Origin of the sequence: Streptomyces caeni (assembly GCF_042678285.1) — a bacterium.
Taxonomy (GTDB): Bacteria; Actinomycetota; Actinomycetes; order Streptomycetales; family Streptomycetaceae; genus Streptomyces; species Streptomyces caeni.
Map to the genome: position 1 here is coordinate 19,473 of NZ_JBHUDX010000001.1, position 40,634 is coordinate 60,106.

The 40,634-nt window shown below is 71.9% G+C and carries 34 protein-coding genes and 4 pseudogenes; 18 read left to right on the plus strand and 20 right to left on the minus strand.

The window, feature by feature from the left end; all coding sequences use genetic code 11:
- The first annotated feature begins 897 nt into the window (after positions 1 to 897).
- Positions 898 to 1,824: a UTP--glucose-1-phosphate uridylyltransferase gene (locus ACFSL4_RS00115; protein WP_381076651.1), complete on the plus strand. Its 927-nt coding sequence runs from the start codon at positions 898 to 900 to the stop codon at positions 1,822 to 1,824.
- A 61-nt stretch (positions 1,825 to 1,885) separates the two neighbouring features.
- Positions 1,886 to 2,764 carry a DMT family transporter gene (locus ACFSL4_RS00120; RefSeq protein WP_381076654.1) on the plus strand — a complete coding sequence of 293 codons (879 nt, stop codon included), beginning with the start codon at positions 1,886 to 1,888 and terminating at the stop codon, positions 2,762 to 2,764.
- A gap of 428 nt (positions 2,765 to 3,192) precedes the next feature.
- Here ACFSL4_RS00120 and ACFSL4_RS00125 read toward each other — a convergent pair.
- Positions 3,193 to 3,378, minus strand: a pseudogene (locus ACFSL4_RS00125) (glycosyltransferase family 2 protein); the annotation flags it as partial.
- 171 nt (positions 3,379 to 3,549) lie between these two features.
- Here ACFSL4_RS00125 and ACFSL4_RS00130 point away from each other — a divergent pair.
- Complete coding sequence (locus tag ACFSL4_RS00130) at positions 3,550 to 4,557, plus strand: Ppx/GppA family phosphatase (RefSeq protein ID WP_381076657.1); 1,008 nt, start codon at positions 3,550 to 3,552, stop codon at positions 4,555 to 4,557.
- 174 nt (positions 4,558 to 4,731) lie between these two features.
- Positions 4,732 to 5,589: a fructosamine kinase family protein gene (locus ACFSL4_RS00135; RefSeq protein ID WP_381076659.1), complete on the plus strand. Its 858-nt coding sequence runs from the start codon at positions 4,732 to 4,734 to the stop codon at positions 5,587 to 5,589.
- A gap of 312 nt (positions 5,590 to 5,901) precedes the next feature.
- On the opposite strand, the gene ACFSL4_RS00140 is transcribed toward ACFSL4_RS00135, so the two are convergent.
- Positions 5,902 to 6,111 carry a hypothetical protein gene (locus tag ACFSL4_RS00140; protein WP_381076661.1) on the minus strand — a complete coding sequence of 70 codons (210 nt, stop codon included), beginning with the start codon at positions 6,109 to 6,111 and terminating at the stop codon, positions 5,902 to 5,904.
- A 72-nt stretch (positions 6,112 to 6,183) separates the two neighbouring features.
- Between ACFSL4_RS00140 and ACFSL4_RS00145 the strand changes: the two genes are divergently transcribed.
- A complete protein-coding gene (locus ACFSL4_RS00145) occupies positions 6,184 to 6,978 on the plus strand; it encodes an N-formylglutamate amidohydrolase (RefSeq protein WP_381076664.1) in 795 nt (264 codons plus the stop codon).
- 62 nt (positions 6,979 to 7,040) lie between these two features.
- Here ACFSL4_RS00145 and ACFSL4_RS00150 read toward each other — a convergent pair whose 3' ends face one another.
- From ACFSL4_RS00150 to ACFSL4_RS00160, 3 genes are all read right to left on the minus strand, one after another.
- A complete protein-coding gene (locus ACFSL4_RS00150) occupies positions 7,041 to 9,428 on the minus strand; it encodes a M4 family metallopeptidase (RefSeq protein WP_381076666.1) in 2,388 nt (795 codons plus the stop codon).
- A 266-nt stretch (positions 9,429 to 9,694) separates the two neighbouring features.
- Positions 9,695 to 10,180, minus strand: coding sequence for a DUF2000 domain-containing protein (locus tag ACFSL4_RS00155; RefSeq protein ID WP_381076669.1), 486 nt, complete (start codon positions 10,178 to 10,180; stop codon positions 9,695 to 9,697).
- A 215-nt stretch (positions 10,181 to 10,395) separates the two neighbouring features.
- Positions 10,396 to 10,887: an Lrp/AsnC family transcriptional regulator gene (locus ACFSL4_RS00160; protein ID WP_381076672.1), complete on the minus strand. Its 492-nt coding sequence runs from the start codon at positions 10,885 to 10,887 to the stop codon at positions 10,396 to 10,398.
- A gap of 309 nt (positions 10,888 to 11,196) precedes the next feature.
- Here ACFSL4_RS00160 and ACFSL4_RS00165 point away from each other — a divergent pair, with 309 nt between their 5' ends.
- Positions 11,197 to 11,406 carry a hypothetical protein gene (locus ACFSL4_RS00165; protein WP_381076675.1) on the plus strand — a complete coding sequence of 70 codons (210 nt, stop codon included), beginning with the start codon at positions 11,197 to 11,199 and terminating at the stop codon, positions 11,404 to 11,406.
- Positions 11,407 to 11,937: 531 nt separating this feature from the next.
- Here ACFSL4_RS00165 and ACFSL4_RS00170 read toward each other — a convergent pair.
- Positions 11,938 to 12,378, minus strand: a complete 441-nt coding sequence (locus tag ACFSL4_RS00170) for an Lrp/AsnC family transcriptional regulator (protein ID WP_381076678.1) — start codon at positions 12,376 to 12,378, stop codon at positions 11,938 to 11,940.
- A gap of 43 nt (positions 12,379 to 12,421) precedes the next feature.
- The gene (locus ACFSL4_RS00175; RefSeq protein ID WP_381076681.1) at positions 12,422 to 13,771 is read right to left on the minus strand and encodes a transaminase; all 1,350 of its coding nucleotides are present in this window, start codon (positions 13,769 to 13,771) and stop codon (positions 12,422 to 12,424) included.
- A 222-nt stretch (positions 13,772 to 13,993) separates the two neighbouring features.
- On the opposite strand from ACFSL4_RS00175, the gene ACFSL4_RS00180 reads away from it, so the two are divergent.
- Complete coding sequence (locus tag ACFSL4_RS00180) at positions 13,994 to 15,253, plus strand: hypothetical protein (RefSeq protein WP_381076684.1); 1,260 nt, start codon at positions 13,994 to 13,996, stop codon at positions 15,251 to 15,253.
- Positions 15,254 to 15,405: 152 nt separating this feature from the next.
- On the opposite strand, the gene ACFSL4_RS00185 is transcribed toward ACFSL4_RS00180, so the two are convergent.
- Positions 15,406 to 15,879, minus strand: a complete 474-nt coding sequence (locus tag ACFSL4_RS00185; protein WP_381076686.1) for a hypothetical protein — start codon at positions 15,877 to 15,879, stop codon at positions 15,406 to 15,408.
- 419 nt (positions 15,880 to 16,298) lie between these two features.
- Here ACFSL4_RS00185 and ACFSL4_RS00190 point away from each other — a divergent pair, with 419 nt between their 5' ends.
- Positions 16,299 to 16,529 carry a DUF397 domain-containing protein gene (locus tag ACFSL4_RS00190; protein WP_381076689.1) on the plus strand — a complete coding sequence of 77 codons (231 nt, stop codon included), beginning with the start codon at positions 16,299 to 16,301 and terminating at the stop codon, positions 16,527 to 16,529.
- A 99-nt stretch (positions 16,530 to 16,628) separates the two neighbouring features.
- A complete protein-coding gene (locus tag ACFSL4_RS00195; RefSeq protein WP_381076691.1) occupies positions 16,629 to 17,549 on the plus strand; it encodes a helix-turn-helix domain-containing protein in 921 nt (306 codons plus the stop codon).
- A 37-nt stretch (positions 17,550 to 17,586) separates the two neighbouring features.
- On the opposite strand, the gene ACFSL4_RS00200 is transcribed toward ACFSL4_RS00195, so the two are convergent.
- Positions 17,587 to 18,405 carry an SAM-dependent methyltransferase gene (locus ACFSL4_RS00200; protein WP_381076694.1) on the minus strand — a complete coding sequence of 273 codons (819 nt, stop codon included), beginning with the start codon at positions 18,403 to 18,405 and terminating at the stop codon, positions 17,587 to 17,589.
- Between the two features lie 434 nt (positions 18,406 to 18,839).
- Positions 18,840 to 19,387, minus strand: a pseudogene (locus tag ACFSL4_RS00205) (DUF4360 domain-containing protein); the annotation flags it as partial.
- Positions 19,388 to 20,124: 737 nt separating this feature from the next.
- Between ACFSL4_RS00205 and ACFSL4_RS00210 the strand changes: the two are divergent.
- Both ACFSL4_RS00210 and ACFSL4_RS00215 read left to right on the plus strand, forming a co-directional pair.
- A complete protein-coding gene (locus ACFSL4_RS00210) occupies positions 20,125 to 20,358 on the plus strand; it encodes a hypothetical protein (RefSeq protein ID WP_381076696.1) in 234 nt (77 codons plus the stop codon).
- 1,917 nt (positions 20,359 to 22,275) lie between these two features.
- A pseudogene (locus tag ACFSL4_RS00215) lies at positions 22,276 to 23,979 on the plus strand (SpoIIE family protein phosphatase); the annotation flags it as partial.
- 108 nt (positions 23,980 to 24,087) lie between these two features.
- Here ACFSL4_RS00215 and ACFSL4_RS00220 read toward each other — a convergent pair.
- Positions 24,088 to 24,618 carry a hypothetical protein gene (locus ACFSL4_RS00220; RefSeq protein WP_381076699.1) on the minus strand — a complete coding sequence of 177 codons (531 nt, stop codon included), beginning with the start codon at positions 24,616 to 24,618 and terminating at the stop codon, positions 24,088 to 24,090.
- 262 nt (positions 24,619 to 24,880) lie between these two features.
- Between ACFSL4_RS00220 and ACFSL4_RS00225 the strand changes: the two genes are divergently transcribed.
- The 3 genes from ACFSL4_RS00225 (at position 24,881) to ACFSL4_RS00235 (ending at position 27,795) form a co-directional block, all read left to right on the plus strand.
- Complete coding sequence (locus tag ACFSL4_RS00225; RefSeq protein WP_381076702.1) at positions 24,881 to 25,381, plus strand: hypothetical protein; 501 nt, start codon at positions 24,881 to 24,883, stop codon at positions 25,379 to 25,381.
- Positions 25,382 to 25,861: 480 nt separating this feature from the next.
- Complete coding sequence (locus ACFSL4_RS00230; RefSeq protein WP_381076704.1) at positions 25,862 to 26,800, plus strand: Gfo/Idh/MocA family protein; 939 nt, start codon at positions 25,862 to 25,864, stop codon at positions 26,798 to 26,800.
- 29 nt (positions 26,801 to 26,829) lie between these two features.
- Positions 26,830 to 27,795: an ATP-dependent DNA ligase gene (locus ACFSL4_RS00235; RefSeq protein WP_381076707.1), complete on the plus strand. Its 966-nt coding sequence runs from the start codon at positions 26,830 to 26,832 to the stop codon at positions 27,793 to 27,795.
- A gap of 16 nt (positions 27,796 to 27,811) precedes the next feature.
- On the opposite strand, the gene ACFSL4_RS00240 is transcribed toward ACFSL4_RS00235, so the two are convergent.
- From ACFSL4_RS00240 to ACFSL4_RS00250, 3 genes are all read right to left on the minus strand, one after another.
- Positions 27,812 to 28,183, minus strand: a complete 372-nt coding sequence (locus ACFSL4_RS00240; RefSeq protein WP_381076710.1) for a DUF6479 family protein — start codon at positions 28,181 to 28,183, stop codon at positions 27,812 to 27,814.
- Between the two features lie 132 nt (positions 28,184 to 28,315).
- Entirely contained in the window at positions 28,316 to 29,626 is a 1,311-nt protein-coding gene (locus ACFSL4_RS00245) for an MFS transporter (protein ID WP_381076712.1), read from the minus strand.
- A gap of 261 nt (positions 29,627 to 29,887) precedes the next feature.
- Entirely contained in the window at positions 29,888 to 30,748 is an 861-nt protein-coding gene (locus ACFSL4_RS00250) for a cache domain-containing protein (RefSeq protein ID WP_381076714.1), read from the minus strand.
- A 388-nt stretch (positions 30,749 to 31,136) separates the two neighbouring features.
- On the opposite strand from ACFSL4_RS00250, the gene ACFSL4_RS00255 reads away from it, so the two are divergent.
- A complete protein-coding gene (locus ACFSL4_RS00255; protein ID WP_381076716.1) occupies positions 31,137 to 32,333 on the plus strand; it encodes an ABC transporter substrate-binding protein in 1,197 nt (398 codons plus the stop codon).
- A gap of 61 nt (positions 32,334 to 32,394) precedes the next feature.
- Here the strand turns inward: ACFSL4_RS00255 and ACFSL4_RS00260 are convergent.
- Positions 32,395 to 32,669: pseudogene (locus tag ACFSL4_RS00260) on the minus strand (ATP-binding protein); the annotation flags it as partial.
- Positions 32,670 to 32,853: 184 nt separating this feature from the next.
- On the opposite strand from ACFSL4_RS00260, the gene ACFSL4_RS00265 reads away from it, so the two are divergent.
- Together ACFSL4_RS00265 and ACFSL4_RS00270 are read left to right on the plus strand one after the other, a co-directional pair.
- A complete protein-coding gene (locus tag ACFSL4_RS00265) occupies positions 32,854 to 33,522 on the plus strand; it encodes an AIM24 family protein (RefSeq protein ID WP_381076719.1) in 669 nt (222 codons plus the stop codon).
- 346 nt (positions 33,523 to 33,868) lie between these two features.
- A complete protein-coding gene (locus ACFSL4_RS00270) occupies positions 33,869 to 34,495 on the plus strand; it encodes an alpha-ketoglutarate-dependent dioxygenase AlkB (protein WP_381076721.1) in 627 nt (208 codons plus the stop codon).
- A gap of 6 nt (positions 34,496 to 34,501) precedes the next feature.
- Here ACFSL4_RS00270 and ACFSL4_RS00275 read toward each other — a convergent pair whose 3' ends face one another.
- The 4 genes from ACFSL4_RS00275 to ACFSL4_RS00290 all read right to left on the minus strand — a co-directional run bounded on the left by ACFSL4_RS00275 (position 34,502) and on the right by ACFSL4_RS00290 (position 38,358).
- Positions 34,502 to 35,233, minus strand: a complete 732-nt coding sequence (locus ACFSL4_RS00275; RefSeq protein ID WP_381076723.1) for a TetR/AcrR family transcriptional regulator — start codon at positions 35,231 to 35,233, stop codon at positions 34,502 to 34,504.
- On the minus strand, positions 35,230 to 36,741 hold the full coding sequence (locus tag ACFSL4_RS00280; RefSeq protein WP_381076726.1) for an MFS transporter: 1,512 nt from the start codon (positions 36,739 to 36,741) through the stop codon (positions 35,230 to 35,232). Before ACFSL4_RS00280 ends, ACFSL4_RS00275 begins: the two co-directional genes overlap by 4 nt.
- Positions 36,742 to 37,093: 352 nt before the next feature.
- Complete coding sequence (locus ACFSL4_RS00285; RefSeq protein ID WP_381076728.1) at positions 37,094 to 37,783, minus strand: ribonuclease H family protein; 690 nt, start codon at positions 37,781 to 37,783, stop codon at positions 37,094 to 37,096.
- Positions 37,780 to 38,358, minus strand: a complete 579-nt coding sequence (locus tag ACFSL4_RS00290; protein ID WP_381076731.1) for a hypothetical protein — start codon at positions 38,356 to 38,358, stop codon at positions 37,780 to 37,782. Before ACFSL4_RS00290 ends, ACFSL4_RS00285 begins: the two co-directional genes overlap by 4 nt.
- A 177-nt stretch (positions 38,359 to 38,535) precedes the next feature.
- On the opposite strand from ACFSL4_RS00290, the gene ACFSL4_RS00295 reads away from it, so the two are divergent.
- Positions 38,536 to 39,540 carry a zinc-binding alcohol dehydrogenase family protein gene (locus ACFSL4_RS00295; protein ID WP_381076733.1) on the plus strand — a complete coding sequence of 335 codons (1,005 nt, stop codon included), beginning with the start codon at positions 38,536 to 38,538 and terminating at the stop codon, positions 39,538 to 39,540.
- 34 nt (positions 39,541 to 39,574) lie between these two features.
- On the opposite strand, the gene ACFSL4_RS00300 is transcribed toward ACFSL4_RS00295, so the two are convergent.
- The gene (locus tag ACFSL4_RS00300) at positions 39,575 to 40,438 is read right to left on the minus strand and encodes a Cof-type HAD-IIB family hydrolase (protein WP_381076736.1); all 864 of its coding nucleotides are present in this window, start codon (positions 40,436 to 40,438) and stop codon (positions 39,575 to 39,577) included.
- Positions 40,439 to 40,634: the final 196 nt, after the last annotated feature.

The following is a 40,634-nucleotide window of genomic DNA, read 5'->3' on the forward strand; positions in this document are numbered from 1 at the left end:
CGCCGCCCCCCAGGCCCCTGCCGCCGCCCCCGAGGGCGGTGGCGGCAAGGGCAACGAGGGCAAGGGCGGCTACGGCCACCGCCGTCGGGGCCACTACATCGGCCTCATCCACATCAACGAGCGGACCTACACCGCTTTCCCTGGCGGCTGCATCACCGTCGTCAGCGGACTCGGCTCCAAGAGCCTCAACGTCCGCAACGACAGCTGGAAGACCGTCGAGGTCTTCAACGGCGCCACCTGCGACAACGGTTCGCCCATCGCCACCGTCGGCCCGCACAGCTCGAGCAACGGGCTGTACCCCCGGCGCGTCCGGGGTGGGCTGCGCGTCCACCACGGAGTGGTGGGCAGCTTCCGAGTCGTCCAGGACTACCGCCACGGTTACGGCCGCGGCTTCGGCGGCTTCGGCGGCTACGGCGGCTACGGCGGCTACGACAAGTAACCGAGTCACTCATGTGACCTGTCGAAGGGAAACCCCGGCCCGCCGGAATCGGGCCGGGGTTCCGGTCTGAGGCGTGTCGTCCACGACTGCCCGGCACCAGCCGGTCCAGTCGTCAGGAGTGGTCGTCAGCACGTACGACCCACGGAGGGCGATCACACTCTCGATGCCGATCAGGAACCCGGCAGCGTGCCCGTGCGGCGCATGCTGCCGGGTTCCACGCTGCCGGGCACCCGGTCCCGGTTCACAGGCCCGGCCCCGGCGCGGGGAGCCGGCGCCCGCGGAAGGGGGTCATGCGTCCGGAGGGACCTCTCACCCGCCTCGGTGAGAACGCCGCGGAAGACCGGCCATGGGCGTTGCCGGGTGATGGGCGACCGTTCCCCCGGCAGCCCCGCGCGTTGGTAACGTCGGCGGATGCCGTGCCGGCCGGCGCGGTGTGCCGTTCGACCGGGAGAGACCCGATGTCCCCGACGATCCGCAGGGCCGTGATCCCCGCTGCCGGTCTGGGCTCCCGACTGCTGCCTCTGACCAAGGCCACGCCGAAGGAGATGCTGCCCGTCGGCGACAAGCCGGTGATCGAGCACACCGTGCGCGAACTGGTGGACTCCGGCATCACCGACATCACGATCGTCGTCTCCGGCGGAAAGTCCCTCGTCCAGGACCACTTCCGGCCCAACCCCGCGCTGGTCGCGCAGCTGCGCGCCGACGGCAAGACGGCGTACGCGGACGCGGTGGAGGAGGTCGCCGAGCTGGCCCACAAGGGACACATCACCTACCTCGACCAGCACGGCCCGTACGGCAACGGCACGCCCGTGCTGAACGCCGCCCGGAACACCGGGGACGAGCCGGTGCTGGTGCTGTGGCCTGACGACGTGTTCGTGGCCGAGGTGCCCCGCGCGCAGCAGCTGATCCGTGCCTACGAGCAGACCGGCTGCCCGGTGCTGGCCCTGATGCCCGTGGACCCGGCCGGCTCCCGGCGCTACGGCGTGCCCATCGTCAAGGAGGACCTCGGCGAGGGGCTGCTGCGCATCACCGGCCTGGTCGAAAAGCCCAAGCCCGCCGACGCGCCGTCCTCGTACGCGGCCATCGGCGGCTATGTCGTCACGCCCGGCATCATCGACGAACTGCGCGAACAGACCCGGCGGTGGTACGAGCACCGGCAGGGCGAGATCTACCTGACCGACGCCCTCAACGCCTACGCCGCCACCCGCGCCGTGTACGGGCAGGTCATCCAGGGCCGCTGGTACGACACCGGCAATCCCGCCGACTATCTGGTCGCCCAGATGGCCTCCGCCCTCGCCCACCCCGAGTACGGCCCCATCCTGCGCCGCCTCGTCCACGAACTCGACGTGCCCGTGGACTCCGGCGAGGACACCACCGCGGTCTGACACGCCGCCCGGCTGCCCCGGCCGGGGAGCCGCGGGCGACGTCCCGGGGCATGCTGGAGGGGTGATCGGGCTCGCCGCACTGTTCGCCGTCATGGGGGCCGCCAGCAACGCGGTGGGGACCGCCTTCCAGCGCAAGGCGGCGTCCACCGTGCCGCGTGGCGGGGGGCTGCGGCTGGTGCTCGACCTCGCGCACCGCCCCGCCTGGCTCATCGGTGTAGCCGGGGTCGTCGGCGCCGCGCTCTTCCAGGCGCTGGCCCTGGTGAACGGACCGATGTCGCTGGTGCAGCCACTCTTCGTCCTTGAGCTGCCCTTCGCCCTGCTGGTCGTGGCCCGGCTCATGGACCGGCGGCTGCCCCCCGCGGCCTGGTGGGCGATCACCGGGGTGGTCACGGGGCTGGCCGTGGTGCTGGGGGCGGCCGCTCCCTCCGGAACACGGCATGACGCCCCCATGGACCGATGGGTCCCGGCGCTGGCGGTGTGCCTCGGGGCGATGGCCGCAGCGGTCGCCCTGGCCCGCCCGGGCCGCCCGCCGCTGTTCCGCGCCGCCGTGCTGGGGACGGCCGCGGCCATCGGCAACGCCCTCACCGCGGCCCTGCTGAAGTCCGCCACGGGCACTTTCGCCGACCGGGGGCCGACGGCCTTCCTGGAGTCCTGGCAGACCTACGGGTTCGCGCTGACCGGCATCGGGGCGGTGCTGCTGCTGGAGAACGCGCTGCAGGCGGGCTGGCTGGCCGCATCGCAGCCGGCGCTGACCATCGGTGACGCCACCGTGAGCCTGCTGCTGGGCATCATGCTGTTCGGAGAGCGGATCCGCACCGGGTGGTGGCTCCTGCCCGAGGCGATCGGGGTCGGGCTCATCGTGTGGGGCGTGGTGAGGCTCAGCCGTGTGGTGTCCGCCCTCCCTCAGGCAGGCACCGCACCCGTCACCGGCGACGTCTGAGTTTGCGGGCGGTGTCCACGCCGCACACGCGCGACGAGGTGGCCTCGATGGCGCTGACGGGCGCGCTGATCCCACCCACCGCGGCACCGGCACTGGCTGCGCGGGCGCGTCGTCCACCGGCGGACGCGGCCGCTCGGCAGGGACGGCGCCGGTGTGCCGTCGCGCACGCGGCGGCAGCCGGTTCCGGAACGGGTGGGGCCATGACCGGACATTCCTCCCTCCCCCCGCCGCCCTGCGGCGCCCGGCAGGTCCACGAGCGGGCCCTGGCTGCCGGGCTGCACGGCAGGCCGCTCCACCGGGTGTGGGCGGGATGCCGTGCCGCCGGGGAGACTCTCCTGCGCCCCGGGGGGGCGGCGTCGCCCATCGTGGCAGGCGGGAGGGCCGAGTCGTCGCCGTGCGCCCTCGGCACACATGCCCAGCACCCGGCAGGTGACAATCCGGCCGCGGGCCGCGGAATCGTAGAAGAGCAGCGTCTCCTCGCCGCCGAAGAACAGCACTCCGTGGTAGCCGCCCGCGTCGAGAAAGGCCCGGCGCCGGACGACGGCCGCGCAGGCGAGGAAGCCCAGGACCGGGCGGCCCGGCAGATCGGGGGCGGGGGGCAGCGGCGGGCGGGCACCGTCTTCCTTCCGCCGCGGGGAGAGCCCTGTCGCGGGCGCCGGCGCGGGACCGCTCGCGTGGAGGGGGACGGCCGGAGGCGGGCGGGGATTCGGGTGCCCCGTCGGGTGGCTGTCGTACCGGATCGCCGGGTGAGGCATCCTCCGGTCCGGCCTGGGTACGTCCGGCCCATGCGGATGAGCGTGATTGACGTCGGTTCGAATACGATCCGCCTCATGGTGGCGGACGCGGAGCGCGGTGTGCCGTTACCCGTGCACACCGCGAAGTGGAAGCAGCGGCTGTCGGAACAGGCCGACGAGGACGGCCGTCTGGGCGAGGCCGCGGTGGCGCACCTGGTCCGGGCGAGGGCCGCCGCCGCGGCGACCGCCGAGCGATGGGGGGCCGACGCTCCCCTCGCGTTCGCGACGGCGGTGGTCCGCGACGCGCCCAACCGGCAGGAGATCCTCCAGGCCGTACGGAGCGAGACCGGGGTGCCCCTGTGCACGCTGCCGGGCGAGGTGGAGGCCGATCTGACGTTCCTGGCGGCCCGGCGCTGGATGGGCTGGCGTTCCGGGCCTGTGGCGTTGATGGACATCGGCGGCGGTTCCCTGGAGGTCGCCTTCGGCCGGGGGCGGCTGCCGGACTTCGCCGCGTCGCTGCCGCTGGGGGCGAACCTGCTGACCCGGGAGTACTTCGCTCAGACCGATCCGCCCTCCGCCGCGGACATCAGGGCCCTGCGCCGCCGGGTGCGCCACGAGCTGCGGGACGTCGCCGCGCGGATCCGCTGGGAGCGCCCCTGTACCACCGTGGCGACCTCGCGTACGTTCCAGCAGCTGGCACGGCTGTGCGGTGCCCCGGTGGGGCGCCGTGGCCCCTTCGTGCCCCGCCGGTTGCGCCGGGGCGATCTGCGCCGTGCCATCGACGAGCTCGCCGCCCTGCCCGCCGCCGAACGATCGCAGCTGCCGGGGATCTCGGCCCCCCGGGCCCGCCAGAGCCTGGCCGGCGCCATCGTGGGGCACACCGTCATGAGGCTGGGCAACGTGAAGACGGTGACCATCTGCCCCTGGGCCCTCAGGGAGGGGGTCCTCCTGCGTTCCATCGAGGACGGTGCGGGGTGGTGGTCCGAGGCCGTGCGGGACGGCTCCGCCGACGCACCTCGGTGTGCCCGTCCGCTGCACGTCGCCGGGCCACCGGCGTGACCCGGGGCGGCCTCCGCGTCCCGGCGTCCGTGCCTCGGGGAATCCTCGCCCCCGTGATGACCGGGAGTTTCGCCCGCACGGTGTGCCCGCACCCGGGCGAACGTCCTGCTGCCGGCGCCTGGGGCGTCGTACGGTGACGGCGTCGTTCCAGGGTGGCTCGAAGGGAGGAACGAGATGCCGGCTGCGGTCGAAGCCGCAGTGGCCCGCCTGACCGGACGCGCGGTGACCGGCCTGCGTCCGCTGTCCGGGGCGCTGACCGAGGCCACCCTCGACGACGGCCGGGTGGTGATGGTCAAGCGTGGCGACACGCCCGCCGCGCTACGGGCCGAGGCGGCGGGGCTGCGCTGGCTGGCCGAGGCGGGCGCGGTCCGGGTCCCGGCGGTCCACGGACACGACCGGTGCCGGCTGGTGACCGACCGCGTCGCCATCGGGCGGCCGGGCGCCCGGGCCGCGGTACGCCTCGGCCGCGGTCTGGCGGCGGTGCACGCGGCCGGCGCCCCCGCGTTCGGGGCCCCGCCGCCCGGCGGGCCCATGGACGCGTACATCGGCCGCGCGCCCATGCGCAACGTGCCCGGCACGGACTGGCCGAGCTGGTACGCCGGGCAGCGGGTGCTGCCCTATGTGCGGCGCGCGGTGGACAGCGGAACGCTGCGCCGCACCGAGACGGCCGTGTTCGACCGTGTCTGCGAACGGCTGCCCGAGCTGGCCGGGCCCGGTGAGCCACCCGCCCGGCTGCACGGCGACCTGTGGAACGGCAACGTGCTGTGGGGCGCCGACGGGCACGCCTGGCTCATCGATCCGGCCGCGCACGGCGGACACCGCGAGACCGACCTGGCCATGCTCCACCTGTTCGGCTGCCCGCACCTCGGCGATGTGCTGGACGGCTACCAGGAGGCGGCACCGCTCGCCGACGGCTGGGCGGAGCGCATCGGGCTGCACCAGCTCTTCCCCTTGCTGGTGCACGCGGTGCTGTTCGGCCGCGGCTACGCCGAGCAGGCCCTCGCGGCGGCCCGCGCGGCGCTGGCGAGGTGACTCGCCGCGGCCGTCGCCCATGGCCGGCGGCGTCGCCCGGCACGGCAGCAGCACCCGTGGCCGGCCCCCAACCGTGGTGCTCCGGTGCGCCGCCACGCCGGCCGGTCACCGTGGTCCAGCCCCGGGGAGTGCGGGTGCCGCCGAGTTCGACGGTTCCGTCGGCGATCTGCGACACCGTGATCCGCCTGCCGGGGCAGCGGGCGCCGAGCCAGGTGGCCAGTTCCGGCGTGGTCAGCGGTGCGGGGTCCGCCGCGACCGTCCATACCGCCGGCCCGCCGAAGACGGCCGCCTCGATCCGCCGGAGCCAGTGGATCAGTCGATCCGTGCGGCCGTGAGCACTTCGGCGAGGTCCGGCAGGCCGAGCCCCTGATGGGTGATGCGGCCGTAGGGCTGGTCGGGCCAGTGGATGTCGCCGCGCACCTCGTGCCCGTCGGGCTGCGGCCCGACGAGCAGGTCCGCCGTCCGCTCCAGCCACGCGGCCACCGGGCCGTCGCCCCGCCGCCACACCAGGGGATCCCCCACCGCAGTGCTCCCTCCCTGTCTTTGGCCGCCGGCGGGTACGGTCACCTGGTCATCGCAACGGAAGGAACCGCCATGTCCCGCGCCGCCGCACCCTTCGAACTGCTGCCCGGTGCCGGCGACTCACCCGTGATTCTCCATGTACCGCACTCCGCACGCCGGATTCCGGCGGCGGTACGCCCGGGCATCCTGCTCGACGACGCGGCCCTGGCCCGCGAACTGGACCACATCACGGACGCGCACACCGCCGAGCTGGCCCGTCTCGCCGCGGGGGCCGCCGCGCTCGCGCCCTGGCGGTTCGTCAACCGGCTGTCCCGGCTGGTGGTCGACCCGGAGCGGTTCCCCGACGACCGGGAGGAGATGCTGGGGGTGGGCATGGGTGCCGTGTACACCCGCACCACGCACGGTGTTCCACTGCGGCCGGCCGGCTTGGACCCGCAGCCGCTGCTGCACCGCTACTTCCATCCGTACGCGCGGGCGATGACGGCGGCGGCGGCGGACCGGCTGGCCGTCGCCGGGCGGGCCGTCGTCCTCGACGTCCACTCCTATCCCGCCGTCCGCCTGCCCTACGAGCTGCACGGCGACGGCCCCCGGCCGCCCCTCTGCCTGGGCACCGACGCCTTCCACACACCGCCCGAGCTGGTCGCCGTGGCACGTGAGGTGTTCGCGGAGTTCGGGGGGACGGGCCTCGACAGCCCGTTCGCCGGGGCCTATGTGCCCCTGGAGTTCTACGGTACGCAGCCGCGGGTGACCGCCTTGATGGTGGAGATCCGGCGCGATGTCTACATGACGGAACCGGGCGGGGCCCCGGGGCCCGGGCTCGCCCGTGTGGCGTCGGCGCTGGCCGCCCTGGTGGACTCCGTGTCCTGACGAGCGCGGACACGGCGTGGGGGCCGCCCGGGTGGACGGCCCCCACGGAGAGAGAGATCGGGTCAGCCGGTCGTCAGGGCCGTGTCGTCGACGACGAAGCTGGTCTGCAGCGAGACGTCCTCAACCCCGCTGAACTTCAGCGTCACCGTGGAGCCAGCGAACGAGGACAGGTCGAAGGACTTCTTGGCGTACCCGGAGGCGGCGTTCAGGTTCGAGTACGTCGCCAGCGTGGTCGACCCGGCGGTCACCGTCAGCTTGTCGTACGCGGTGCTGCTGGTGGTCTCCGACGTGTCGATGTGCAGGTAGAAGGTCAGCGTCGCCTTGCAGCCGGCCGGGATCGTCACCGACTGGGACAGCGTGTCGGTGTGGGAGGAGCCGTAGCCGTCGAGCCAGGCGTAGTACGAGCCGCCGTGCGCCGCCTCACCGGTGCTGTTGGTGATGACGCCGCTCGTGGCGCTCCAGGTGGTGTTGCCCGACTCGAAGCCCGGGTTGCCCAGCAGCTGCGTCGTGCCGCAGCCGCCGCCGGCCGAGACCACGGTCCAGGTGAAGCTCGCGGTGCCGGTGGCACCCGTGCTGTCGGTCACCGTCACCGTGGTGCTGTAGGTGCCCGCCGTCGTCGGGGTGCCGGAGACGACACCGGTCGAGCTGTTGATCGACAGACCGGAGGGCAGGCCGGTGGCCGCGTAGCTGAGCGTGCCGCCGTTGGTGCTGGAGGCCGAGATCTGCAGGCTCACCGCGGTGCCCACGGTGGAGGACTGGCTGCCCGGGTTGGTGACCGTCACGCCGGAGGAGGGCGGCGTGATGTGGCTGCCGACGTTGATCCCGGCGAAGGCGTTGCCCACACCGGCGTACTCGGCGGAGTTGGTGCCGTACAGCGCCGCGGCCGCGTTCAGGGCGGCGGTGCGGGCACCGGCGTAGTTGGTGCTGGACGTCATGTACGTCGTCAGCGCCTTGTACCAGATCTGCAGCGCCTTGTCCCGGCCGATGCCGGTGACGGCGACGCCGTCCGAGGTCGGGCTGTTGTACGTGACGCCGTTGATGGTCTTGGTGCCGCTGCCCTCGGAGAGCAGGTAGAACATGTGGTTCGCCGGGCCCGAGGAGTAGTGCACGTCCAGGTTGCCGATGCCCGAGTACCAGCTGTCCTTGGACCCGCCGTCCTTGCTGGGCTTGTCCATGTAGCGCAGCGGGCTGCCGTCGCCGTTGATGTCGATCTTCTCGCCGATGAGGTAGTCACCGGGGTCGGAGCTGTTGTTGGCGTAGAACTCGACGCCCGTGCCGAAGATGTCGGAGGTCGCCTCGTTCAACCCGCCGGACTCACCGCTGTAGGTGAGGTTCGCGGTGTTGGAGGTGACGCCGTGGCTCATCTCGTGGCCCGCGACGTCCAGCGAGGTCAGCGCGTGGGTGCCGCCGGAGCCGTCACCGTAGGTCATGCAGAAGCAGCTGTCGTCCCAGAACGCGTTGACGTACGCGCTGCTGTAGTGGACGCGGGAGTAGGCCGCGACACCGTCGTTCTTGATGCCGCTGCGGCCGAAGGTGTTCTTGTAGAAGTCCCAGGTCTCCTGGGCTCCGTAGGCGGCGTCCGCGCCGGCCGTCTGGGTGTTGGACCCGGACCCGGTGCCCCAGACGTCGTCGGAGTCGGTCATCAGGGTGCCGGTGCCCGACGTGCCGTTGTTGAGGTTGTACGTCTTGTGCCCGCCGCGCGTGGTGTCGTACAGCTGGTACGTCGAACCGGACAGCCTGGTGTTCAGGCTCACCGTGCCGCTGTACTGGGTGTTGCCGGTACCGGTCTTGATGTCCTGGAAGCGGTGGAGCTCCTTGCCGGTGGTGGCGTCCGTGATGACGTGCAGCCGGCTGGGCGTGCCATCGTCCTGGAGCCCGCTGATCACCGTCTCCCAGGCGAGCTTCGGGGTGCCGTCGCCGGCCCAGACGACCTTGCGGGCGCTGTCCGTGGAGGGCTGCCGGGCGTCGAGGGCCTTCGCGGCCTTCAGCGCCTTGCCCTCGGCGGCCGCCTTGGTGAAGGCGGGCGTGGTGGAGGGAACCTTGATGGCCCGCTTGGTGTTGAAGGTGGTGCTCACCGTGCCGGTGGCCTGGGAGGCCGGCGGCGTGTGCACGATCAGGTCGCCGCCGAGGACGGGCAGGCCCGCGTAGGTGCGCTCGTAACGGGTGTGGAGCGTACCGTCGTTGTCCTTGATGACGTCCTTGACGACCAGCTTCTCCTTCGCCCCGAGGCCGAGGGAACGGGCGGTCTGCGTCGTCTTCTGGCTCGCGCCCTTGATCAGCGCGGTGTGCTGGGCGGGGGTGAGCTTGGCCTCCAGGCCCCCGGTGCGCAGGGTTCCGGCGTGGGGGGCCGGTTTGGCGGCTGCGGGGACCGCCTGGATGCCGAGGGCGAGGAAGGCGGCGGTGGCCACCAGAGCGCCTGCCGCCGTCGTCTGACGGGGGATACGTCTCACTCGTACTCCTACTGCTGCGGCCGTGAGTCCTACGGCCGGTGACAGACCGGACAGACGGGACGTGCTGTCCGGAGTGAGCTGAGCAGTGCGGGACCGTGACCGTGACCAGGCCGGACGCGGCCTGCACACGGCTGCAGGCAGGTTGCCAGTGTTGATCGGTCCATGTCATTCGCAGAACGGGGATTCGAGGGTTATCCCTCGGCCGCCCCGCACCGAACCCCGCACGTTCCGTCACCAAAAGGCCGGGGGCAGAGCCCCGTCCCGGGTCAGGGCAGCAACGGCAGCTTCCCGGCGATCTTGCCGACACGGTTGCGCGGGCCGACGATGCTCACGGCGCAGTAGGCGAGGTCCTCGGCGGCGGTCTTGCCCACGACGGCCCGGTAGTCGGCGTAGACACGCGCCTCCTGGGCCGCGGCCGGCATGTCGGCGACGAACGTGTCGGCGTACGCCGCGGCCTTGTCACGGGCGATGCGGAGCGCGGCGGCGTCCGCGGCGAGAACCGAGCAGCCCGCCCAGGGCAGCCCGGGATGCACGGCACCCTCGGCGTCGGCGACGTCGTCGCCGAGGAGACCGCCGACCGCCGACTGTGTCGCCGCCGCGACGCAGATCGCGGCGTTGACTGCGCGGCCCGGCGGCAGGTCTCGGTCGACGATCACGACCCATTTCAGCCGCGCCGCGCGGGTGGAGACGGTGGGGGCGCGCTCCTCGGGCGCGAATCCGATCCCGGTGCGGGGTGTCGTGGCGTCGGCCATGTCCTCATCTCCTGCGTCTTTCTGCGACTCGGCAAGAAGATGGTAGGCATCTGTGTGGAAGAGGCGGGGAGCCGCCGAATCTTCTTCGCATACCGCCTCCGCCGGCCCACCGGTGGCGCACTTCGTGCGGTGGTTCGAGGTGATCGAGGCCGGACGTACGGCCGGTGGAGGACACCTGGGGCAAGACGACCGGGTGGCGGGCGTCCGCCCCGTCGTCATCGGGACGTGCGACGGGCCCGCGCCCTTTCGGCCGCGGGTTCGACGCGGCGGGACTGGACGTGTTCGTACGCCATGGTGGTCTGCACGTCGGCGACCTCGCGGCGTTCGGTGAGACGGTCGATGACGAACGCGTAGACGCCGTTGACGTCCGCAACGGCGATGTGGATGAGGAAGTCGTGCGCACCGGAGGTGACGAACAGACCGATGGTCTCCGGCAACCGGGCCGCCCACTCGCGAAACCCCTCGATGACGGGCCTGGCCGGCGGCCGGATGCGGACCGCGATGAGGGCCTGGACCGGGCGGCCCACCGCCTCCAGGTCGACCGCCGCGTGAAAGCCCGTGATGACTCCGCGCTCCCGCAGTGAGCGCACCCGCTCCAGCGAGGTGGACGGGGACACGCCCGTCTTGGCGGCCAGGTCCCGGTTGGTCTGCCGTGCGTCGTTCTGAAGTTCCCGCAGCAGGGCGCGGTCCAGTGCGTCCAAGTCCATGGGGCCAGCCTACGCCGCACGATGTTCGGCGATCACCGGCATACTCCGGACATGTGCCGGTGCCACTCGGTCCACCCCCCTGCGGCCACGGACACGCTCGGCGTGACGTTCCGTGGTCATGTGTGCGGCGGCCGTGTTTCATCCCCCACAGGAGAGCGGGGTTCGCCGGATCCGCGGCCAAAGGACCTGTCTCCCCCGGGATGCGCGCGGCATCATCTCATTGAAAGGTGATATGAGGGGTGGTGCTCCGCCCGCGCACTTCTGATCTGCGGGTGCCACCACCGCGGACCGACTCGCGGAGGAGACATCATGTCGACGTCACAGCCTGAAGCGTCCCGTCGTCCGTCCGATGACCGGGCCACGCCGGACCGCCTGCTGCACGCGGCTCCGGCCTCGGAGCCGTCACCGGAGGATCTGGTCCTCGCCTCGGGCAAGGACATCACCCCCGAGACCCTGGCCTGGGCGCAGCGCAAGCTCGCGTCCGAAGGGCAGGCCGCGCTCGACAAGCTGCTGCCGTAGCCGCCGCCCCGATCCGGGATCACCGCGCCGGAGACGGCGCGCGCTCCGGTGCGGTGATCCCGGATCGGCGGGGGCAGACCGGCCGCGGTGACGCACGTCAAACGGGTACCGGCAGACCGTTCCCGCCGTCCGCCTCCTGCGCCCCGGCCGCGCCGGCCGCGCACCGCCCCCGACCTCCGCGCTTCAGGTTTCCCGCGCGCTCTCCGTTTCCCGGCCCTCACATCCGGGACCAGCAGCGGGGCCCTTACTCTCGTGTTTCGACGCGTGTGCCCCTTCACGGGCGCGCCATGCACATCTCCCCTTCCGTGCACGTCCCTTCGCCACGATCGCGAGGGCGGCCGCGCCCGTCCCGGCGCCAGTGCCCCGGCAGGCGACGTTCGCCCGTCAAGGAGCGGCGTCGTGGGGACACCGCCCGCGTGAACGGAGCCGAGCGTGGAGGCACCGCCCGCCCGAACGGCGCCGAGCGCGAGGGGAGCGTGCTCTCGGCGTGCCGGACACCGCGGGCACCGCACAGGACTTTCGAAACACCCCCTAGCCCACGTTCCAGAGGAACCGGTGGGTGTGGATGCCGAAGTAGGGGAACGACTGCACACGCTCCACACCGTCCGCGGTCCGGACCACGTCGTTGACGAAGTCGAGCAGTTCACGCGGTCCGGCGCAGACGACCTCGACGAACAGGTCGAAGCCGCCCGAGGTCAGGACCGAGTAGACGACTTCGGGGTGCGAGGCCAACGCGTCGGCGACCGCCCGCGGATCGCCGTCGACGCTGACGCCGAGCAGGGCCATGGCCTGGCCGCCCATCCGCATCGGATCGGTGACCCCGACCACCTGAACCACCTTGGCGTCGAGGAGCCGTTGCAGTCGCTGACGGGCCGCGGAGGCGGAGAGGCCGACCTTCGGGCCTAGGTCGGCATAGGCGACACGGCCGTCGGCCTGCAGCTCACGCAGGATGGCCCGGTCGATCTCGTCCACGTTGTTCCTCCCCGGCGGTGGGTGCCCAGCCTACCGACGCGGGTCAGCCCGCCAGCTCCGCCAGGGCGGCGTCGAACACCTCGGTGTGGGTGTCGACGTCCCGCTCGGTGGTCGCCGGGCACATCAGTGCCATGTTGTGGAACGGGGTGAGCAGCACGCCCCGGTTGGCCAGGTAGAGGTGGAGGTAGTCCTCCAGCTCGGCGTCCGCGGCGGCCGCGGACCGGGTGCCGGTGCGCGGGGCGGGGTCCGCGAACCGGTATTCGGTACGGGCGCCGAGCCTGCTGACCGACCACGGCAGTTTCCGTCGTTCGACGCAGGCCCGCACACCGGCCTCGAAGCGCTCGGACAGCTTCGCCATTCCGGCGAACGCCTCGTCCGTGAGGACGTGTTCCAGGGTCGCCCGGGTCGCGGCGACCGACAACGCGTTGCCCGCGAGGGTGCCTCCGACGCCGCCCATGTCGACGAGGTCGAGGTCGTCGCGGCCCAGCAGCAGTTCCGCCAGTTCGGCCGACAGCCCGTACGCACCCGCCGGGATGCCGCCGCCGATCGCCTTGCCGATGGTGAGCATGTCCGGTTCCAGGTCCCAGGCGGCGGTGCAGCCTCCGGGGCCGGCCGAGAAGGTGTGCGTCTCGTCGTTGATGAGCAGGGCGCCGGACCGCCGGGTCAGCTCGCGCACCCCCGCGAGATAGCCGGGCTCGGGAAGCACGATGCCGATGTTGGTGAGCGCGGGCTCCATCAGGACCGCGGCCACATCACCGTGGGACAGCTCGCGTTCGAGCTGGTCGAGGTCGTTGAACTCGGCCACCCGGCTGGTCAGGGTGACGTCGCAGGGCGCGCCGACGTTGCCGGGCCTGGCGGTCCCGTGCCCGTCCGGCCCCACCACGATCAGCGACTCGTCGACACTGCCGTGATAGCAGTAGCTGTTCACCAGGATCTTCGGACGATCGGTGACCGCCCGCGCGAGCCGGATCGCCCACCGGTTGGCGTCGGTCGCGGTGAGCGAGAAGCTCCAGCGCGCCAGGCCGAAACGACGGGTCAGTTCCGCGCCCACCCACTCGGCGTCCTCCGTCGGCAGCATCGCGGTCGCGCCGCCCAGCTCGGCGAAGCGCGTGTGGACGGCCGCGGCGACCGCGTCCGGGGAGTGACCGGCCATCGCACCGGTGTCACCCAGGCAGAAGTCGATGTATTCGTGTCCGTCGACGTCCGTGACACGGGCACCGCGGGCCGCTGCGAGATAACGGGGGAACGCTCCGGCGGTCTTGTTCATCCACGTCATCGGCACCCGGCCGAAGAGGTGGTCGGCGCGTGCGTAGGCGGCCCTCGAACGCGGGTTCCGCCGCTCGGCGTCGGCGCTCTCGCGGGCGAGGAGCTCTCGCAGACGGCTGCGGTCCATGGTGTACCCCACTTTCAGCGACGCATGATGACGAAGACTGTACGGCTGAAATGAGTTCTCCACCAATGTTTGGCGATTGAATCAGTTGCACTAACGCTCGAATCGAGCGCATCCACATGCTGACGCAGACCAAGGGATCAAGCCCGGACCTCGCCTCCGGGCGAATGACATGCGCGGACCATACTGGGAGGCACACCTCGCCCCGATCTTCCAGAGTGATCCATGCCAAAGTCCTCCACCGCCCGCGCGACCGCTCCCGACACCGTGTGGCTGGCACGCGGGCGGCACCTCGGCCCGGGTGCCGAACAGGCCGTCCGGCAGCGGCTGCGGGACCTGAAGAGCGACGCGGTCATCCAGGACCACCTCGAATTCGACGGTTCCTGCGACGGCCCGTCCGGCGCGCCCGCAACGTCCGACGCGCCCGGCACCGCCGACCACGTCTTCGAGGCCCGTTGGCTCGTCGACGACCAGGTCGTCGTGCGCGCCCGTCTGACCCTCGGGGCACCCGGGGGCATCGACGACGCGCGGGACTGGGTGCTGGTGGCGGAGGCGGAGCGGCCCTGGGACCTCGGCTGGCCCTCACCCGCCACCGTGTTCTGGCCCGAGGACTCCGGGGTGCCCTGGGACCATGACGTGGTCCACGGCCTGCGCTTCCGCGAGACGAACCGACTGCCGGCGGACGACCGGGCGCTCCGTCGACTGCTCAAGGACTGCGTGCGCCGCTCGTGGAGCATCCATGTGATCGTCCACGAGGCGATGACCCCCGACGAACGCGGTCGACTCCCCCTGGTGCCGCTGCTGCCGCCGGGGGTACGGCACCGCGTCGTGGAGCACCGGGCCGCGCCCGGGCAGTTCCAGGTGGTGAACTGGGCGCTGGACGGCCTGGGCGCGCGGGTGCCCCGCGGAGGTGCCGTGGTGCTCCCCGCAACGCCGGGCGGGTCCGGGGACCGGCCCGGGGACGACGGGCACGCCTTCGCCGTACGCACGGTGTTCCTCGACGGGTCGCGGCCCACGGAACTCATCGACGCCGTGCGGCGCTGCGCCGAGTCGCCCCGCCCCCTGCCCGAGGGCGCCGAGGCGGCGCTGACCGGACTGCGCGAGCGGTGGCATCTGATGACACCGGAGGAGGAACTGGCCCAGGCGCGCCGTCAGATCGCCGCCTACGCCGAGGCCCTCGACGCCATGACGAAGTCGCGCGACCTGTACCGGGAGGCGGCCGAACTCGCCCACGAGGCGCTGGCGGCCTACCGCGAGTCCTCCGGTCCACTGCCGGCATCGCGGCGCGAACCTGGCGAGCGGGAAGGCTTGTCCTTCCGGGACCGCCTGGCCATGTCCCTGGACCGTGTGCGCGAGGGCGCCCGGCTCCTGCGCGCGCCGGCCTCGGACGGTCAGGCGCCGGGTGGCGCCGGCACCGACGAGGCCGCGGAGTCCGGGGAGGCGCCCTCCCCGGCCGGGTCGCCGGAGACACGGGACCGAGCATAGATCGTGGTCTGCGCCTTTGCGCGTGATCGCTGGTACACCACTGTGGGGCACCATCCCGGGCGCGCGGATACCCGTGTCCGCGAGGGACGTTCGAGGTCGTGGCCGGCCGCCGGCGCGGACCGTGCGGGCCTCGGGGCCGACGGCCGCGGCTCTCAGCGGGCCAGCGTGGAGGCGAGTTCGGTCGCGGCCTCGACGAGGGCGGCATCCGGTTCGGTGAGCAACTCGCGCAGGACGCTCCGCTCGGCGTGCACGGCGCGGCGCGCCTCCCGCTCCCAGCCCACGTAGTCGTGGTGGTGGTTGAGCAGCTTCGGATAGACGGAGGCGGTGCTCTCCCACTGGCGGGCGTCGGCGATGTTCTTGAGCAGGTGGACGATCTGCACCCGGCAGGTCACCTGGGGAAGCCGGGCCAGTTCCCACAGGAAGGGGACGGTGGCGGCAGTCGCCTGCTCGACGACGAAGCCGTACTGGCAGATGCGCTCTCTGAGGTCGCCGAGCGCAGCCCGGGCCGTGGCCTCGTCACCCCAGGCGACGCTGTGGAGCAGGAAGGGGATGGCTCCCGCCGATCCGCTGGAATCCTTGATGGCGTCCCACGGCACCTTCCCCAAGTTCTTCAGTGGCGTTGCCATTTCCGCTCCCCGTGAACAGTGTGGGCCCCGGGCCCCCGGTCCGTCCCTTCCCTCCCGGCGGCGCAGTGTCATCGCTCTTCGCGGCCCTTCTGGCGGGCGCGCGGAGCGCTCGACACCACGCTCGTCGACACCGCGCCCGGGGACCGGCGCGGGCGGTCGTTTCTGCCCGGGCCGGGGTCTCCGCGTGGCGGTCTGACACTCGGTGCGCATGTGCTGATGACACGGCATCTCCCTGATGCGAGGTCAGCATGCGGTGTCAATACTGCGATTGACGCCCCCGCTATTATCCATGCTGTCAGTATCGTCGTGCAATTGCATGGGAAATTGCACGACGGGTAGAGGTACAGGGGACCGATGTGGTGCACTCCGCCCGCGCGTGCCCGCTGCCACCGTGGCGGAATGTCAGCAAGGAGACTGTGGTGCCATCAGTGCCGAACGGGATACGGGCCAGCGCCCTGGACGCCCGCTGGATCAAGAGCCGGCACAGCAATGCCGAGGGCAACTGCGTCGAGGTGGCCGCCCTCGCCGACGGGGCGGTCGCCCTGCGCAACTCGCGCGATCCGGACGGACCCGCCCTCGTCTACACGCCTGCGGAGGTGGCTGCCTTCCTGGCCGGCGCCAGGGACGGGGAGTTCGACCACCTGGTGTGATGCGGGCCCCTACGGCGCCGTGCTGTCGGCGCATGCGGCAGGGCCCGGCGGGATGCGACAATGCAGACCCGTTTGCCGTCGGCCAGCTGGGAGCCAGGGATGTCCGCAGAGTCGCACCGCATCTCCCGCCTCGAACCGTATCTGAAGCGGACGGAGCCCGCACCGACTCTGCTGAAGATGCTGGTCGGCGTGCAGTTGGCGGGTATCCGTGAAGACGCGGGGCTCTCCCAGGAGCAGGCGGCACGGGCCCTCGGTTTCAGCCCCGCGAAGCTGTCCCGCATCGAGGCGGGGAAGAGCCGGCGTCCGCCCAGGGAGGGCGATGTCCTCGCGCTGCTACGGCTGTACGAGGCCGACGCCTACGAGAGTTCGGTTCTGGTCGAGTTGCTGCGGCGCGCCGGTGAGCCCGGATGGTGGCAGCGCTACGACAAGCGGCTGATGCCCGAGTGGTTCGACCGGCTGGTCGGGCTTCAGGAGGCGGCGGCCGCCATCCGTACCTTCGAGATCCAGTACGTCCCGGGGCTGTTGCAGACCGCCGCCTACACCCGGGCGGTGGTGGAGCGCGGCCTGCCGACGGCGTCGGCAGCCGAGGTGCGGCGCCGGGTCGAGCTGCGGATGCGCCGACGGGAGCTGTTGCTGCGTCCGGACGCGCCCCAGCTGTGGGCCATTGTCGATGAGTCGGTCCTCATGCGCGTGCTGGGCAGTCGCGAGGTGATGCGCGAACAGATGGAACACCTCGTCGAGATGGCCCAGCGCCCGCAGGTGACCGTGCAGATCGTGCCGTTGGACGTGACGAACGCGTCGGCACCCGCCATCCCCGTCACCTACCTGCGCTTCGGCGGACTCGATCTGCCCGACATCGTCTATCTGGAGCACATCCGCAGCGCCAACTTCCTGGAGGACCGGGACGAGACCGAGGAGTACCGGGTGGCGCTGGACCGGCTCGCCGACGAGGCACTCGATCCCCGTGAGTCGCTCGCGCTGCTGCACAAGACGCTCGAAGAGCGCTACTCCGCCCGATGACGGGGCGGAGCACCTTCACCAGCGGGCGGCACCCGGGTCAGCGCAGGCGCCCCACTCCGCCGAACTCAATCCACTCCTGGGTGAGTTGACGGGGCACCACATCAGAGTCGGGTCGCCAGGTGGACACCTCGACCAGACCCGGTTCGAGGATGTCCATACCCTCGAACCAGGCCGCCACGTCCTTCTCCTGGCGCACGCGTCCCCAGTGTCCCTGCGTGGCCTGGTCCATGAAGTCGGTGACGAAGGCCCGGACCTCGGGATCGTCGCTGACCAGCTGGCACATCACCATGAAGCTGCCGGGCACGAGCCGTTCGGCGACCCGACGGACGAGGGCCGGCGGCCCGTCGGTCTCGCTGTCCGGAATGCAGTGCATCACCGAATTGAAGAGCACGGCCACCGGCTTCGAGAAGTCGATCAGGCGCCGCGTCTCAGGCCGGGAGAAGATCGTCTCCGTGTCCCGCATGTCGGCCTGGATCACGGCCGTGCGCTCGTCCTCCTCCAGCAGGGCGCGACCGTGCACCAGAACCATCGGGTCGTTGTCCACGTACACCACGTGGGAGGCGGGGTCGACACGCTGGGCGACCTGGTGGACGTTGTCCTGGGTGGGCAGCCCGGAACCGTGGTCGAGGAACTGCCGGATGCCGTACTCCGCGGCCAGCGTCCCGACCACCCGCTGCAGGAAGCGCCGGTTGTTCAGGGCCAGCGCCCGTGTGCTGGGCACGACCTTGTCCAGTTCCCCGCATGCCGCCCGGTCGGCCGCGTAGTTGTCCTTGCCGCCCAGGTAGTGGTCGTACATGCGGGCGGCCGTCGGCACCGAGGCGTCGATCGACGTGGACAACTGCCTGCCAGGCTGCATCGTTCCCCCAGATCCCAGTCGTTCCGCCGAGACCGCTCGACGGGCAACCCATCCTAGAGATACGGCATTTGCAGATGCCAGTCCTCGAACGAAGGACGTGGTCGCGGCGCACGACGGTCAACTGCCCGAAGAGGAAAGCGCGGTGCGCAAGAGCCGGAGCGGCACGGCGGCGGCCGGGCCCGGTGGCCGGCCGGGTCGAGGTGCGGCCGACCGCCCACCCGGAGGTCCGGGGCCGGACGCCGGGGTGTTCGGGGTCGCGAACCGCGCGGCCGAAGCCGTCCCGTGTCCACCCGGCCGCCCTCGGTCTCAGCCGCGCCACGGCGGTACGGGGGTGTCCCCGTACCGCCGTCGCCGAGCCCGGCGGACGCGTGCTGTCGGCCCGGGCTGCAGGCGGCGCACCGCGGCGGCCGCCGCCAGCAGCGGGAAGGCGGCCGTCAGGACGCGGGGCACTCCTTCCAGGCCAGGTGGTAGACGGTGCTGATGTCACCGTCGGTGGAGTCCATCGTCATGAAGCTGGTGCTGCCCGGCGCCGAGGTGCCGGCACTGACGCGGAGTTCGGTGTTGATGTTGAAGTTCCGCTGCACACCGCAGGGTGCCCAGACCAGCTGGGCCCAGTCGGTGCTGTCCGTCGCCTGCCAGTTGTCGTCGTACGGCCCGTTGAACGGGTGGGTGATCGCCGCGGTGTTCGGCGAGCCCTGGAAGTAGCACGACGCCTTCTCCGTGCTGCCGGCGCCCGGCTGGAGCGAGGCGAAGCCTCGGTAGTCCGCGCTGGCGATGGCGTAGGTGAAACCCTGCGGCACATGCACGATCAGGTTGAGCCGGCAGTTCTTCCGGAACGCGGTGGGGTCGGAGTTCCCGCCGACCTGGGCGAGGTAGTCGCTGTAGGTCACGGTGAAGGCGGTGTTGTCTGGGGAGACGGCGACCGCGGCGGTGCCCTGGGGCAGCCGGAGCCGTTCACCGTGGCGACCTTGATGACGAGCCGTCTCCGGCCAATCGCCGCGAGCACACCAGGACCCGCGCGCCGCACACCCCGCACCCCGGGGGGCCCACGCGTACGCACGTCCGAACGCGGGCGCCTTGGCCCCGGGCTCCCGGTCAGGGCACCATCACCGGCATGGCAACGACCACACGCCCGCACCCCCGCTCCGCCCTCCGGACGACCCCGTGAACCCGGCCCGCGTCCCCGGCCTGATCGTGCCTCTCGTCCTCCTGTTCGCGCTCGTGGCCGGCGCGGTGTGGTACTGGCACCACCGCAACGACTAGGGGGTGTTTCGAAAGTCCCCGCACAGCATCCACGGCGCCCGGCACGCTCCCCCAGGCTCTTCGAGCAGGGGGCACCCCCACTCGCCGCACCGGCCGAAACCCCGAGTACGTCCAGTACGAGGGCTTTCGTCCGGCACGCCGAGAGCACGCACCGGACACCGCGGGCACCGCACAGGACCTTCGAAACACCCCCTAGCCGGAACTCCGCACAGCGGATCTTCACTCGCAGGAGTGAAGATCGCAGGGTGGGAGCAGACCCGCTCGACCATGACCGGCGCATCTGCCCGGGGCGCACCCCATCCATGATCCGCTGGTGCGCCGCGGCACCGTGGCGGTTCGACGAGGTAGCGGGCGTCTCGGTGCCGTGTTGGACTGGGTGAGCAGAGTGCTCGTCACTTCGGCGCCGATCCACGCCGTAGTACGACATCGGCCAGATTCAGGGGTACGCCACAGAGCGTGACATTGAGGATGCGGAGGCGGCTCATGGCGGAGTCGCGGGACGACGAGCAGCTCAGTCTGCGCCTGACGGCCGTAGCGGCGTTGGGGTTCGTGCTGATCGTTCCGCCGTTCTTGGCGCGGTTCGATCGCATGGGCCAGATCTTCGGCGTCCCGATCCTCGCGGTCTACCTGTTTCTCGTCTGGGCGATCGTGATCGTTCTGGTCGCCGTGATCGGCGGCAGATCGAGGTAGGCCGTGCTCCAGACCTGGTTCATCGTCGCCGTCTCGGCCGGGTACCTCGGTCTGCTCTTCGCTGTGGCCTCCTACGGTGACCGGCGGGCGGACTCCGGTCGGAGCGTCATCAACAATGCCACGGTCTACGCGCTGTCCTTCGCCGTGTACGCCACCTCGTGGACGTACTACGGCAGCGTGGGCTGGGCCGCCAGGGCCGGAGTCGGCTTTCTGCCGATCTACCTGGGGCCGACACTCATGCTCGCGCTGGGCTGGCTGGTGCTGCGCAGAATCATCCGGATCAGCCACCGGCACCGGGTCACCTCGCTGGCCGACTTCGTCTCCGCCCGCTACGGCAAGAGCACCGCGCTGGGGTGTCTGGTGACGATCATCGCCGTGGTGGGGGTCGTGCCCTACATCTCGCTGCAGCTCAAGGCGGTCTCCATCACCTTTGCGGTCATTCGGCGGCACCCCGAGGTCACCTCCACCCCGGAGCTAAGACACATCCCGCTGTTTCAGGACACCGGGTTGTACGCGGCGCTGGTGCTCGCCGCGTTCACCATCGTCTTCGGCACCCGTCATCTGGACGCCACCGAACGCCATGAGGGCATGGTCGCCGCCATCGCGTTCGAGTCCGTGGTCAAGCTCGTGGCGTTCCTCTCGGCCGGGATCTTTGTGGCCTTCTGGATGTTCGGGGGGCTCCACAACCTGTTCTCCCGGGCCGCGGACGCCGGTCTGACCACGCTGTTCACGCTACGAGAACAGACCGGCTACGGCATGTGGGTCTGGCTCACGGTGCTGTCCATGCTGGCGATCGTGCTGCTGCCCCGGCAGTGGCAGATCAGCGTTGTCGAGAACGTCGACGAGAGGCACCTCAAGAGGGCGATGTGGTTGTTCCCGCTGTACCTGCTCACGATCAGCATCTTCGTGCTGCCGATCGCAGCCGGCGGGCTTCTGCGGTTCGGAAAGGCCGTCGACGCCGACACCTATGTGCTGACCCTGCCGATGGCCGGAGGGCAGCAGGCACTCGCACTGCTCGTCTTCATCGGCGGCCTCAGCGCGGCCACCAGCATGGTCATCGTCGAGACGATCGCGCTCAGCACCATGGTGTCGAACTCACTCGTGATGCCGCTGCTGCTGCGCAGCAAGTCCCGGCTGGCGCACCGGGACAACCTCGCCGGGCTGGTGCTGGGCATCCGCCGGGCGACCATCGTGCTGGTCCTGCTGCTCGGGTACGCCTACTTCCGGCTTGCGGGCGAGGAGACGGCACTGGTGTCGATCGGCCTGGTGTCGTTCGCGGCTGTGGCACAGTTCGCACCCGCCATCCTGGGCGGCCTGTTCTGGAAGGGTGGTACCCGCCGGGGCGTGCTGGTCGGCCTGGTGGCGGGTTTCGCCGTGTGGGCGTACACCCTGGTGCTGCCGACCTTCGCCGACGCCGGGTTGCTGTCCGCTTCCTTCTTGCGGGAGGGCCCGCTCGGCATCGGGCTGCTCCGGCCACAGCACCTGTTCGGCGTGACGGGAATGGACCCGATCAGCCATGCGATGTTCTGGAGTGCACTGCTGAACTTCGGCGGGTATGTCGCAGTCTCCCTCGCGGACCGGCCGGACGCTGCCGAGCGGGCGCAGGCGGTGCAGTTCGTCGAAATCCTCGAAGGGCCTGTCAGGGGGCGGCGCTGGCAGGTCCGCGCCACGGTCGGCGAACTGCAGACCCTGCTGGAGCGCTTCCTCGGGCGGGAGGGCGCCCAGCGGGCGTTGCGCTCCTACCCCGGAAGAAGACCCGACTCACTGGCGGCCGAAGCGCCCCCCGATCTGGTCCACCACGCGGAAGCCCAGCTCGCCGGTTCGGTGGGCGCCGCGTCCGCCCGGCTTGCGGTCGCCGCGGTGGCCGGAGAGGAAGAGGTCGGCACCGATGAAGTGATGGAGATGATCGGCGAGGCGTCGCAGCGCGTCGAGTTGGTACGGCGGCGGCTGAAGTTGCTCTATGACGCGACCGGCGGCATCGGCACCACCCTCGATGTGACCCGTACGGCCGAAGAGCTGACGCAGGTCGCCGTTCCCAGCTTCGCCGACTACGTCACCGTCGACCTGGCCGAGTCCGTGCTGCGCGAAGAGGAACTGGGGATGAACGGCATCAGCACCGACAGTAAGCGGATGCAGCGCGCGGCCGTCAGCGGCATCCGCGACGACGCTCCCTTCTTCGCCGTCGGCGACGTGATCACTTTCGGGCCGTCATCACCACAGGCCCGCAGCATCGAGAGCGGGCAGGCGGTCCTGGTGCCTCGGCTGCGTGATTCCACGCGATGGCAGGCGATGGACCCCGCACGGGGCTCCCGCATCATCGACTTCGGAGTCCATTCGCTCATCTCGGCGCCGCTGTCCGCCCGCGGCGTGCTGCTGGGCGTCGTCCACTTCTGGCGCTCCGAGAAGCCCGAGCCCTTCGACCAGGACGATCTCTCCCTCGCGGCCGAACTGGCCACCCGGGCCGCCGTGTCCCTCGACAACGCACGCCGCTACACCCGCGAGCACGGCTTGGCCGTGGCGCTGCAGCGGAGACTGCTGCCCCGCGCGCTGCCCGAACAGAACGCCGTCGAGGTCGCTTCCCGTTACCTCCCCGCGCAGGAGGGGGTCGGCGGCGACTGGTTCGACGTCATCCCGCTGCCGGGCGCCAGGGTCGCGCTGGTCATGGGCGACATCGTCGGGCACGGACTGCATGCCGCGGCCACCATGGGGCAGCTGCGCACCGCCGTGCACAACTTCTCCACCCCCCTGGACCTGCCGCCCGACGAACTCCTCAGCCATCTCGACGAGTTGGTCGCCCTCATCGACCAGGACGCGATCGCGGCCGGCGACAAGACCACCGTCACCGGCGCCACCTGCCTGTACGCGGTCTACGACTCCGTGTCCGGCAACTGTGCCATCGCCAGCGCCGGCCACCTGGCGCCCGCGCTCGCACACCCCGACGGGAGGGTGGAGTTCCTTGACGTGCCGTCCTGCCTTCCCCTCGGCATCGGCGGACTGCCCTTCGAGGCCGCCGAGTTGCGGCTGCCCGAGGGCAGCAGGCTGGTCCTGTTCACCGACGGGCTCATCGAGCGCCGCGACCTGGACATCGACAACGGGCTCCGGCTGCTCCGCGAGACGCTGGCGCGCGCGGACCAGTCACCCGAGGAGACCTGCGACGCCGTGCTCGAAGCCCTGCTCCCGGAGACCCAGAGCGACGACATCGCGCTGCTCGTCGCCCGTACGCGGGTGCTGGGGGCCGGGCAGGTCGCCGAGTGGGACGTGGAGTCCGACCCCGCGGCCGTTCGCCGGGTACGCGCTGCCGTCTCCGCCCGGCTCGTGGAGTGGGAGCTGGAGGACCTCGTGGACACCACGGAGCTGATCTGCAGCGAACTGATCACCAACGCCATGCGCCACGCCACAGGGCCCATCAAGGCGCGGTTGATCCGCGACCGTGCGCTCATCTGCGAGGTCTCCGACCACAGCAGCACCTCCCCGCATCTGCGCTATGCGACCGGCACGGACGAGGGCGGACGGGGCCTCTTCCTCGTGGCCCAGTTCGCCGAGCACTGGGGCACGCGCTACACCAAGGACGGCAAAGTCATCTGGGCCGAGCAGGCGGCGCCGGGGACCCTCGGCGGCTGACCACCCGGCGATCGCCTGCGCGCCGGCCGAGCGGGACCTGCTCCGGCCGCGGGCGATCGCGTCCGGCACCGGGCGATCCGGTCGTCATGGCCGGCGGGGGCCGGGCAGTCAGCCCCGCCCTCGCTCCGCCTCCTCGCGCAGGAAGGTACTGATCTGTCCGGCCAGGCTCTCGCAGGCGCCGTCGGAGCGGGCGCCCGTGCCGGGCAGGCCGTCCCGCACCGTCATGTCGCCGGACCACAGATAACGGTCGGCCCATTCGTCGTCCACCTTCAGCTGCACCTGGATGTCCACCTGGCCCGGGCAGGATTCCGGGGCGGCCGCATAAAGGACGGCGGTCGCGCGGCGCAGCGGATAGAGATCGAATCCCTCGATGAATTGCGAGTTGCGCCAGTCGAGGAATGCACTCTCGCCGTCGGAGCCGGTACGGATGTCGAGGTGGCCGTCTTCGAGGTGGATACCCACGGGTTCCCCCATTCGGTTTTCGACCGTCACCCGGAAACGGAAATAGACCAGCCCCTGAGCGGCCTCGTCGCGACCGCGCGGCGGCTCCGCTTTTTCCAGGCCATGGACCCGGACGCGCAGCCCGGCATGCTCGTCTGCGCATTCCTGCCAGTCGCCGATCACATTGGGCTCACGCACAAGTACACCTCTCCCGCTTCGCGTCATGTTTCCTATCCGCGCGCGCAACAAAGTGTCAAATGCGGAGAACACCTCATGGCCGGGAGGTTTGCCGTGCTTGATCACCGATCAAGCCGTGCCCAGCCACAATCCTCCCGTGGGCACACCCACGGCGGCCGGGCACGTGTCGCACATCACGTCCACCCCGTCCTCGGTGAGACCTTTCCGGGTGGCCTCCCGAAGGCCGCCCCGCGGCACAGCGGCTGCTGGCACACTGCCCCGCATGGCCCCGATCACGCCCACCCGCGCCCTGCTGCTGCTCGTCAGCGGGCTGGTCTGCCTGATCACCGCGAGCGGCGCCCTCATCGGCTCGCTCTTCGGGGGCGCGCGAGTCGCGCTCGTGGCGGCGGCGTGCGCGGGCGCGGCGGCGGCCCTAGGCGCCTCCCTCGTGTACCGGCGTGCCCTGGCGCACTTCGCCGCGGCCCGGCGGCAGGCCGGGATCCGCGGCTACGCCGAAGGCATCGCGCACGGAGTCCTGCTCCACGTCGCCGTGTACGAGGCCGCCGTCTTCCCGCGCACCGGCGTCACCGGAGTCACCCCCGAGGAGTGTGCCGCGCGGCGGACCGTCGCCTACCGGATGGCCGCTCTGGAGGAGGTGTCCCGGCCGGTCCGGGAGGCCGCGGCCGACGCGCTCGCTCTGCTCGACGCGGCCGACCGCACCGGCGCCGAGGAGGCCGTGGCCCAACTCGCCTCTGTGGTACGGCAGGAGTACGCCCGCCCCTGAACGGCCGGGAAGCATGCCCACCTGGAGCGCGCCGAGGACGCTGCCGGGCATCTCCGGCACGGCGCGCCACTTCACCGTGATCAAGGCGACGGCCCCGGGCGGCTGACCGAGGGACAGATCGTAGTGGCGCACGTCGTAGCCGCCGTTGCCGACGAGCGGGAAGCAGGGATCGCCCGCCGCGGAGGAGCCCGCGGTGCCGGCCGCGACCGGGCCCGCGGCCGCGAACAGAGCGGCGAGGGCGACGGGAACCGTCGAGGTGACGGCCTGTCGGGGAAGGACGGTACTGCGTCCGGCGGTCTGCCCGCGGGGTGGCGTCACGGTGGCTCCTGTGGAGGGGGTGATCGCTGAGCGGCCGGCCCAGGGGGCCGCGCCGTCCCGCAATCGCCTCCGTTCGGCCAAGTTCCCGCGTGTCGGACGGGGTTCCGCCTGCGCGGAGGGCGCGTCTGGTCAAGCCGGTGGAGTCGTGATGGAGTTCCGTCCATGACGGACATCACGCTGCCGTGGGCCGGGGAACCCGTGAGGGTCGGGCTGGTGGGAGCGGGCCCCTGGGCGCGGGCCGTGCACGCGCGGGTGCTCGCCGCGGGGCCCGAGACCCGGCTGACGGCGGTGTGGGCGCGCCGCGAGGAGGCGGCCCGCGAGGTCGCGGCCCCGTACGGCGCACGGGCCGCCGCACGGTTCGAGGACCTCCTCGACGGGTGCGAAGCCGTCGCGTTCTCGGTTCCCCCGGCGGTGCAGACCGACCTGGCGGGCCGTGCGGCGAGGGCGGGCCGGGCCCTGCTGCTGGAGAAGCCGCTCGCGGCGGATCTGCCCTCGGCGCGGCGGCTCGCCGACGCGGCCGAAGAGGCCGGGGTCGTCTCGCAGCTCGTGCTGACCAACCGCTACCACCCGGCGGCCCGGCGGTTCCTGGCGGCCGCGCGGGGCCTGGAGGTGACCGGTGCGCGCTCCAACGGGCTGAGCGGCGCCTTCCTGGGAGGCGCCTTCGCGACCCCCTGGCGCCTGGAGCACGGCGCGCTGCTCGACATCGGGCCACATCTGCTGGATCTGCTGGACGCGGCGATCGGTCCCGTCGCCCGGGTGCGGGGCACCGGGGACCCCCGCCGCTGGATCGAGCTGACCTGCGAGCACACCAACGGCGTGGTCAGTCAGTGCTCGCTGTCCGGCGCGGTCCACATCGCGCGGGGCGGCACCCGCGTCGAGTTGTTCGGGCCGCAGCCGCCGTTGGTGTACGAGACGGACGGGCTCGACCACGAGGAGGCGTGGCCGGTGCTGCGCCGGGAGTTCGCCACCGCGGTACGCACCGGGGTGGCGGGCGCGCTGGACGCCCGGCGCGGGCTGCGGCTCCAGGAGCTGATCGCGCAGGCCGCTCCAAGCCGGGCAGGCGGCGCCGTTCAGGGGAAAACGCCCGGACGGGACGCGTGAGAGCGGGCGCCACCGGCGACAACTGACGCGTGAGACTGCCGCTGATCGCACCGATGCTCGCCACCCCCGGCACCCTGCCGCCCGCCCGCCAGGACGCGCAGTGGGCGTACGAGACGAAGCAGGACGGCCAGCGGGTGGTGGTCTATCTGCCCGGCGACGGTGGGCTGGAGCTGCGCGCCCGCTCAGGGGAGGTCATCACCGGCGCGTACCCCGAACTGCGTCCGCTGGGCGGCGTTTTGGGCGCGACGCCCGCGGTGCTGGACGGGGAGGTGGTCGCGCTGGACGAGCAGGGCCGCAGTGACTTCGAGCGGCTGCAGTCCCGTATGGGGCTGGCCCGCTCCCCCGCGCTGGCGACGCGCCGGGCGGCACGCACGCCCGTGCATCTGGTGCTGTTCGACGTGATGTTCCTGTGGCAGGACATCACGTCACTCCCCTATGCCCGCCGGCGGCGGGAACTGGAGGAGCTCGCCCTGGCCGGGCCGCACTGGTCGATGCCGGGCGCGATCGTCGGACACGGCGCACAGGCCCTGGAGGCGACCCGGCGCAGCGGGCTGGAGGGGTTGATGTGCAAGAGGCTCGGCTCGGTCTACGAGCCGGGGGTGCGCTCCCGGTCCTGGATCAAGATCCGCAACGTGCGGGCCGTCGATGTGATCGTGGGCGGCTGGCTGCCCGGTCGGGGACGGCTGACGGGTCTGCCGGGCGCTGTGCTGGTGGGGCAGCGGGGGACCGGGCGGCTGCGTTACGTCGGCCGGGTCGGCACGGGGTGGAGCGAGCGGGAGCGGGCGGAACTGGCCCGTACGCTCCGGGCGCTGCACACGCAGGCATGCCCCTTCGAGCCGGCCCCCCGGGTGCCGGGCGCCCACTGGGTCCTGCCGAGGCTCGTCGGCGAGGTCGGCTACAGCACCCGCACCCGGGCCGGTCTGCTGAGGCAACCCTCATGGCTGCGCCTTCGTCCGGACCTGGCACCGGAGGACTCGGCGGCGGATCTGCCGTGAGCGGCGCCGGCACGTGTCACACGTGGCCTGGGCCGCCGCTGCCGAACGCGCCGCTGGAGCCCGGGAGCCAGCGCTTGCGCTTCTGGTCCTCGCTCCGTCTGCTCGCCTGGTGGTGGATCTCGTACGGCATGAGCCGCTCGCTCTCCTGCATCGCGTGCGGCATCTCGTCGGGCTCCCGGACCTCGGTCTCTTCCATGACCGCACCACCGTCGGGCAGGTGGGGCTGCTCGTCCGGGCCGGGTGGTGCTGGCTCCCGGTCCCGTACGGCCATACCGAGCCGCACGGCCCAGATCAACGCCCCCGCGACGACCATGCCGCCGATGAAGGCCAAGAACACATTGAGTTGCTGCTGCGATACCGCCAGTACCACATAGCTCGCCGTATTCATGTATGGACAATACCCCGATATGTCACGAATTACCCCTTGAAGGAATTCCCTCGGAAACGGGGATTCGGTTTCCGCCCGGCCACGGCGCGCATTCCGGTGGCGCCCCGGCCGCCGTACCGCGGGGGCGCGCCGTCACATCCGGTACTCCCGCAGGGCCGGTGTCGCCAGGGCCAGGCCCAGGGTGGCCACGACGACGAGGAGGCCGCCCCCGGCGATCGCCGCCCGCACACCGAGGACCGAGCCGACCGTGCCGTGCAGCGCGTCCGCGAGCCGCGGGCCGCCCGCGACGACGACCGTGAACACCCCCTGCAGCCGCCCGCGCATCTCGTCGGTGGCCGCCGACAGCAAAATCGCGCCGCGGAAGACCATGGAGACCATGTCGGCGACCCCGGCGGCGGCCAGGAAGGCGACGGCCACCCAGAGGTTCGTGGTCAGTCCGAGGCCGGTGATGGCCGCTCCCCAGGCGATCACCGAGACGATGACCATGAGGCCGTGGCGGCGGGCGCGGGAGAACGTGCCGGACATCAGGCCGCCGAGCACCGCGCCGACCGGGATCGCCGCGAACAGCAGGCCGAGTGCCAGACCCTCCCCGTAGGGCGCGTACGTCCGGGCGGCGAGCTGCGGGAACAGCGCGCGGGGCATGCCCAGCACCATGGCGATGATGTCGGCCAGGAAGGACAGCAGCAGCACCTTGTGCAGCGCGAGGTAGCGGAAGCCCTCGGCTATCGCCTGCCGGCCCGCTCCCCTGCCCGCCCCGGCCACGAGGGGCGGCAGGGCGGGAAGCCGGACGACGGCCCACACCGTCGCGCACAGGGCCAGGGCATCGATCAGATAGAGCTCGGGCAGGCCGAGGACGGGGATGAGGGCGCCGGCCAGGAGCGGTCCCGCCACCAGGCCGGTCTGCATGACGGTGGAGCCGAGCGCGTTCGCCGCCGGCAGTTCGTCCGCCGGGACCAGGCGGGCGATGGAGGCGTTGCGGGCAGGCGAGTTGAGGCCGAAGAAGGCCTGCTGAAGGGCGAGCAGCACCATCAGGACGAGCACCGAGCCGAGACCGGTGGCGGCCTGGAGCCAGAAGAGGAGGGAGGTGACGGCCATGCCGGAGTTGGTGATCAGCAGCAGCCTGCGGCGGTCCATGCTGTCGGCGATCGCGCCGCCCCACAGCGCGAAGAGCGCGAGCGGCAGGAGTCCGGCGAGACTCGCGTAGCCCACCCACGCCGAGGAGCCGGTGATGTCGTAGATCTGCTTGGGCACCGCGACCGCGGTGAGCTGGCTGCCGACGGAGGTGACGATGGTCGAGGACCACAGTCGGCGGTAGGCGGGGCGGCGCAGCGGCCGTGTGTCCATCGCCCAGCGGCGCCATCCCCTCCCCTTCGCCTCCACCGCGTCCGGCCCCCCGCCCTCCGGTGCCGCCTCGTTGCCGGTCGTGCTCTCACTCGTGTCCACGGACTTCCTGACTGCCTCGTACACCGTTCGGTCCGGGTTCACTATCACCGATCGGCGAGCGGCCCCGCCGGCGGGGCCCCACCCGCCTCGGGCGCCCGCGATCAGCATGCCGCCGGTCGCGGGCATCGTCCCCCGCGGCCACGTCCGACGCGGCGGCGCCGGCCCCGCAGGTGACGCCTTCGCCGCACCTGGCCGGGGCGGTCGTGGCCGCGGGTGCTCTTGGCACCGGGGGGCGCGACCGGCCCGGCGGCACGGGCGCGTTCAGCCCGCCGCCACCACGAGTGCCAGCGGGATGTCGTCGCACGGGACCAGCCGCAGCCCGTCGTGGTGGCCGGGCCGTCCCCGGGCGAGCAGCCCGCCGAAGTCGGGTCCCTTGGTGAGCGAGCCCACCAGGTGGGCCGGGTCGGTCGAGGCCGCCACCCGGCCGCGGGCGTTGACCAGATGGGCGGGTCCGGACAGCCCCTGCAGCAGCGGCATCACCGCTGCCTCGAAGTGCCGCAGGTACACGTCCGCCGCGGCGACCCCCGCGAACCGCCCCTCGACATGGACCGGCGCGGACAGGGTGAGGCTGTACTCGTCGGAGCAGAGGTAGTCGACGTACGGTCCGGCCACCGCGCGGCGGCCCGTGTCACGGGGCAGCGCGAACCAGTCCCAGTGCGTGTAGTCGGAGTACGCGGAGTGCCGCGGATCGAGGTCCAGCAGCAGCGGCCGTACGGCCCCGTCGGAGCCGGTCTGCCACCACTCCAGCCAGGCCGGTACGTCGCCGAGCAGACCCGGCGCGGCCACGAAGCCGACGCCGGAGACCAGTTCCTGCCGCGCGAGGTGGAGATGGAGGCCAGGGCGCAGCGCGGCGAGGTCGGCGGTCGCCGGGCGGCGGCCCTCGGCGGCGACGCGGGTCAGCAGCGCCGTGGTGTCCTCCCGAACGCGGGCGACGGTGTCGAAGACGGCCTCCAGGGTGGAGCGCACCCGGGCCGCCACGCCCGCTTCCGTGACCGGGCCGATCGCCGCCGCCACCGCGCCCGGGCGACCGCTTCCGTCTCTCGGGACCGCACCCTGCGCCGGCGGGGCGGGGCGGGGGACGAGGCAGGGCGAAAGCCCGGGCTGCTGTGGGGAGTCGGCCATGACCGCGACGGTATACGCCCTCTTGACTCCACCGCATCTTGACCAACCTTCAACGTGCTACTCACCGGTTGAAGTTGATCGAAATGGCGACGCTCCGTAAGGTGTTGGCCACGAAGTCCGTCCGACGACGCCACCCTGTTCTGTGGGCGGACGCCTGGGCGACGCCCGTCCGGCCCGCCCGCCGACCCGGAGTCCCGTCCGAGTGCGCCGCCGCAATCCGTGGTGCTCTCAGTGGCTTCGGTCACCACGCCGCCCCTGACACGGGTGTCGTGCGCGGCCTCGTTCCGCGCCCCTCACCCGCGTTGGATCCGGTACGTCACACCCGCCGCCACCCGCCGTCACACCTTGCCCCTGATTCCCCCCACTCCCATACACGGTGGAGATTCCCTTGCACCTCAACAGAGCCCTCCAAGTCACGGCTGCCGCCAGTTCCCTCCTGCTCGTCAGCGGCTGCGGGCTGTTCTCCGACTCGACCGCGTCCACGGCCGGCTTCAACCCGCCGAACATCAAGATGCAGTCGGAGCTCGGTCCTGCCGAGGGACAGGTGAACCTGATCGCGTGGGCGGGCTACGTCGAGGACGGGTCCAACGACCCGAAGGTCGACTGGGTCACCCCCTTCGAGAAGGAGACGGGGTGCCAGGTCAAGGCCAAGGTGGCGGCCAGCTCGGACGAGATGGTCAAGCTGATGAAGACCGGCGCCTACGACGCCGTCTCCGCATCGGGTGACGCCTCCCTCCGCCTCATCGCCGGCGGCGAGGTGGCACCGGTGAACACCGACCTCATACCCAACTACGAGGACGTCTTCTTCGGCCTGAAGAAGCAGAGCTGGAACTCCGTCAACGGCAAGATGTACGGCGTTCCGCACGGCCGCGGCGCCAACCTCCTCATGTACAACACGAAGGAGGTCTCGCCCGCCCCCCTCTCCTGGTCCGCGGTCTTCGACGACGCCTCGAAGTACAAGGGCCACGTCACCGCGTACGACTCCCCGATCTATATCGCGGACGCGGCGCTCTACCTGCGCGAGACCCGGCCCGGCCTGCACATCCAGAACCCGTACGCGCTCGACCAGCAGCAGTTCGACGCGGCCGTCGACCTGCTCAAGGCCCAGCGCGCGAACGTCGGCGAGTACTGGAGCGACTACCTCAAGGAGATCTCCGCCTTCAAGAGCGGCGACACGGTGATCGGCACCACCTGGCAGGTCATCGCCAACCTGGCCGAGAGCGAGGGCGCCAAGGTGAAGGCCGTACTGCCGCAGGAGGGCGCCACCGGCTGGTCCGACACCTGGATGCTCTCCGCCAAGGCCAAGCACCCCAACTGCGCCTACAAGTGGATGAACTGGATCATCTCGCCGAAGGTCAATGCCGAGGTCGCCGAGTACTTCGGGGAGGCGCCCTCCAACATCAAGTCCTGCGACGAGACCAGTGACCCGGCGTTCTGCGACACCTTCCACGCCACCGACGAGAACTACTGGAAGGACGTCGCGTTCTGGACCACGCCGATCGAGCAGTGCCTCGACGGCCGTACGGACGTCAAGTGCGTGCCCTATGCCAAGTGGGTGCAGGCCTGGACCGAGATCAAGGGCTGAACAGGCCCGCGCAGGGGAGCCCTCCGTGCCGGGCGGCACGGAGGGCTCCCCTGCGCGCGGCTCACATCTCTGCGGGTGCCCGCTTCGCCGGCAACCGCAGGGTGAGGACGGAGCCGGCAGCCGCCTCGGCGGACGCCGTGACCGTGCCGCCGTGACCGTGCCGCCGTGGGCGGCGACGAGCTGACGGACGATGGGCAGACCCAGACCGCTGCCGCCGGTGCGTCTGCTGCAGGACTTCTCGGCCCGCCGGCTCCGGTCGAAGGCTTGCGGCAGATCCTCCACGGCGATGCCGCTGCCCGTGTGGGTCACCTCGAAGACGGCCTGCCCGCCGTCGGCCCGCTGGGTACTCGTATGGCTGTGATCATGCCTCCGCCCCTGACCGGCACGTGTGAGGATCTCGTCAGCCCGGCGCGCGGAGCGGTGAGCAAGGCTTGTCCACTGCACCGCCGTGAGGAGTTGTTGCCGATTCAGGACATCGGCGATCTTGGCGGAGCCCGATCCTCCGGGACAGGATGCGCCCATGAAGGGTGACCTCTTTTCCAGTGACCACGTGGTGCAGCCGACCGCCGGGCCGGGCATGTCCGTGCAGAACGCCAAGTCGATCCGGTACGTCGTGAACGGCGAGATGTTCGCGCGGCAGGGGGCGATGGTCGCCTACCGGGGGAACCTGCAGTTCGAGCGCAAGGGCCAGGGTGTGGGCGGGATGCTCAAGCGGGCGGTCACCGGCGAGGGACTGCCGCTGATGGCCGTGCGCGGACAGGGCGAGGCGTGGTTCGCGCACGAGGCGCAGAACTGCTTCATCGTGGAGGTGTCGGGCGACGAGTTCACCGTCAACGGGCGCAACGTGCTGTGCTTCGATGCGACCCTGGCGTACACGATCAGGACGGTGAAGGGTGCGGGCATCACGGGCGGCGGCATCTTCAACAGCGTGTTCACCGGGACCGGCAAACTGGGGCTGACCTGCGAGGGCAATCCGCTCGTCATACCCGTCTCGCCGCAGCAGCCGGTGTACGTCGACACCGACGCCGTGGTGGGCTGGACAGCCCGGCTGCACACCTCGCTGCACCGGTCGCAGTCCATCGGGTCGATGCTGCGGGGCGGTTCGGGTGAGGCCGTCCAGCTGAAGCTGGAGGGCGAGGGACATGTGGTCGTACGGCCCAGTGAGCTGACGCCGCAGAAGGAGCACTGACCCCGGGACCCGCCGCCTGAGGCTGTGGTCGGGCGGCCCTGGTCCCTGACGCAGGCACGGCTCACGCCCGGCTACGCACTCCGCGTATATGCGCACACGTGAGACGCGAACACCTGTGCGCACACGTGTGCGCGATATGCACACACGGAGCGTGTAGCACCCCGCGCACATACCCCGGAGCCCATCCGACGGTCGGCCGTACCACTCGCCGGCTGTCGATCACGACGCCACCTTCAGCCTCAAGGTTGCTTCGCAGCAAAGGAGTTGACGAACGCCGCCGGACAGGGGGCACGCATCCATCCGACAAACAGAACACATTTTCGAACAACGGGGTACGATCCCTGGCATGGGCGTGCATCTCCAGGGCTCCCTTTTCGACCAGACCGACGACCTCCGGCTCGGTCCGCTCGACGGGCCCCGGCGCACCCGGCTGGGCGCCGGGGCCTGGATCGATCTGCTGCCGGGCTGGCTGAGCGGGGCCGATGCGCTGTTCGAGAAGCTGGCCGCCGAGGTGCCCTGGCGCGCCGAGCGGCGGCACATGTACGAGCAGGTGGTCGACGTGCCTCGGCTGCTCGCCTCCTACCGCGCGGGCGAACCGCTGCCGCACCCTGTCCTCGGGGAGGCGCGCGAGGCCCTGTCGGCCCACTACGCGAAGGAACTGGGCGAACCCTTCGTCACGGCCGGGCTCTGCTACTACCGGGACGGACGGGACAGCGTCGCCTGGCACGGGGACCGGATCGGCCGGGGCGCGCGCGAGGACACGATGGTCGCCATCCTCTCGGTGGGCGCTCCCCGCGATCTGGCGCTGCGGCCGCGCGGCGGCGGGGAGACGATCCGCCGCCCGCTCGGGCACGGCGACCTGATCGTGATGGGCGGTTCATGCCAGCGGACGTGGGAGCACGCGGTCCCCAAGAGCACACGGGCGACCGGGCCCCGGATCAGCATCCAGTTCCGGCCGCGGGACGTGGGCTGACCCGCATCAGGGCGTCAGGTACGCCTGGACCGACGGTGCGTACCGTTCGACGATGTCGCCGAGGTCCGCGGCACGCAGATGTGTCCCGCGTGCGATGCCGAACATCACCCCCAGGCCCAGCAGGGTGCCCACCGCGAGTTCCGCGCGCAGTCCGGCGTCGGGGCCGTTCAGGCGCACGGCGAGACGGTCACTGACCTGGGTCCGGAAGTTGGCGCGCAGGATGTCGCCCTGCTCGCCGTGCAGCGGCGCGAACACGATGCGCAGCAGGGGGTCCGCGCCCTGTTCGGTCTGACTCACCAGCACATGGCGGACCATGTGGCGGCCCAGGTCCGCTAGCGGAGCGTCCAGAAGTGCGGTGGCGTCCGCCTCGAAGGACATGACCTGGGAGAAGAGCGTGTCCTTGGTGCCGAAGTACTTGAGGATCAGCGGGGGGCTGACCCCGGCCAGGTCGGCGACCGCCTTGAGGGTGATGTCCGCGTGGGCGTGCCGGGCGAGGAGATGGCGCGCGGCACGCAGGATGCCTGCCTTGGTCGTCTCGGCGTCCCGGCGCGCCGAGGCCCTGGTCGTCTCGGTGTCGGCGGCCGGAGACCGCTCGGCGGGCGACGGCTCCGGGGCCGGAGCCGGTCCAGGCGCCCGCCCGGGTTCGGGAGCCGGTCCAGGCGCCCGCCCGGGTTCGGGAGCCGGTCCGGGCTGGCGGCCCGTGGGGACGCCGGCGCGCGGCGGGATCACGGCGCTCACGCTCCTTCCAGTGCCTCGTCGTGGGACGCTTTCGTACGCCCGCCGGCCCGGTCGGCGGCGCCGGGGACCCGGTCGCCGGGGATGGCGAGGGCGGTGGCACAGGCCACCAGGGCGACCGTACCCGCCATCGCGAACGTCAGCAGATAGCCGTGCAGTGTGGGTACGGGGGCGCCCGCGACGAGGCTGGTGTGGTGGACCAGGACCGCGGCGACGGCGGCGCTGCAGGTGGCCTGGCCGATGGTGCGCATGAGGACGTTCACGCCGTTCGCGGAGGCGGTCTGCCCGGCCGGTACGGCGCGCAGGATCAGCGTGGGCAGCGCCGAATAACCGAGGGTCGTCCCGGTCGCCACGATCGACGCACCGAGAATGATCATCCACAGATGGCGGCTGTCCGCGATGCGCACGGCGTAGCCGAGGGTGAGGACGGCCGCGCCGAGGGCGAGCGTGACGCGCGGACCGCGGGCCGCCGAGATCCGGGCGGAGAGCGGCGAGAACAGCAGCATGATCACCCCGCCGGGCAGCAGACACAGACCGCTGGCCACGATGGACAGGCCGAGTCCGTAGCCGGTGGCCACCGGGGCCTGGACCAGTTGTGCCGTCACGAGGGAGTTGGCGTAGAAGGCGAAGCCGAGCAGGAGGGCGGTGAGGTGGGGCAGCGCGACACGTGGACGGGCCGCCAGCCGCAGGTCGACGAGGGGCCGCCCGGCACGCAGTTGCTGCCGCCACCACAGCACCAGGACCACTGCGCAGGCCGTGAACAGGCCCAGGATCGGCGGGCTTGTCCATCCCCACTGGCCGCCCTGGGAGACACCCAGCAACAGGCAGACCAGCCCGGCGGCGAGCCCCAGCGCGCCCAGCACGTCGAAGCGGCCCGGGTGGCGGACGGGTGACTCGCGCACCGCCCACCAGGCCAGCAGCAGACCGACGGCGCCGATGGCGCTGGTCGCCCAGAACATGACGTGCCAGTTCGCGTACTGCACGACGAGCGCGGCCAGCGGCAGGCCGAGCGCCGCACCGATGCCGACCGTGGAACTCATGAGCGCGACCGCCGAGCCGGTGCGCTCGGGGGGCAGTTCGTCACGCAGGATGCTGATCGACAGCGGGACGACCGCGGCGGCCGCGCCCTGCAGGGCCCGTGCTGTGATGAGCACCCCGATGTCGGACGAGAGCGCGCACAACGCCGAGCCCAGCGTCATCAGCGCGAGGGCGGCCAGCAGCACGCGCCGCTTGCCGTACATGTCGCCCGCCCGTCCCAGCACCGGGGTCAGCACCGCTCCGGACAGCAGCGTGGCGGTGACCATCCAGGAGACGGCGCCCGCGGAGGCACCGGTGAGGCGGGGCAGGTCGGGCAGCAGCGGGACGACGACCGTCTGCATCACGGCCATGAGGATCCCGCCGAAGGCCAGTACCGGGACCGCCAGCCGGTCCCGCACTCCGGTTCGTCCGGCCGGTCCGCCCGTCCCTGCGGGTGCGGCGGACCGGTCGGACGAACCGGATATCGGGGCCATGGTCGCTCCAGCGGGTAGGACGGTGGGGGACGGCGGACCCGCGGAACGGCGGACCGGCGGGACGCAAAGGAGGTGAACGGCCATTCACCATAGCGGGTGAATGGCCGTTCACCAAGAGGGACGGACGGGGGCGGCGGCCCACGCCGCGGGGGCGGTCCTGGGGGGTGTTTCGAAAGTCCCGCACAGCACCCACGGCGCCCGGCACGCTCCCCCAAACTCTTCGAGCAGGGGGCACCCCCACTCGCCGCACCGGCCGAAACCCCGAGTACGTCCAGTACGAGGGCTTTCGTCCGGCACACCGAGAGCACGCACCGGACACCGCGGACACCGCACAGGACTTCCGAAACACCCCCTAGTCGTCTGCCGCCGTGCGGCACTCGGGGTGGCCCCAGCCCTGGGCGTTCTTGGCGATGGGGTCGCCTGCCGCGTAGGGACGCCCGCAGACGCAGCGGCCCGGGAACTTCGCCTTGATCGTGCGGGCGGAGGCGCTCTTCCGGGCGGGGGCGCCGCGGCGGGACGAGGCGGAGGCGCGCGGCTGCGGGGACGACGGCGGCTCCGGGGAGCCGTACGCGCTGCCCGCCGGTTCCTGGACGGTGGCCGCCTGGCTGGCGGCGCGGTCCGCGAAGTCGTTGAGGCGGTCGCCGTCGGCCTGGTGCGCCGGGACGTAGCGGAACTCGACCTCTCGGCCGTCCAGCAGCGCGTCGATGCGCACGACCAGGTCCTGGTTGGCGACGGGCTTGCCCGCGGCGTTCTTCCAGCCGTTGCGCTTCCAGTTGGGCAGCCAGGTGGTGACGGCCTTCATCGCGTACTGGGAGTCCATCCGGATCTCCAGCGCGACCCCCGGGTCGACGGCGCTCAGCAGGCGCTCCAGCGCGGTCAGTTCGGCGACGTTGTTGGTCGCCCGGCCCAGCGGGCCGGCCTCCCAGCGGCTCGGGACCTCGTCGTCGCCGGCGACCACCCAGGCCCATCCGGCAGGTCCGGGGTTCCCCTTCGAAGCCCCGTCGCAGGCGGCCACAACACGTTCAGGCATGGCTCCGATCATGCCACGCCCCGGCCACCGCTCCGGTCGCGGACCGGGCGCCCGTGCTGTCGGGAGGCACAGGCCGAGGGGGCACGGTGGGAGCGCAGCGCGACGTCGTTGCCGACGGCGGCGCGGACATGGGCCCAGTGCGGTTCCAGCAGGGGCCGGAAGGAGCGGCCGAGTGCGTTCGTCAGGGATGCGAGACCCTCCCCGCCGGGTCCGCCGAGCGCGGCGGCCCGGCCGGGGACGGGCCGGGAGGACGCCAGCAGGGTCAGCTCGTGTGCCAACCGGGCGCGGGGCGTGCGGCGTACCGGGTCGAGTCCGGCGTCCAGGCCCTCTCCCGTGACCGGCCCGGTGAGGAAGTCCGGGATGCGGCCGGCCTGGGGATCAGGTCGCGCAGGGGGCGCAGCACGTGGCCCGCGCGCGGGTCCCGGGCGAGTTGCCGTGCGCACGGAGCGCCGCCGGCGCCCGAATTCCAGCGGCCCCTGTCCGGTCTCCAGGCGGCAGGTGGCGCAGACGGGTTCCCACAGCGGATCAGGCCGCCGGGCCAGGCGGGTGTTCTGCAGATCCTGCGGTGTGAAGTGGATGCGGAGCATGCGTCCTCTCTCGGGCGCCCGAACCGTGGGGGCGGCCGCCCGGGAGCGAGGCGGCCACGACAGGAGGAAGACCGCCGGACCCGGCGTGGTTGCCGTCGTGCGGACCCTGGCACGCGGGGCGGCCGGTGATGTCCGACACTGGGAGGCGGACGGTCGTCGACGGGACGGGGCGCGGGCATGCACGCATGGGTGGTGGACCGGCCGGGTCCCGTCGAGCGCGAACCACTGCGGTTCGTGGAGAGGCCCGTCCCCGTACCGGGGCCGGACGAGTTGCTGGTGCGGGTGCGGGCGTGCGGTGTGTGCCGTACGGATCTGCATGTCGCCGAGGGCGATCTGCCGGTGCACCGGCCCGGGGTGACGCCCGGGCACGAGGTGGTGGGCGCGGTGGCCGGCATGGGGGCTGATGTGCGCGGGTGGACGGCCGGCGACAGGGTGGGGGTCGCGTGGCTGCGCCGCACCGACGGTGTCTGCCGGTACTGCGCGCGGGGGGCCGAGAACCTGTGCCCTGCCTCCGAGTACACCGGCTGGGACGCCGACGGCGGATACGCCGAGTACACGACCGTGCCGGCCGCCTTCGCCTACCGGCTGCCCGTGGATGTGGACGACGTCGCGCTGGCACCGTTGCTGTGCGCCGGGATCATCGGTTACCGGGCGCTGCGGCGGACGTCGCTGCCGCCGGGTGGGCGCCTGGGGCTGTACGGGTTCGGCGGCAGCGCCCATCTGTGCGCGCAGGTCGCGTTGGCGCAGGGCGCCACCGTGCACGTCCTGACCCGGGACGAGGCGTCGCGGCGGCTCGCGCTGGAGTTGGGGTGCGCGTCGGCGGGCGGCGCCTACGACCTGCCGCCGGAGCCGCTGGACGCGGCGATCCTGTTCGCGCCCGTCGGTGACCTCGTGCCGGTGGCGCTGCGGGCGCTCGACCGGGGCGGCGTGCTGTCCGTCGCGGGCATCCACCTCAGCGACGTCCCGGCCCTGCACTACGAGAGCGAGCTGTTCTACGAGAAGGAGCTGCGCAGCGTCACCTCGAACACCCGCGAGGACGGCCGGGAGTTCCTGGACCTCGTGGCCCGCTACGGCGTACGGGCGACGACGCACACGTATCCCCTGTCGCAGGCCGGGCGGGCCCTCGGCGATCTGAAGGCCGGGCGCTTCGAGGGTGCGGCCGTGCTGGTCAACGATCTGTGAGCGCGCCGCTCGGCGGCCCCGGGCACGCCATGGATCAGGGGGTGGGCAGGTCCATCATGCGGGCCAGCGTGCGCAGGACGCCGTGCTCGGTGTTGGGCGGCGCCAGGTAGCGGGCGCGCCGGATCACCTCCGGGTGGGCGTTGGTCATGGCGAAGGACCACTCGGCCACGTCGAGCATCTCCAGGTCGTTGAGGTAGTCGCCGAACACCACGGTCTGCGCGGGCGTGATCCCGAGGTCCTGCTGGAGCCTGCGGACCGCGGCGCCCTTGTTGGCGGTGGCGTTCATGATGTCGGCCCAGTGCTCGCCCGAGACGACGACCTGGTGGGTCGAGGCGAGCGGCTCCAGGGCGGGCGCGGTGGTCCGTTCGACGGGCCCGAAGTCGAAGAGGGCCACCTTGAGGAACTCGTCGTCGACCGCGGTGAGGTCCTCGACGGTGCGCAGCAGGGTGTAGTACTTCCCCGCCTCGGCGAGGAAGGCCGCGTCGGCCCGCTCCACATAGGCCGACTTCTTTCCGCACAGGACCGCTCCGACGTCCACACCGCCGGCCGCGAGCCGCCGGGTGGTGCCGACGACGCGGGCGGCGGTCGCGCGGTCCAGCGGGTCGGAGCTGAGTTCCACGCCGTCGCGTACGACATAGGTGCCGTTCTCGGCGACGAAGACCATGCCGTCGGCCGCGTCGGCGAACTGCCCGGCGAGCGTGGCGTACTGGCGGCCGCTGGCCGGGCTGAAGAGCACTCCGCGCTCCCGCAGGCGCGCCAGGAGGGGCCACAGGTTCTCGGGGATGCGCCCGGCGCCGTCCAGGAGCGTGCCGTCCATGTCGGTCACGACCAGCCGGACGTCTACGGGTCCGCTCGGCGGCTCGGGGGTGGTCAGGAGGCACGAGGGCGTGGCGGTCATGTGCTGCTTTCCGTGCGGGGAGGCGGGACGGATCCACGCGGGCCGGGAGCGGGACGGCTGCCATGGTAAAGGGCCGTGGCCCCTCGCCGGCCGGCGGCCTCTGAAGGGCGAGCAGCCGCCGATGAGGTCCGTACCGCGGTATACGACTTTGAGCACCGCTCAGCGAGGCGTCGGCGCGTCACGGGCGGATGGTGAT

What these genes read in the sequence shown, in the direction of transcription:
- ACFSL4_RS00230 (WP_381076704.1), top strand. Translation starts at nt 25,862, where the DNA reads ATGACGGACATCACGCTGCCGTGGGCCGGGGAACCCGTGAGGGTCGGG.
- ACFSL4_RS00240 (WP_381076710.1), bottom strand. Translation starts at nt 28,183, where the DNA reads ATGAATACGGCGAGCTATGTGGTACTGGCGGTATCGCAGCAGCAACTC.
- ACFSL4_RS00175 (WP_381076681.1), bottom strand. Translation starts at nt 13,771, where the DNA reads ATGGACCGCAGCCGTCTGCGAGAGCTCCTCGCCCGCGAGAGCGCCGAC.
- ACFSL4_RS00115 (WP_381076651.1), top strand. Translation starts at nt 898, where the DNA reads ATGTCCCCGACGATCCGCAGGGCCGTGATCCCCGCTGCCGGTCTGGGC.
- ACFSL4_RS00130 (WP_381076657.1), top strand. Translation starts at nt 3,550, where the DNA reads ATGCGGATGAGCGTGATTGACGTCGGTTCGAATACGATCCGCCTCATG.
- ACFSL4_RS00180 (WP_381076684.1), top strand. Translation starts at nt 13,994, where the DNA reads ATGCCAAAGTCCTCCACCGCCCGCGCGACCGCTCCCGACACCGTGTGG.
- ACFSL4_RS00295 (WP_381076733.1), top strand. Translation starts at nt 38,536, where the DNA reads ATGCACGCATGGGTGGTGGACCGGCCGGGTCCCGTCGAGCGCGAACCA.
- ACFSL4_RS00290 (WP_381076731.1), bottom strand. Translation starts at nt 38,358, where the DNA reads ATGCTCCGCATCCACTTCACACCGCAGGATCTGCAGAACACCCGCCTG.
- ACFSL4_RS00200 (WP_381076694.1), bottom strand. Translation starts at nt 18,405, where the DNA reads ATGCAGCCTGGCAGGCAGTTGTCCACGTCGATCGACGCCTCGGTGCCG.
- ACFSL4_RS00270 (WP_381076721.1), top strand. Translation starts at nt 33,869, where the DNA reads ATGGGCGTGCATCTCCAGGGCTCCCTTTTCGACCAGACCGACGACCTC.
- ACFSL4_RS00135 (WP_381076659.1), top strand. Translation starts at nt 4,732, where the DNA reads ATGCCGGCTGCGGTCGAAGCCGCAGTGGCCCGCCTGACCGGACGCGCG.
- ACFSL4_RS00250 (WP_381076714.1), bottom strand. Translation starts at nt 30,748, where the DNA reads ATGGCCGACTCCCCACAGCAGCCCGGGCTTTCGCCCTGCCTCGTCCCC.
- ACFSL4_RS00285 (WP_381076728.1), bottom strand. Translation starts at nt 37,783, where the DNA reads ATGATCGGAGCCATGCCTGAACGTGTTGTGGCCGCCTGCGACGGGGCT.
- ACFSL4_RS00300 (WP_381076736.1), bottom strand. Translation starts at nt 40,438, where the DNA reads ATGACCGCCACGCCCTCGTGCCTCCTGACCACCCCCGAGCCGCCGAGC.
- ACFSL4_RS00155 (WP_381076669.1), bottom strand. Translation starts at nt 10,180, where the DNA reads ATGGCCGACGCCACGACACCCCGCACCGGGATCGGATTCGCGCCCGAG.
- ACFSL4_RS00165 (WP_381076675.1), top strand. Translation starts at nt 11,197, where the DNA reads ATGTCGACGTCACAGCCTGAAGCGTCCCGTCGTCCGTCCGATGACCGG.
- ACFSL4_RS00145 (WP_381076664.1), top strand. Translation starts at nt 6,184, where the DNA reads ATGTCCCGCGCCGCCGCACCCTTCGAACTGCTGCCCGGTGCCGGCGAC.
- ACFSL4_RS00160 (WP_381076672.1), bottom strand. Translation starts at nt 10,887, where the DNA reads ATGGACTTGGACGCACTGGACCGCGCCCTGCTGCGGGAACTTCAGAAC.
- ACFSL4_RS00195 (WP_381076691.1), top strand. Translation starts at nt 16,629, where the DNA reads ATGTCCGCAGAGTCGCACCGCATCTCCCGCCTCGAACCGTATCTGAAG.
- ACFSL4_RS00265 (WP_381076719.1), top strand. Translation starts at nt 32,854, where the DNA reads ATGAAGGGTGACCTCTTTTCCAGTGACCACGTGGTGCAGCCGACCGCC.
- ACFSL4_RS00280 (WP_381076726.1), bottom strand. Translation starts at nt 36,741, where the DNA reads ATGGCCCCGATATCCGGTTCGTCCGACCGGTCCGCCGCACCCGCAGGG.
- ACFSL4_RS00185 (WP_381076686.1), bottom strand. Translation starts at nt 15,879, where the DNA reads ATGGCAACGCCACTGAAGAACTTGGGGAAGGTGCCGTGGGACGCCATC.
- ACFSL4_RS00225 (WP_381076702.1), top strand. Translation starts at nt 24,881, where the DNA reads ATGGCCCCGATCACGCCCACCCGCGCCCTGCTGCTGCTCGTCAGCGGG.